This is a genomic window from Candidatus Brocadia sp. (assembly GCA_021646415.1).
In the GTDB taxonomy this organism is placed as follows: Bacteria; Planctomycetota; Brocadiia; order Brocadiales; family Brocadiaceae; genus Brocadia.
Genome location: SOEU01000013.1, coordinates 1 through 57,671 on the forward strand (window position 1 = coordinate 1; position 57,671 = coordinate 57,671).

43 protein-coding genes, 1 tRNA gene and 2 pseudogenes (1 of these 46 running past the window's edge) are annotated in these 57,671 nt (G+C 41.8%); 26 read left to right on the top strand and 20 right to left on the bottom strand.

All coding sequences use genetic code 11. The features are described from left to right. Positions 1-426 precede the first annotated feature (426 nt). Entirely contained in the window at positions 427-642 is a 216-nt protein-coding gene (locus E3K36_11145; protein MCF6155783.1) for a hypothetical protein, read from the bottom strand. 400 nt (positions 643-1,042) lie between these two features. Here E3K36_11145 and tsaA point away from each other — a divergent pair. The 3 genes and pseudogenes from tsaA (at position 1,043) to E3K36_11160 (ending at position 4,874) form a co-directional block, all read left to right on the top strand. Then, a pseudogene (gene tsaA / locus E3K36_11150) lies at positions 1,043-1,525 on the top strand (tRNA (N6-threonylcarbamoyladenosine(37)-N6)-methyltransferase TrmO). Between the two features lie 1,224 nt (positions 1,526-2,749). Next, positions 2,750-3,727, top strand: coding sequence for a hypothetical protein (locus E3K36_11155; GenBank protein MCF6155784.1), 978 nt, complete (start codon positions 2,750-2,752; stop codon positions 3,725-3,727). 97 nt (positions 3,728-3,824) lie between these two features. Then, complete coding sequence (locus tag E3K36_11160) at positions 3,825-4,874, top strand: AI-2E family transporter (GenBank protein ID MCF6155785.1); 1,050 nt, start codon at positions 3,825-3,827, stop codon at positions 4,872-4,874. Between the two features lie 219 nt (positions 4,875-5,093). Here E3K36_11160 and E3K36_11165 read toward each other — a convergent pair whose 3' ends face one another. Then, a complete protein-coding gene (locus tag E3K36_11165) occupies positions 5,094-5,576 on the bottom strand; it encodes a DUF3047 domain-containing protein (protein MCF6155786.1) in 483 nt (160 codons plus the stop codon). Then, positions 5,564-5,845: a hypothetical protein gene (locus tag E3K36_11170; protein ID MCF6155787.1), complete on the bottom strand. Its 282-nt coding sequence runs from the start codon at positions 5,843-5,845 to the stop codon at positions 5,564-5,566. Before E3K36_11170 ends, E3K36_11165 begins: the two co-directional genes overlap by 13 nt. Positions 5,846-6,363: 518 nt before the next feature. On the opposite strand from E3K36_11170, the pseudogene E3K36_11175 reads away from it, so the two are divergent. Continuing rightward, positions 6,364-7,083 (top strand): annotated as a pseudogene (locus E3K36_11175) (hypothetical protein). 884 nt (positions 7,084-7,967) lie between these two features. Here the strand turns inward: E3K36_11175 and E3K36_11180 are convergent. The 5 genes from E3K36_11180 to polA all read right to left on the bottom strand — a co-directional run bounded on the left by E3K36_11180 (position 7,968) and on the right by polA (position 15,610). Then, positions 7,968-9,317, bottom strand: a complete 1,350-nt coding sequence (locus E3K36_11180) for an MATE family efflux transporter (protein MCF6155788.1) — start codon at positions 9,315-9,317, stop codon at positions 7,968-7,970. 400 nt (positions 9,318-9,717) lie between these two features. Then, positions 9,718-10,938 (bottom strand): glucose-1-phosphate adenylyltransferase, encoded by a 1,221-nt coding sequence (glgC, locus tag E3K36_11185; protein MCF6155789.1) that lies wholly within the window; start codon positions 10,936-10,938, stop codon positions 9,718-9,720. A gap of 36 nt (positions 10,939-10,974) precedes the next feature. Further along, entirely contained in the window at positions 10,975-12,309 is a 1,335-nt protein-coding gene (gene rho / locus E3K36_11190; GenBank protein MCF6155790.1) for a transcription termination factor Rho, read from the bottom strand. A 26-nt stretch (positions 12,310-12,335) separates the two neighbouring features. Further along, positions 12,336-12,962: a dephospho-CoA kinase gene (locus E3K36_11195; protein MCF6155791.1), complete on the bottom strand. Its 627-nt coding sequence runs from the start codon at positions 12,960-12,962 to the stop codon at positions 12,336-12,338. Continuing rightward, entirely contained in the window at positions 12,944-15,610 is a 2,667-nt protein-coding gene (polA, locus tag E3K36_11200; protein MCF6155792.1) for a DNA polymerase I, read from the bottom strand. Before polA ends, E3K36_11195 begins: the two co-directional genes overlap by 19 nt. Before the next feature lie 565 nt (positions 15,611-16,175). On the opposite strand from polA, the gene E3K36_11205 reads away from it, so the two are divergent. The 5 genes from E3K36_11205 to ychF all read left to right on the top strand — a co-directional run bounded on the left by E3K36_11205 (position 16,176) and on the right by ychF (position 20,712). Beyond that, positions 16,176-16,251: transfer RNA gene (locus tag E3K36_11205), tRNA-Met, on the top strand. Between the two features lie 498 nt (positions 16,252-16,749). Then, on the top strand, positions 16,750-17,322 hold the full coding sequence (locus tag E3K36_11210) for a peptidyl-prolyl cis-trans isomerase (protein ID MCF6155793.1): 573 nt from the start codon (positions 16,750-16,752) through the stop codon (positions 17,320-17,322). A gap of 241 nt (positions 17,323-17,563) precedes the next feature. Further along, on the top strand, positions 17,564-18,778 hold the full coding sequence (locus tag E3K36_11215) for a J domain-containing protein (GenBank protein MCF6155794.1): 1,215 nt from the start codon (positions 17,564-17,566) through the stop codon (positions 18,776-18,778). Between the two features lie 3 nt (positions 18,779-18,781). Beyond that, a complete protein-coding gene (locus E3K36_11220) occupies positions 18,782-19,450 on the top strand; it encodes a VWA domain-containing protein (protein ID MCF6155795.1) in 669 nt (222 codons plus the stop codon). A gap of 173 nt (positions 19,451-19,623) precedes the next feature. Next, positions 19,624-20,712, top strand: coding sequence for a redox-regulated ATPase YchF (gene ychF / locus E3K36_11225; protein MCF6155796.1), 1,089 nt, complete (start codon positions 19,624-19,626; stop codon positions 20,710-20,712). Positions 20,713-20,933: 221 nt separating this feature from the next. Here the strand turns inward: ychF and E3K36_11230 are convergent, their stop codons facing one another. The 3 genes from E3K36_11230 to E3K36_11240 all read right to left on the bottom strand — a co-directional run bounded on the left by E3K36_11230 (position 20,934) and on the right by E3K36_11240 (position 24,210). After that, a complete protein-coding gene (locus tag E3K36_11230; protein ID MCF6155797.1) occupies positions 20,934-21,314 on the bottom strand; it encodes a DUF1318 domain-containing protein in 381 nt (126 codons plus the stop codon). Between the two features lie 42 nt (positions 21,315-21,356). Beyond that, positions 21,357-21,578, bottom strand: a complete 222-nt coding sequence (locus tag E3K36_11235) for a hypothetical protein (protein ID MCF6155798.1) — start codon at positions 21,576-21,578, stop codon at positions 21,357-21,359. 97 nt (positions 21,579-21,675) lie between these two features. Beyond that, the gene (locus E3K36_11240; protein ID MCF6155799.1) at positions 21,676-24,210 is read right to left on the bottom strand and encodes a hypothetical protein; all 2,535 of its coding nucleotides are present in this window, start codon (positions 24,208-24,210) and stop codon (positions 21,676-21,678) included. Positions 24,211-24,513: 303 nt separating this feature from the next. Between E3K36_11240 and E3K36_11245 the strand changes: the two genes are divergently transcribed. Together E3K36_11245 and E3K36_11250 are read left to right on the top strand one after the other, a co-directional pair. Continuing rightward, complete coding sequence (locus tag E3K36_11245; protein ID MCF6155800.1) at positions 24,514-26,520, top strand: redoxin domain-containing protein; 2,007 nt, start codon at positions 24,514-24,516, stop codon at positions 26,518-26,520. Between the two features lie 229 nt (positions 26,521-26,749). Beyond that, positions 26,750-28,465: an ATP-binding protein gene (locus E3K36_11250; GenBank protein ID MCF6155801.1), complete on the top strand. Its 1,716-nt coding sequence runs from the start codon at positions 26,750-26,752 to the stop codon at positions 28,463-28,465. Between the two features lie 409 nt (positions 28,466-28,874). Here the strand turns inward: E3K36_11250 and E3K36_11255 are convergent, their stop codons facing one another. The 6 genes from E3K36_11255 to carA form a co-directional block, all read right to left on the bottom strand. Next, positions 28,875-30,362 carry a glycine dehydrogenase subunit 2 gene (locus E3K36_11255; protein ID MCF6155802.1) on the bottom strand — a complete coding sequence of 496 codons (1,488 nt, stop codon included), beginning with the start codon at positions 30,360-30,362 and terminating at the stop codon, positions 28,875-28,877. A 15-nt stretch (positions 30,363-30,377) separates the two neighbouring features. After that, a complete protein-coding gene (locus E3K36_11260) occupies positions 30,378-30,812 on the bottom strand; it encodes a DUF86 domain-containing protein (protein MCF6155803.1) in 435 nt (144 codons plus the stop codon). After that, a complete protein-coding gene (locus E3K36_11265; GenBank protein ID MCF6155804.1) occupies positions 30,796-31,230 on the bottom strand; it encodes a nucleotidyltransferase domain-containing protein in 435 nt (144 codons plus the stop codon). The genes E3K36_11260 and E3K36_11265 overlap by 17 nt, the downstream gene beginning before the upstream one ends. Then, on the bottom strand, positions 31,227-32,591 hold the full coding sequence (locus E3K36_11270; protein MCF6155805.1) for an aminomethyl-transferring glycine dehydrogenase subunit GcvPA: 1,365 nt from the start codon (positions 32,589-32,591) through the stop codon (positions 31,227-31,229). Before E3K36_11270 ends, E3K36_11265 begins: the two co-directional genes overlap by 4 nt. Positions 32,592-32,700: 109 nt before the next feature. After that, entirely contained in the window at positions 32,701-35,964 is a 3,264-nt protein-coding gene (carB, locus tag E3K36_11275; GenBank protein ID MCF6155806.1) for a carbamoyl-phosphate synthase large subunit, read from the bottom strand. Between the two features lie 32 nt (positions 35,965-35,996). After that, positions 35,997-37,115 (bottom strand): glutamine-hydrolyzing carbamoyl-phosphate synthase small subunit, encoded by a 1,119-nt coding sequence (gene carA, locus E3K36_11280; GenBank protein MCF6155807.1) that lies wholly within the window; start codon positions 37,113-37,115, stop codon positions 35,997-35,999. 200 nt (positions 37,116-37,315) lie between these two features. On the opposite strand from carA, the gene E3K36_11285 reads away from it, so the two are divergent. The 4 genes from E3K36_11285 (at position 37,316) to E3K36_11300 (ending at position 42,197) form a co-directional block, all read left to right on the top strand. Next, positions 37,316-38,290 (top strand): NAD-dependent epimerase/dehydratase family protein, encoded by a 975-nt coding sequence (locus tag E3K36_11285; GenBank protein MCF6155808.1) that lies wholly within the window; start codon positions 37,316-37,318, stop codon positions 38,288-38,290. A gap of 76 nt (positions 38,291-38,366) precedes the next feature. Further along, positions 38,367-38,915, top strand: a complete 549-nt coding sequence (locus E3K36_11290; protein MCF6155809.1) for a CDP-alcohol phosphatidyltransferase family protein — start codon at positions 38,367-38,369, stop codon at positions 38,913-38,915. 195 nt (positions 38,916-39,110) lie between these two features. Then, the gene (locus E3K36_11295; protein MCF6155810.1) at positions 39,111-40,340 is read left to right on the top strand and encodes a bifunctional 3,4-dihydroxy-2-butanone-4-phosphate synthase/GTP cyclohydrolase II; all 1,230 of its coding nucleotides are present in this window, start codon (positions 39,111-39,113) and stop codon (positions 40,338-40,340) included. Positions 40,341-40,685: 345 nt separating this feature from the next. Then, the gene (locus E3K36_11300) at positions 40,686-42,197 is read left to right on the top strand and encodes an amino acid permease (GenBank protein ID MCF6155811.1); all 1,512 of its coding nucleotides are present in this window, start codon (positions 40,686-40,688) and stop codon (positions 42,195-42,197) included. A gap of 331 nt (positions 42,198-42,528) precedes the next feature. On the opposite strand, the gene E3K36_11305 is transcribed toward E3K36_11300, so the two are convergent. After that, positions 42,529-42,741 carry a hypothetical protein gene (locus tag E3K36_11305; protein MCF6155812.1) on the bottom strand — a complete coding sequence of 71 codons (213 nt, stop codon included), beginning with the start codon at positions 42,739-42,741 and terminating at the stop codon, positions 42,529-42,531. 260 nt (positions 42,742-43,001) lie between these two features. Between E3K36_11305 and E3K36_11310 the strand changes: the two genes are divergently transcribed. The 6 genes from E3K36_11310 (at position 43,002) to E3K36_11335 (ending at position 48,711) form a co-directional block, all read left to right on the top strand. After that, positions 43,002-43,169: a hypothetical protein gene (locus tag E3K36_11310; GenBank protein ID MCF6155813.1), complete on the top strand. Its 168-nt coding sequence runs from the start codon at positions 43,002-43,004 to the stop codon at positions 43,167-43,169. Between the two features lie 280 nt (positions 43,170-43,449). Then, on the top strand, positions 43,450-43,986 hold the full coding sequence (locus tag E3K36_11315) for a hypothetical protein (protein MCF6155814.1): 537 nt from the start codon (positions 43,450-43,452) through the stop codon (positions 43,984-43,986). A 36-nt stretch (positions 43,987-44,022) separates the two neighbouring features. Then, a complete protein-coding gene (locus E3K36_11320; protein MCF6155815.1) occupies positions 44,023-44,403 on the top strand; it encodes a hypothetical protein in 381 nt (126 codons plus the stop codon). A gap of 519 nt (positions 44,404-44,922) precedes the next feature. Beyond that, complete coding sequence (locus tag E3K36_11325; GenBank protein ID MCF6155816.1) at positions 44,923-46,203, top strand: MFS transporter; 1,281 nt, start codon at positions 44,923-44,925, stop codon at positions 46,201-46,203. A gap of 77 nt (positions 46,204-46,280) precedes the next feature. After that, positions 46,281-47,657, top strand: a complete 1,377-nt coding sequence (locus E3K36_11330; GenBank protein ID MCF6155817.1) for a DUF4139 domain-containing protein — start codon at positions 46,281-46,283, stop codon at positions 47,655-47,657. 124 nt (positions 47,658-47,781) lie between these two features. Continuing rightward, on the top strand, positions 47,782-48,711 hold the full coding sequence (locus tag E3K36_11335) for a magnesium transporter CorA family protein (GenBank protein ID MCF6155818.1): 930 nt from the start codon (positions 47,782-47,784) through the stop codon (positions 48,709-48,711). Between the two features lie 122 nt (positions 48,712-48,833). On the opposite strand, the gene E3K36_11340 is transcribed toward E3K36_11335, so the two are convergent. Beyond that, a complete protein-coding gene (locus E3K36_11340; GenBank protein MCF6155819.1) occupies positions 48,834-51,143 on the bottom strand; it encodes a hypothetical protein in 2,310 nt (769 codons plus the stop codon). Next, entirely contained in the window at positions 51,068-51,997 is a 930-nt protein-coding gene (locus E3K36_11345) for a hypothetical protein (GenBank protein MCF6155820.1), read from the bottom strand. Before E3K36_11345 ends, E3K36_11340 begins: the two co-directional genes overlap by 76 nt. A gap of 419 nt (positions 51,998-52,416) precedes the next feature. Between E3K36_11345 and aroA the strand changes: the two genes are divergently transcribed. From aroA to E3K36_11370, 5 genes are all read left to right on the top strand, one after another. Continuing rightward, positions 52,417-53,721 carry a 3-phosphoshikimate 1-carboxyvinyltransferase gene (gene aroA, locus E3K36_11350; GenBank protein ID MCF6155821.1) on the top strand — a complete coding sequence of 435 codons (1,305 nt, stop codon included), beginning with the start codon at positions 52,417-52,419 and terminating at the stop codon, positions 53,719-53,721. Between the two features lie 215 nt (positions 53,722-53,936). After that, on the top strand, positions 53,937-55,010 hold the full coding sequence (ribD, locus tag E3K36_11355; GenBank protein MCF6155822.1) for a bifunctional diaminohydroxyphosphoribosylaminopyrimidine deaminase/5-amino-6-(5-phosphoribosylamino)uracil reductase RibD: 1,074 nt from the start codon (positions 53,937-53,939) through the stop codon (positions 55,008-55,010). Positions 55,011-55,692: 682 nt separating this feature from the next. Beyond that, positions 55,693-56,436, top strand: coding sequence for a 3-oxoacyl-[acyl-carrier-protein] reductase (fabG, locus tag E3K36_11360; GenBank protein ID MCF6155823.1), 744 nt, complete (start codon positions 55,693-55,695; stop codon positions 56,434-56,436). 15 nt (positions 56,437-56,451) lie between these two features. Continuing rightward, positions 56,452-56,769: a muconolactone delta-isomerase gene (locus E3K36_11365; GenBank protein MCF6155824.1), complete on the top strand. Its 318-nt coding sequence runs from the start codon at positions 56,452-56,454 to the stop codon at positions 56,767-56,769. Positions 56,770-57,097: 328 nt separating this feature from the next. Beyond that, on the top strand, positions 57,098-57,671 hold the 5' portion of the coding sequence (locus E3K36_11370; GenBank protein MCF6155825.1) for a hypothetical protein. It continues 737 nt past the right edge of the window; 574 of the gene's 1,311 nt are visible here — the first part of the coding sequence; its start codon is at positions 57,098-57,100; its stop codon lies off the right edge, out of view.

The window sequence follows — 57,671 nt, forward strand, 5'->3', positions numbered from 1 at the left end:
ATACCTCCTTGGTTCTATTTTGGTTCTATTGAAGATATTTGATTCGTAGGAAATTATACCGTATTTGAGCCTCGTTTCATCAATAAATACTGTATATAGACAAATTTTTTCATTTGACCCAGTCTGAAAGCGAAACCCAACAACTGCGATTATTCATGTCCCACATTTTCATCAAATTTTATTTCAGTACTTGCCCCCACTCGCTATCATAAGTACCTTGTTTTGCATGACGATGAAAGCTGGAATATGGCAAGTTCCTGGGTGTTTTTACCAATCTGTGCTTAACTGGATTGAAATATTTTGTGTTCACGCTTGCATCGTCTGCTGAAATAACTCTTGATCAATCACTATCGCATTGAGAAAGCATTGTCGTTTCCAGGTTTTAATTATCAAAATACAGTATGTCGAGTATGTGATAAATATTTATTATTCCTTTGGGGGGCCTTCTTCAATTGGCAACTCAGGGTGTCTTGACCATTCATTCCATGAACCGAAATAAACTCTCAGATTTTTAAAACCGGGTTCCTTCAAAGCGATGTGGGTGTTTGAAGCCCTGGACCCTTTAAAGCAATAAATGATAATATTGTCGTCAGCAAAAATATCCTTTTTTGTGCAAAGCTTTTGTATTTCCTCTTTTTGAATGGTTCGGTATCCCTGATATCTATAAGGACAACAGGTTCTTTCGAAACAAGTTCATTTACTTCATAAGGCGTGTACAATATTTTCTGGCCCATTATTTAATCCTCTCCATGCGCCAAATTTCATAATTAAAAAAGATAGAATCAAATGTATGTTTTTGGCGTTTGTTTCATATCTTATAATTATCAAAATATTTACAATAATGCAACGATATATTCCAGGTAACCGTTTCGTAACCTTGATGTTCAATATATCGTATCAATATTATTATTGATAAACAAAACGAATCGCCATTTTTGCAGATTTATATTGCAGATTTATCGAAAAATGGGTTAATAAGAGTACCAAGTTAAGGAGATAACGTGTGGATTATAAAACATCTTCTTGAATAACTGACTGAAAAATGAGACCAGCAATTATCTATAGACCCATAGGCATTATTCATTCTCCCTTTAAAGAACCACATGGTGCTCCAATACAGTCCGCCGGTGCTACGGATAGTGAGGGAACTATTGAGATATTTCCTGAATATACTGAAGGGCTCACAGACCTGGAAGGGTTTTCGCATATTATCCTGCTCTATCATTTTCATTTATCTAAAAAAGGATTTTCCCTGAAGGTGAAGCCTTATCTCGATGAGCAGTTACGCGGAGTATTTGCTACGCGTGCTCCGGCACGTCCGAATGCCATTGGTATGTCGATCGTGCGTCTCGTCAGGGTCGAAGGAGAGAAACTATTCATCCGGGATGTAGATATCCTGAATGGAACACCTCTCCTCGACATCAAGCCCTATGTACCTGAATTTGATTCACGTAATGCCGGTAAGATTGGTTGGCTTTCCGGTAAGACCGAAAAACTTTCAGAAACAAGAGGTGATGGCAGGTTTTATAACAGAAATAACGTTTTTGACCTTTTCACAGATAAATATGATGCATGGTACGACTCAGAAGAAGGTCGCCTGCTTTATGAGAGCGAGATTACATGCATCAGACCGGTGGTTGAAAGCTCTCCGAAACCCATCCTTGAGATCGGTGTTGGCACGGGAAGATTTGCCATGCATTTCCCCGATGTTATTGGAATTGACCCGTCTCTTAATGCACTCAAAATGGCTGGAAAAAGAGGGGTGAAAATTGTGCATGGTGATGGAGAGCATCTTCCCTTTAAAGATAAAACATTCGACTGCATCCTTATTATCATGACCCTGTGTTTTGTCGAAAACCCCCTCGATGTATTAAAAGAGGCGGGAAGGGTATTGAACAAAAATGGAAGCATTCTCCTGGACATTGTCCCGAAGGATTCTCCGTGGGGTATATTTTACGAGGAAAAGAAGAAGGCCGGCCATCCCTTTTACAGCAACGCAAGGTTTTACACATTGAAGGATGTAGAAAATATGCTGCAAATAGCAGGGCTGAAAATATCCAGGATCAGGAGCACCCTGCTGCAAAGGCCTGATGCACCGCGCAGAGTTGAGGAACCAGTTGAAGGATATGTCAAGGATGCAGGATTTCTCTGTATAGAAGCAAAGCCAGTCAATTGAGGCATGAAATTTCAAACCATGAAAATGCAAGTTTTAACGTCAACTCTATCAGGGCCAGGTCAGGAATCGTTCCTGACTGGTTGGTGACAGAGTTACCTGATGTGCTCTGTCTCATAGGGCTCCGTTTATCTTCCGATATCCTTTCCGGAGGGCTTTAAAGATGGTGTGAAGGATCATGGAGCAAAGGTAGTTGAGGTTCGAGTGCCCTCAGGAATTTCAAAAATTGGGCGTGCGTCATGTCGACTCCTGCCGTTGCACAAAGGATGGGGCAATGGCAATTGTTTAAAAGAGAATATCAAGAAAATTACATCGATGTAGGTGTAGGAAAGATAAAAGAGTAGGAGCGAAGGGTCACCCAAACCTCACGTACGGTTTGACGAGAAGATGCTGGAAATAGGGTATGGTTGAGATGGTGTGACACTCTCAAAGGAAACGGAGAGAAACCGGGAATACAAACCTCAGCCTGTAGCCACTACGCCAGTATTTTACTCTACAATATTGATATTTTCTCTCGCATCAGTATAATAGTCTTTGCCTGTTTTTTAACGGTGCATCGTCAAGAGAGAACATATCATGGCAAGACCTTTACGTATAGAGTATCCTGGCGCATTTTATCATGTCATTAGTCGGGGAAATGCTGAAGAAATTCTCTTTACCGACGGACGTGACAGAGATAAATTCCTGGAATATCTTGTAAAATGTGTAGAACGATTCACTACAAAAATCCACACCTATTGTCTCATGTCCAACCACTACCATGTATTGGTTGAAACCCCACAGGCCAATTTAAGCAGAGCAATTCAGTGGCTTAATGTCTGCTATTCAGTGTATTTCAATAGAAGACATCGCAGAAGAGGACATCTCTTCCAGGGCAGATTTAAGGCCATTCTCATCGATGCAAACGAGTATCTTGTCCTCCTGTCTCGCTACATTCACCTTAATCCCGTTCGTGCAAAAATGGTAAAACATCCCATGGAGTATCCGTGGAGCAGTTACCCTGCGTTTGCAGGAAAAAGGCGAAAACCTGATTGGCTGAATACAGAAACAGTATTGTCCTATTTTGGGAAAGAGAAAAAGGAAGCTGTCGTAAGCCATAGGAGTTATGTTGAGAAAAGTATGATAGAACCTATTGAAAATCCAAGCAAGAACTTGGTTGGAGAGGTAATCCTGGGTGGGACAGATTTTGTGAACTGGGTAAAGGGTACATTTCTTTCAACAAGGAATACCGAGAGAGAAATTCCCCAACTCAGGAAATTAAAGCCAAGGATATCCCTTGGAGCCATTCTTCGACGTGTATGTGATGAATTTGGCTGTAGTGAAGAACAGATACAGAGGAAAGGCGGTAAGGACAACAAAGTGAGGGCGATTGCGATGTATCTTGCCAGAGACCTGAGTGGAATGTCATGCAAGGAGCTTGGCGAATTTTTCGGTGGGATAACAGGTGCAGCAATTACCATGAAATATAAGCAAATGAATGCCGAATTGACGCAGCATAAAAAATTGCATAAAAAAACAATGCAGATCAAGAATGATTTATTATTTAAGATGTGACCCCAAGTACATAGTTTATGCGGAAGCTCTATAGCTTTTTAAGAATATGAATGTAGAATTTGTTTTGTATTAATTCTCCCCTTTTTTAAGGATACAAATGACTCGCGATAAATTTATCTCTTATTTCTTTATAGCCCTATTGGTTTCAGTAGTCGGCATGGTGATTTATATTTTTTCGCCCTTTTTCAAGGCTATTTTCTGGTCTGCCATTCTGGCTTTTGCTTTTTATCCCGTCTACGCGCAGTTGAACAGGCTTTTGAAAAACGAGACTGTGTCCGCGCTTTTGATGACTGCCTTGATTTTCCTTCTCGTGATTCCCCCGGTTATTTATTTAGTTGTCAATTTGTCCGCTCAAGCCATTGACCTTTATCAGCTCGCGACAGATTATGTCCGCGAAGGACGTTTGGAATCCTTCATTGATCACGTACGTTCCTTTCATGTGGTGCAAAATATCGAAGATCGCCTGATTCAATGGGAACCGCTCAAGCAAAATTTGAATGAGTGGATGCTCTCTTCAGCGCGGGCCGTTGGCAACTACACCGCCGCGCAGGCAGGAACAATTACAAAGAATGTGTTTTTTGTGATTTTGAATGCCCTGATGATGTTCTTTCTGGTTTTTGTTTTTCTAAAGAATGGCAATGCTATTTACAGTTTCATTTATGAAATTGCGCCTCTGGAAGAAAAACACAAATGCCTCGTTTTTCAAAGAATCAGCGAGACCTTCTCGGCGGTCATCCGCGGCCAGCTCTTGACCAGCCTCGCGCAAGCCACGGTGGCAGGCATTATTTACTGGGCGATCGGCCTGCCGCTCCCGTTATTTTTTGCGACGCTCACCTTTATTACCTCGATGATTCCCATGGTCGGCACTACCGCCGTTTGGCTGCCGCTAGTGATTTATCTGGCTGTCACGCATCAATACATGAGAGCAGGTCTTCTAGCCGTCCTCGGATTTTTTGTCATCGGCCTGATTGATAACTTCATCAAACCGGCACTGATCGGAAAAAAGACACACCTTCCCTACTTCCTGCTCTTTTTTGGAATTTTAGGAGGGATCACACTTTTCGGGCTGATGGGAATTTTCTTGGCGCCGGTCCTGCTCTCGCTTTTCTTCGCGCTGATTGCGATCTACCGTGAAAAGAGTTGGTAGTTTTAATAAAAAATAATTACCTATTTTTTGTAAAAAGCAGGCATGTCAGAAGTTTCTTTTTTACAAATGGAAAAGACAAGTGCTTAACAAGGCACTCGTGCAGACAGGCTATTACCTGCAGCACAGTTCAATTGATTTTCATCTATAAAAAGAAAGTTCATTTGTGAAGCTGTTTTGCTATATAATTATATATAAAAGTAATGATTTATATTCTCGACTTTAGTGTCTATTCAGGGTGATCTCTGAGTACCAAGCCTCAACCTTTCCGTGAGTTCGGTCTGCGTTGGTCTGAAATCCGACATAAAAAATTTTAGGTGGTTCTTCTCCAAACTCCCTGACATAGTCTTCGGAGTGGTTTACCTTGTAACTCAGCCACTTTCCTGCATCTTTTTCTCCGCTCTGGACTACTCTAAACCTTGCCCTATCCTCACAGGGACTTTTGTAACGCTCTCCTACTTGTACATTATTTCCATATGCGTAAACTAAGACCTTGTATTTACCAAATAGCAGATGAAAAAATGACTTGCAGTAAACTATACATACGGCAGCAGGGTAATCATCACCGCCAACCTCTTTTTCTCTGCTTTCCGGCAGGATGTTGGATATCTTCCAGTTCCAGTTCAAAAAGGGATATTCCTTCGGGTTCAGGCGTACTGACTTAAAGAGGATCGTGCCATTATCGTTGGCATTTACATAAAGCATTTTTTACCTTCCATTTCCACTATCCTGGGCATAATCCTGTTCTTAATCTCTCTGCAAATACCCTTATGGGTTTTCCAACCTATTGGCTCACCCTTAGTCAGCTCTTTTTCGGTGAAAGTTGTTACTGGAAAAGAATCTTGCGCTGGCATTTCAGAAGCAGCGGCACAAGAGCAGAAAAAGAATATTGTCATGATAATTACGCTTCTCACGAAAATCTTAGTATAATTAATTAAGTCTGAATATAAATCTATTCCTACAAAATAACTCATCTGTGCTCCCTCCTGTTTATTGTTAACAAATATTCCACAACTTTCTGTTAACTTTTGAAGAAGCCTTTTATATATTTATCACCTGTTAGAAGGTTCTGGTCAAGCAAAAAAATCTCTTTGGAGTAAAAAAATCGAAGATTTTTCCTATCATCAACGTTCGAATGAAAGTAAATAGATAGAAAGAGGATCAGCATCTGTAGGATGGGTTAAGCGGAGCAACCCATCATTTCATTTTTTGTTTGTTGATACACTTTGTTTAGCATACAATATTTTAGTAATAAATCGCAGGGAATATAAATGGATATGGTACCATAAGTGCTAACTTAGAATGAAGAATTAATTTAACGTGTATTGAATAACGAATATCGAACAAGAAATTTCGAATTATGAGGTTTTCTTAATAAAAAAGGTTTTGACACTGAACTGTGAACCTTACCATCATCTACCCTTCGGCATTCATTATGCCTTGCCCCTTGTTAAATATTATACATTTGTGAATATTACCGGGAAATGGAGCCATGTACGATCTGACAAATTTTACCATCCAGGACATGACCCAATGCGGAGATGCACTGGAGCACCTTGGGTATAAAGCAAAAGGTGTAGAGGAACTGGCTGATTCGGTGGTTCATTATTTTTACGACCACCTTATTGACAGGCGGACAGGTGAAAAGTCCTCTGCACTGGTACGCTTTTTTATGACATATCCATACGAAAGTCTTGACGAAGAATTGCGTCAGATAGCCAGCAAGATGCAAGGAGGACAATCTTTGGAGAAGACCACAAGTTGCCTGGTACTCCTGGCAACGGTGGGAGTGCAACCAGACTGGAATTCAAGAAAGCTTTCCAAAGGACACCGGGTTATTACCCTGGTAGATAAGCAAACGGTGGATCAACATCCGATGATCGCCCAATTGGTTTATCAGTTAGGCATAGATATCGACAAGGTGCTGCATCCTCGTCCTACTCTTGAGACTGAGCTGGAAAGTAAGATTTTTAATGTGTTTCACGTGCCCGATGCCCTGGGAAGTCCCCATATTCCAGCTCAGGATGAATTTGTGATCCCTTTTGGAATTAAATCGGCATTGGGGTTTGGAAGTATGTTGCCTACGGGGAATTTATTTACGGTAGTTCTATTTTCGAAAACGAGGGTTCCGCGGAATACGGCAGAGATGTTCAAATATCTCGCCCTGAATACAAGGATGGCCGTATTGCCCTTTGTATCAAAAAAAATCTACGTAAACGAGAAGAACGTGCTTGACGAAACCGAGAGACTCAGGTCGATCATTGCCACACAAACAAGTTTGTTGAGTGTATACAAGAAAACCGCTGTTAATCAATCCAGGCGCCTGGAGGGTATTTCGTTGAAATTTACGTTGTCTCTGGCGAAATTTACCAAAAAAGCCTGGCTCTACATTTCTTTGATAACCGCTTCGTCATTCTTTTTATACATTTTTTATGCGACACATGTCGAATTTATGTTGCACGTGGCTGCAATACCCCTTGAAATATTACTGGGCGCGTTATTGATAGAAAGGCTTTTAGAAAGAAAAGAGAAGGCAGAAAAATTTAATCAATTGATGTACATAAAGAGTTACCTGTATCGATCAGAGATGCGTAACCTTTTTATCACCAATTTCAGTTCATTAAAATTCCCGGTAATTACCATGTCAAAAATCAAAAATGCAAGTTTAGAAGAATTAAGGCAAATGCGTAGCGATGCGGATCACCTGGAATATTTTTCGTTGGATGCAATGGAATTGGTGATTGGGGAGTATGTTTCAGCCTATCATGTATTTCATGACTTCATGGACCGGGCGAGCACGTATGGCATGGATACCCTTTTTCAGGACATGATTTATACCTTACATTTCATTCAGGATGTTAAATTGTTTAAGCAGGCGAACCCTGATAAGCCTTTCATTTATGAAGCACAGGAACATCCTTTTTTAATGGAAAAAGTAAGAAAGGTTTTAGGGGACGGTACCCAGAAATTTCTGGATTATATGATTGAGCTAAAAGAAAAAAAACCAGACCTGTTCTACGACCTCTTAACCGACTACGAATTATCGTCGCGCAGAATAACCCGATAATGCACGAACGAATGAAAATATTGGTGCTACTATACAGTAACACGCTTCCATCTCCCTTTTTTATACATGATATAGATGGCAATGGCACGGATAATCCAGTCAACTGCCGCACCAAACCATATCCCTGCCAGTCCCCATTTGAGCGTAATGCCAAAGAGATAGGCCAGGGGGACGTGGAGACACAAAGTGCCTGCGATGGTAACAATCATAGGACTTATAGTATCGCCGGCACCACGGAGACCACCGGCATAAACCATATATACGGCTAAAGCTGGTTGCTCAATGGCTGCGACCATTACGCAAGCTGCAGAAAGAGAAAGTACGCTGGACTCTGGCTTGAAAATCATGGCCATTTGGCTGGGAAATACCAGGAAGATTACGGCAAAGAAACCCATTAAGCCAAGGGCAAAATAGCAACTGCGTTTCATGCTGAGGAGTGCCAGGTCAACATTCCTTGCACCGAGACTTTGTCCTACCAAAGTAGCTGTTGATACCGCCAGTGCAAACCCCGGCATGAAAGAGATCGATTCAATCCGAACGGCAATTTGATGCGCAGCTAGTGGTACGGTTCCGAGAATCGTTACAATTTTGGTGAAGAACAAGAACCCCATCTGTGTTAAGAAGGCATCAATGGCTGCAGGGATGGAGATACGGAATATCCTTTGTAAGGATTCGATATGTATCCGAACTAAATGATGTATACGGATCTGTAAGATACACTTCCCTGCAAAGAGTTTTGTTATTAGTAAGCATGTTCCGATAGTATACGCAAGAGCTGTGGCCCACGCCACTCCGGAAACACCCAATTTGGGAAAAGGTCCTATGCCAAAGATTAATAACCAGTTAAACAGGATATTGATGCAATTGATAGTGAGTGTTACCTTCATCGGTGTCCTCGTATCACCTGCTCCACGCAGGACACCGCTGCATGCAAGGATAACGAGGCGAAATACCAGGAACCCCCCAACAATCTGGAGATAATCCGTACCGAGATCTGCGACATGGGGTTCTGCACTCATCAGGAGTAAAATTTTATTTGCAAAAAATATCAAAAAAGGTGTAACCACCAGCCCCATTATGAGTGACATGAGGATTGCCTGTGCTCCAACTATCTGAGCTCGATCCTTTTCATTTGCACCGACATGCCTTGCAACAATACTGGCCGAACCAACATTGAGAGAGGAGAAGACCATGGAGATAATAAAAAAGAGAGTGCCTGCCAGACCTACAGCAGCAATGGCATTTGTTCCCAGGCGTCCCACCATGATCGTATCCGAGACAAAGACGCTCATATGCAGGATATTTTCAATAGCTACCGGGATGCACAGTTTGAAAATGTTTTTATTAAGATTTTTTTCTGTGAGGTCGAGCGGATGCATGGAAATTGAAATTATTGGTTCCTTTGCAAGCGTAACGCTGTAGCAAACATTGTAAAACTTTTTGCAAATTTTACCCCTCTTAGATTCTCCCCTTGCGAAGGGGGAAAAGAGAGGGGTTACACCTTCGCTGCGTTACGGTATTATAAATATAAAAATAAAAAATCAAAATGCAAAATGGCGGGTCAAAATAGAAAGATAAGCCCAGAAAACAACATTATTGCAATATTCTTGAAATAATCAGGTGTGAATGAGTTAACCAAAGGGATACTTCCGGTAATTGTGTGAAGGAAGTGTAACCACAGGCTTTAATCTGTGAACGTACAGCAGGCAAAGTTTCGTTTTCCGAAATGCTCAGTTTTTCCAAGGTATTGCATGATTGAGTCTGATCTTTTGACCATATTTAGAACATAGGTAACATCTTGGGAACCACGATAATGCCTTTTTCAGTAATTGTAAACTGCCCGGCATCTTCTTCCGGATTATATCCGATTTGTTTTCCATCCGGGACTATTACAAATTTATCAATGATGGTATTTCGAATTTTGACGTTTTTACCGATCCTCACTCCCTCCATGATAATTGAATCGTAGATTTCGGAATGATTTTCAATCCTCACATTTGGTGAAATAACTGATCTCTCCACATGGGCGCCACTAATAATACAACCATTGGAAACCAGAGAATTCATGACCGTACCGCATCTTCCACCAGGAAATAATTCTGAAAACACGGTCTTTGCAGGTGGAAACTGTTTATGATACGTACGAATTGGCCAGGACTTGTCGTACAGATTAAAGATAGGTTCTATCTGGATAAGGTCCATATTCGCATCCCAGTATGCATCAAGCGTCCCTATGTCTCTCCAATACTTAACGGCCTTATTGTTTTTATCATTAAATATATATGCAAACAAACGGCCTTCATGAATCATCGTCGGAATAATGTTCTTCCCGAAATCATGGATGGTATCTTTTTTGGCATCTTCAATTACCCGTTTTACCAATACTTCCGTATTGAACAGATAAATTCCCATAGACACCAGCGCTATGTTTGGATTTGAGGGCATTGATTGTGGATGTGCTGGTTTTTCCACAAAGTCCACAATTTTTTGATCGTTATTTATACTTACGATCCCAAAACGATTCGCCTCGTTTAATGGCACTTCAATACAGGGCACCGTGACGTCTGCTTTCTTCGATTCGTGAAATTCTATCAATTCACGGTAATCCATTTTATAAATATGGTCACCTGCTAAGATCAAAACCTTTTCTGGTCGTTCTCTTTCCAACACATAGATATTTTGATATACGGCATCAGCTGTTCCCTGATACCACAAATCACTTGTTCTCTTTTGTGGTGGTATACCTTCTATAAACTCTTCTAATTCATAATTATTTATATTCCACCCAATTCTTAGATGTCTATCCAGGGAATAGGATTTGTACTGTGTCAATACGCAAATCTTCTTCAAACCAGAGTTAAGACAGTTACTTAAGGGAAAATCAATAATACGATAAATACCACCGAAAGGAACCGCAGGTTTTGCTCTGTCTCTCGTCAGAGGATAGAGTCGTTCACCCTGCCCGCCAGCCAGTAACATCACAAGTACTTTTCTGGACATTTCATGAATAAAAAGATTGGACATAATGAAAAATAATTATGTGATGTTCATTGTCATAAGGAATTCGGCATTGGTCTTTGTCTTTGCCAGCCTGTTTTTAAGTAATTCCATGGCTTCTATGGGATTCATTTCATTGAGTACCTTTCGAAGCATCCACATGCGTTTAATCTCTTCTGCATTTACAATTAACTCTTCTTTCCGTGTACCGGAATGAGTAATGTCAATGGCCGGGAATAGTCTGCGATCTGCTAATTTTCTGTCCAGATGGAGTTCCATGTTGCCTGTGCCTTTAAACTCCTCAAAGATAACTTCGTCCATCCTGCTTCCGGTATCAATCAATGCTGTTGCAATGATCGTAAGACTGCCACCTTCTTCAATATTTCTTGCTGCGCCAAAAAACCTCTTCGGTTTTTGGAGTGCACTGGCATCCACACCACCGGAAAGGATCTTTCCGCTGTGAGGAACTTCGGTGTTGTATGCCCTTGCCAATCTGGTAATGGAATCGAGTAAAACGACGACGTCTCTGCCGTATTCTACCATTCGCTTGGCTTTTTCAATCACCATTTCAGCAACCTGAATATGTCTGCTTGCAGGTTCGTCAAAGGTTGAGCCAATGACTTCAGCTTCAACCGATCGATCCATATCGGTTACCTCTTCGGGCCTTTCGTCAATCAAAAGGATAATCAAATATACTTCGGGATGGTTCTTGGTAATGCTGTTGGCGATTTTTTGTAACAGCACGGTTTTACCCGTTCGCGGGGGTGCTACGATTAAACCCCTTTGACCTTTTCCAATAGGGGTAACAAGGTCCATAATCCTTGTTTCAAGTTCTGTTGAGCTTTTCTCTAAAAAGAGTCTTTCGTGGGGATGTAAAGGTGTCAGGTCATCAAAGACAATCTTTTCGCCCATAATCTCCGGATTTTCAAAATTAATAGCCTCTACCCGCAGTAAGGCAAAATACCTTTCCGTATCCTTTGGGGGCCTGATTTGCCCGGATACTACAGCGCCTGTCCTGATGCCAAACCGACGGATCTGAGAAGGAGAGATGTAGATGTCATCCGGACAAGGTAAGTAATTGTAATCCGGTGACCGTAAGAAGCCAAATCCTTCAGGAAGTACCTCTACAACACCTTCTCCGTACATAAGCCCATTCTGATTGACTCTTTCTTTCAGAATTTTGAAAATCAGATCTTGTTTCTTCATTCCGGTATATTCTTTAATACCTTCTCTTTTTGCGGTTTCCTGCAATTCCTTAATGGTCATTTTTTGCAATTCTGTAATATGCATCTCGCCACGTTTGATTTCCTCGTATTTTTCATTTGTTTCCTGATCAACAACCACAGGTTCTTTTTTACTGTTTGTTACTGCCATAAATTTTTCCTCCTAGAATTTTAGAATTAATTTTTTTCTATGTAAAGTTGCCAGAATTCTTTTATCTGTCTGAAAGTGTTATCTTCCGTAAAATTATTGTCAACGATATAATCTGCTTTTTTTCTCTTATCTTCCAAAGTCATTTGGAAACGCTCCCTTCTTTCCAGTTCACCATCCTGCCAATGCCTGCAGATTTTGCTTCGGCTTACTCTGTGATCTTTTCCTGTGTTTACAAAGATAATAAGATCACATATCAATGAAAGATCGGATTCCTCCAATAGCGCTGCATCGATTACCATGGCTTTCCGACGTCCCCGTTTTTCTATTTCGGCGACCCTGGATCGTATCTGTTCGATGACAATGGGGTGTAAGATGTTGCAGAGGTCGTCTAAAAAGGTCTTGTCTTGAAACACAATCTCCGAAAGCCGGGAACGATCGATCTTGCCATAGTTGTCTTGTATAGTGATTCCGAAACTTTTGATGATTTTATCTTTCACCTCTTTTACAAGGAAAAGCCTATGGCATATCTCGTCGGCATCGATAATCTCCGCTCCCAATGAGGCAAGCATACGGGCTACCGTACTTTTTCCGCTTGATATGCCGCCTGTTATGCCGATGATCTTTGGTTTCGTGCTCACTCTGCTTCCATCCAGTTTTTCCCAATCTTCATGTTCACCCTGATCGGAACGTTCAGGGTAACCGCATGACCCATTTCCGCCTGTACCATGGAACGTGTAGGTTCTAAGGTGTTTTCCTTTACCTCAAAGAGCAATTCATCGTGTATTTGAAGCAACATCTTTGCCTCGTAGTCAGTATTTTTCAACCGTGCGTGGATCTTATTCATTGCAATCTTTATCAAATCAGCTGCAGAACCCTGAATAATCGTATTGACTGCGATGCGTTCCGACAGGTTTCTACGTTTTTTGTCTGTGGAATGAAGATCAGGTATAGGCCGTTTTCTGTTTAACAGTGTTTTTACGTAACCACATGCCCTCGCTTCTTCTATGACATTGTCTCTAAATCTTTTTACACCCTGATATAAACCAAAATAGGCATTAATGAACTCCCGTGCCTCTTCCAGAGATAGTCCAGTATCTCTGGAAAGCCCAAATTCACTCAGTCCGTAAACTATTCCAAAATTGACCGCCTTTGCATTTCGTCTCATTTCCGGAGTTACGTGTTCTATGGGAACACCATAAATAGAAGAAGCAACAGCCGAATGGATGTCTTTGTCCTGATGGAATGCTGTCGTCAAAGCCGCATCTTTGGAAAAATGTGCAAGGATGCGTAACTCGATTTGTGAATAATCTGCCGATAAAAATACCGTGTCCTTCCGGGAAGGGATAAATGCACGTCGGATTTGTTTTCCAGCATCTGTCCGAATCGGAATATTTTGAAGATTTGGTTCGCTGCTACTGAGACGTCCCGTAGCTGTTACTGTCTGATTAAATGAGGTATGCACGCGACCTGTATTTGGGTTTATCATACCTGGCAAGGCATCGACGTACGTATTCTTTAATTTTGTAAGCTGCCGGTATTCAAGTACTAACCTGGGCAGGGTGTGCTGCCAGGCAAGGGTTGTCAGCACATTTGCATCTGTTGATAACCCTGTCTTAGTACGTCTTAACTGTGGCAATTCGAGTTTTTCAAAGAGGATCTCACTCAGCTGCCTGGGTGAACTGATATTGAACTCATGCCCGGCTAAAGCATAGATTTCCTTTTCAAGTTGCTGTAATCTCCCGGTCAAATTGCAGGACATCTCCTTTAAAACAGAGGTATCCAGACATATCCCATTCCATTCCATTTCAGCCAAAACGTAAATTAAGGGGATCTCTACCTTATGGAGTAAAAGCAACAGTTCTTCTTCTCTGAGACGGGGTTCCATGACACTGGCTAAACGAAATGTGATATCAGCATCCTGACAAGCGTATTGACAGACCTTAGCGACATCTATCCGATCCATTGTAATTTGTTCTCTTCCGGATCCTATCAACTCTGATATGGTTATTGTTTTATACGATAGATATTCAAAGGCGATATCGTCCAGGTTATGGTTTCTTTTTATTGGATTAAGGAGATAGGAAGCAATCATGGTATCAAATACAATTCCCTGTAAGAGAATGGTATTATTTCTCAGTACGAGGAGGTCGTATTTAATATTTTGTCCAATTTTCTTGACGTTTTCATCTTCTAAAATGAGTCGAATTTTTGATAATACTATATCTTTATCTAAACATTCTGTTCCTTCCGGTGCCATCAAAGGTATGTAATACGCTTCTCTTTCCTGCCAGGAAAAAGAAATACCTACGATCTTTGCTTTGAGGGGTTCGGTGCCGGTTGTTTCTAAATCTAAGGCAAATACCTTTTGTTCCTTTAGTTGGTCAAAGAATTCATGAAATTTTTCGAGTGTATTTATAAGGTGGTATCGGGTTTCTTCGTTCTTCGCCGTTGCGACCATATCCGTAAGAAGGGTATTAAATCCTAATTTTCTGAAGAGTTTTTTTAATTCTGTACTTTTGGTATCATTTAACTTGCAGGCATTCATATCAAACGGTATAGGGATGTCACTATAAAGCTTCAGGAGTTTCTCAGAAAGCCTGGCCTGGTCTGCAAATACTCTTAAATTTTCTTGCCTCTTCTTTCCTGTAATGTTATTGATATTGGCAAGAACGGATTGCAGCGAGCCCCATTTCTGGATAAGTTCCAGCGCTGTCTTGTCACCGATACCAGGCACCCCAGGTACATTGTCTGAGGCATCTCCTGAGAGGGCAAGGACGTCTACTACCTGCTCTGGCCGTATGCCTTTTTCTTTGAGAAGGACGTCCTGATCAATCATCAAACCTTTCTTTGTATTCAATATTTTTACGCGTGGACTTAATAATTGTTCCATGTCTTTATCTGAGGTTACTATAACAATTTCGACAGGTTTGTCGGATAGTAATTTTACCAGGGTACTGATTACATCATCTGCTTCATATCCTTTGGCTGCATAAACGGGAATGTTATGTGCCCTGACAATTTTATAAATCAGTGGAATTTGTACCTGTAATTCATCGGGTGTCGGCTTACGGTTTGCCTTATACTCACGGTAACTATGATGCCTGTGGGTAATCCATTTCGTATCAAAAGCAACAACTACGTATTCAGGATGATGCTCCCTGATCAGCCTCTGCAGCATCCTCGTGAATCCGTATACTGCATTTGCTGGTTTTCCTTCGGGCGTTGTAAGTCTTGCCGTGATGGCATAAAAAGCCTGGTAACAGTGTGAATGACCATCGATGATAAAGAATCGCTCTGACATTCTCGGTTAGCGATGTAAAGCCTTGCGTACCATCAAACCAGTGATTTGCTCAGGAGCATCTGTAACAGAGACAGGCAATTGTTAGGCAAGACAGGTTGCGGAGAAATACCGTAAAATTTATTTATAATTGTTCTTAAAACTGTAGAAAATCAAAATATTATAACTCTGCAATAAAGATACTGAAACTATTATTTAAAGATGTTGGAAAATACCAGAACAAACTTAGGAAAGATTAGCTTACCGCTATGCTAACTTTAGGCTGGAAAACCTATCATTAACCAAAAAATTATTATGGATAATTTTCATAAATAGTAACATCATTGAAAATTATTGTCAAGTTAAATAATAAATTTTATCTTATATATTTTAGTCCCAAACCCACAGGATTTCACCCGATTTATATCGAGATTCAGAATACGTAATATATTTCAGATATTCCTTGAAAATATTTGCGTGAGGTGTTATCCTTTGTCTTTTTATGAAGATCCTTTTTAATCTTTGAAGAACGAAAATTGTCTCAAGCCTTCATCTTGAACAGTTCATTCCGAATATACTCGAAACGGGTGGCGGTGTAGCTCAGTTGGTAGAGCAGCGGACTCATAAGCCGCGCGTCGGGGGTTCAACTCCCTCCACCGCTACCAAAATCTGATACTCCCGGAGCCTTTTCCTGAGCAGATGCAATGACATAGGTATATTCCCAATCTCATGGTCATAAATTCTCACATCCTTTTTGCCAGTATTTCTGCTTGCCCATAAACGAGGATAGACATCGATTCGGTTCTGAAAAAGACTCCTAAACAGGGCTACCTTCTCGTCGTACCAGAGGTCTTAGAGATACTTTCAAATGCGGACTATAAAATTTCACAAGCAATTTGCATTGATTATACTAATTTATTCTCATATAATCATTTATAATCGGTAAACAATTAGTGGTATGGTTTATATTTTCCTTAGTAAAAAAATCTTTTCCCCGGTTTCATGAGAACAAGTTTTCGTAAGTTTTTATATTATCCTTTAAAACTAACTTAAGTTCGCTTTACTTCATCCCTCGTTCGCATGGGTATAAAGAGAGGGGTAATTTGGTTGCGGCGTAGCTGCGCTAAGAATTTTGCTAAACATAGCATAAAAGGAGGATTACTTTGAAGAAGATCGTAGCTATACTTATCATCGCTCTGTTTTGTGTTGCGCAAGCGGCTTGGGCGAATCCTTCAAGCCCCCGCGTTCGACTGGAAACCAATAAAGGTGCCATTATCCTGGAACTTGATTCAAAAGCTGCTCCGAAAACGGTTGAAAATTTTCTCTGCTATGTCAAGGATGGATTTTATAATGGTACCATCTTTCATCGGGTGATAAAAGGGTTTATGATACAGGGTGGAGGCTTAACTGATGATATGCGGGAGAGACCTACAGGGTCCCCGATCGCAAATGAGGCTGACAATGGACTCAAAAACCGGCGCGGTACAGTGGCTATGGCACGCACCATGGATCCCCACTCCGCCACTGTCCAATTCTTTATCAACACCGTGGATAATGCTTTCCTTGACCATAAAGGGAAAACCACCAATGGCTGGGGCTATTGCGTATTTGGTAAAGTTGTAGAGGGTATGAATGTGGTGGATACGATTGAAAACCTGCCTACCACAACCAAGTCAGGATTTCAGGATGTTCCTACTTCTCCTGTCGTCATTGAAAAGGCAATGACGCAGGAATAAGTTTGCGAAAATGGGAGTATCTCTGTAAGAAGTAATAAAATTTGTATGAAGGCAACCGATAATCAAGATGTGAAAGAAATTGATGAAGCCAATTGGGTAAAATGTACTGCGATGATTAAAGGGAATATAATGAACGACTTAAATAATCTGACATATACACGTCATCACAAGAAATGCAATTCTCCCAATCACTTCGAGCTGACATCTTCATAATGCAAACCTTCTTTTATCGCTTATTCATATGAAGGGATTAATCGGTTTTATCCTAATAATTATTATTTTTTTGCTTCTTTTGCTGTTGGCTTTTGGGTTGCTTAGAGTGGCACTGATAACCTTACCAGCTTGTGGTGTAGCAATATGTGTAATGCTTTTGACCCTCTATTTATTTCGTGCCGTCAAAATCCATCGTCTGAACTCTCACGGAACTTTAGCAAAGGTAGTGATAGTTCAGTTTGACGGACAGAAATTGAATTGGGATCTGGAAGAATCTCAAATTGAATTATATGCAAAAACAAAATTGGCGACGTTCTTAAGTATTATCTTAGGGATAACATCTATCTGGTCAATCCTGAGTATAATTTATAAAAAAGGTGCCTTTAATGGTCTAACGGGGTTTTCTTCCGATGTTAATCTGGCAATAGGATATATTATATCAGGAGTTGTCCTCATTGTAACAATATTCAAAGCAAAGCCTGGAGAAACCCTCAAAGATGCAATATGGGAGCGGGCTAGTCATTTGGTTCGTCAGACAAACACTCAGCTTGAAAGAATCAAGGAGTTATGCTCATTGGAAACTTCGATCAAATCGATTGCCTATCAATTGAAAGTCTCTTTTCCAATAGATTTTAAAACAGAAATTCAGGAGTTTGTCAATACTCATAAAAACGAACTTTTATCTGATACTTCCGCAGTGAATAATTTGATTATAGAAAATATTAAACGAGCCGAAGAAGACAGAATATATTTAGAAAAAGCAAACAATCATTATCGCGCTGCAATGAAACTATACACAGTTGTAGCTATTGAAGTAAACTGGACTGGCAGCATGCCACTTATAAAGGAAATGGAATATGATTATGAAGGTTTAACTTCTGAAAATCTAAAATCCCTTTTATGGAATAGAAAATGGGATGATTTTCATGATATAGTAAACGAAATTATGAGGGATCTTCAGCGACTGAGAGAACTGGCCATAAAATATCAGGAGGAGGGGTATAAAGAAGGGGCAAATGGTTATAAGAAAGAGACGGACGAAGAGAAAGCATACCGTATTATGGAAATTTCACCTGCCGCATCAGATGAACAAATTAAAAAGGCTTATAGGGAGTTGGTACTTAACTATCACCCTGACAATGCAGAACAAACCACTCTTGGCATAAAAAAATTGGCGGAAGAACGCTTCAAGGAGATTAACTGGGCATATGATTTCTTGAAAGGAATTCGAAACTTCTGTTAAGGAATGAAATACATGGATGATAAGAAATCTATAATTAATTTAACGAATACGGATAATACTCCCGCAAGCTTTCAGCAAAAAAATTGGGTCAAAAAACTTGTGGCGGCTTCAGGAAAACCGGTAGTGCCGCGAACATCGGGAAAGATTGTGTATCTTCTCGTGGATTGCTCAGGAAGCATGGCAGAAGGTAACAAAATAGCGCAGGCAAAAAAGGGTGCCATCGGCTTTGCCAAAGAAGCGCAAAGGATGGAATACTCTGTGGGTCTCATCCAATTTGCATCGCATGCTGAATCCGTACTTGAACCACAGAATGAACTTACAAGTCTTAATATCAAAGTTGAAAAACTATCAGCCAATGGTTCAACGAACATGGCGGCTGCTATCCAAATAGCAGGAGATAAACTTTTAGAGAAGGCTGGTGAGAAAGTAATTTGTGTTGTGACAGATGGAATGCCAGACGATAAAAAAGCCACCCTTGAAGCCGCGAATGAAATAAGAATGCAGGGAGTCGAAATTATGACCATTGGAACTGACGGTGCTGATAAAGAGTTCCTCGAAGAACTTGCGACACGAAAAGAACTTTCACTGAAGGTCCTAAGAGACCAACTTGAGCGGGGCATTGTTTCAATGGCGAAGATGTTGCCTCAAAAAATGGATAGCCAAAAACTATAGTAAGCTTTTTAAGAAGCCCGGTTGAGAAATTATTGCTTATTGAAGTGTAACTCGTTATTATTAGTTTGTCGAAGGAACATTCGTGATTATAATAATTCCAAAATCCCCATTTTTAAAATGGGGATTTTGGTTTATTTTTTTCGTATTTATAAACACAGGAGAAGGATTTACCCATGGGTTTAAATTGTGGCATTGTTGGATTACCGAACGTCGGAAAATCCACGATCTTTAATGCATTGACCTCTGCCAAGGCTGCCTCGGCAAATTATCCCTTTTGTACCATTGATCCCAATGTGGGTGTGGTTGCCGTACCGGATAGGCGTCTGGATAAGATAGCAGAAATAATTACTACTGAAAAAATTGTACCCACAACCGTTGAATTTGTAGATATCGCGGGGTTGGTGAAGGGTGCCAGTCAGGGAGAGGGTTTGGGAAATCAATTTTTGGGGCACATTAAGAATGTTAATGCCATTTTGCATGTGGTGCGTTGTTTTGAAAAAAGTGATATCATTCACGTAGAAGGTGGGATACACCCAATCCGTGATATCGAGATTATCAATACGGAATTAATCCTTGCAGATATGGATACGGTAGAAAAAAGGCTATTAAAGAACGAGAGACTTTTGAAAACCGGTGATAAAAATATTATTGCTGCCGTTGGCGTACTAAAAAAAGTCAGGGATGGCCTCAATGGTAATAAACCTGTCAGGTTATTATCTTTATCGGATGAGGAGAGAAAGCTCATCGAGGATATGCATTTAATGACTGAAAAGCCGGTATTATATGTTGTTAATGTCTTTGATTTTGAAAAAGATAAGCAATACATTGAAGAAGTCGGTAATTATGCAAAACAGGAAAATTCAAAATGCGTGGTCATTTCAGGGGACATCGAATCAGAGATAGCACAGATGGAATCAACTGAAAGAAAGACGTATTATGAGGAGATGGGGATAAAAGAGTCTGGACTGGAAAAGTTGATTCGAGAAACGTATCATCTATTAGGTCTTATTACCTATTTCACCGCAGGTCCAAAAGAAGTAAAGGCATGGACGATTACACAGGGAACGAAGGCGCCGCAGGCCGCGGGGGTGATTCATTCTGATTTTGAGCGAGGATTTATCTGCGCTGAAACATACAACTATAATGATCTTATTGCGATGGGTTCCGAACACAAGGTAAAAGAAAAAGGACTTTTAAGACGTGAGGGAAAGGAATACGTTGTGAAGGATGGGGATATTATGCATTTCAGATTTAATGTGTGAGAATTTCTGTAAGTCATTAGTCTGCATGCGTTACAACTCGTTTGTATGTGTGCAAGTCGTACCTGAGTCGTACCTGGTTAAATCGCTGAGATATACTCGTCTGTAAGACTATAAACAAAAATAGCTTGGTATGTCCTTTTTGACATACCAAGCTATTTTTTTCCCTCTACAATAAACCCCTTACACTTTTTTCATTATTGGTCAATCTCACCTGTGTTTGCCTATTTCTGGTACCATTTTCCGGCCGGATTTTGTAACCATTCTCCCTTCCTTGCTTTAATGGCAATCTGCTGTGCCCTGCGCTGCCCCACTTGCTCTATATTTGCTCCTTCTTTTTTAGCAATTGATTCATAAACCTTTCTTCTATCCTGATTTTCTGCCTGAACGATGTCCTCTTTTTCGCGCCTTCCACCAATAAATTGCAAATATCCCGTATTGTTCTCACCGATTATTCCTTTGGACTTTAATTCAACAATAATGGGAAGACGTTTTTCCATTTGTCTTTTTATTGCACTCAGATCATCAGCAACTGCTGAAACATTTGCAAAAAAACCTCCGAATATCATAATGATCAGAAGAGAAACATACATTTTTAATTTCATTTTTTTCTCCTTCGTTTGAGAATTTTAACTTTCGAGAGATAACTATTGAGCAGGCTCAGACACTTCATCGGTTTTTTCACCACCAACTTTTTGTGCAGCTTCGTCTAAATTGCCAAAGAAGTTTTCAAGTTCCCGATCAATTCTAACATTCACGTCGATGGTGATTTGCATTGGCTTTACGTCTACTTCTACTTTGTGTTCAGTTTTACATCCGTGTAAAAAAATAAAAAATACTGCGCAAGAAACTGCAAAGACTCTTTTCATTCATCCTTCTCCTTACGATTATTTCAATTATTCGGTACAATAAAAGCATACTTCTCTGTCATTATTATTCCTCCTTATTGGTATCAGTATTTTACAATTACTCAGAGTGCAATAATTCACTCATTCCGGCACCGTAATACAACATTTTATCGAGGGGCAGTTTAAAATTGATATTAAACCGTATTCCCTGAAAATGTGCCCTCGGCTCTTCTATTTTTACGAGGCCCTTTGCTTTACTAAAACCAAATGGTAATAAATCGGCAGGCCTTCCGTCCATCTGCATTCGTACCATAAGGTCATCACCCTGGCTCATCAATGAAAGCTTTGCCCAGTCATATTGAAAATTTTTCAGGGCTTCCTGGGCAATTTGCATTTGAATACTCTGCTGAACACCCGATGTTCCTGATACGAGTGTATCGGTACGAAAACTAATGGTACCTTTTTCTCCGGGTGTAGAATAAAGGAAACCATCATGGACTTTTATTTTCCCCTCTTTATAACTTATTGGGATCCTTCCATTTACTGCACCTTCACCATCAGCGCTCGCTGCCTTAAACTGTTTTAAGATTGTTGCAAGTTTAAGGCGATCGCAGTAACAAATAAGATCGAATTCCCTTCTCCCGGATTTTATCCGTAAGCCATGCGTATATACATGTCCTCCGCACCAGGAAAAACCACTCTTTTTGAGAAAAAAGGATGAAAAAGATTCTATCTGAAACTCAACCTCTCCTCCATTCATTTCTACATCCCCCCAGGCAAAGCGTTTAAATTTTAACATTTGATCAGGGGCACTGCAAAATTTGTATAAATCCTGCATATCCAGGTCTAAATCAATGCCTTCAAGCGTCATTTTTTTCCCAGGGACTTCTATCTTTGAATTATGCATTGCTATAAGGGCATTACTTGTTATCGTGCTACCAATGAATTTGCAATTACCGTTCATAGCCAGGTTGCCCTCAAAAAACATCCCTGTCAATCGTGATGAAAACTTACCAAGGTCTATTTTTTTAACCTGCTCTGGCTCAGAGGTTTTAAAATCAAGTATTGATACAAAATTACCTTCATTGCTCATTCCCGCACTTCCCAGGAAATGAACGTGAAAATCAGGGAATAAGCCCTTGTGTTGGCCTGCAAAGAAGATATTTAACCCATCCTGATAAGGAGTTGCAGAAATTCTCCCAACATCCATGTCAGCATATTTTATTTCACCTGTGTTAAAATATCTTCCTGGTTCATTTATGAATTTCATTTTATCCGTTTCCATTGATGGATAAGGCCACTGGAAGGGAATTTTGGCATGTATTTTCCTTACAGATAGGCTTCCGGTATGATATTCTGTATTAATTACTTTTGCAAAGGCTTTTATCGTGGAAAACTGCGCACTATCGATGGAGGAATTACCGAATATCCAAAAATTTGGAATATTGATACGCATATAATCTGAATCATATTTTATATGAGACATTTTCATTGAAAATCGCATAGTACCATTCGAACCTTTTCCTTTCCCATAGACGGAAAATAACTTCGGATGCAAACGAACTTTTCCTGTCTGTCCGTGAAATTGAAGAGGTGTATTTGAACCGGTCGAATTCAAAGAGAAATACCACTGAGACCCTCCTTTTTTGCCTTTAAACGTAAAGGGTAAAGATTCCGAGTCGGCAACTTTTAACCAGAAACGAGAATTGCTGTTTGCTAATTCTTTATTAATATTTACATAAATCTTTCCCTGCATATTCATTTGATCAGGCGAGATGTGCAGATTGCAATCAGTATTTTGTCTCATAGATAGTTCTATGGGAAAGGGTGACATAATACAAAAACGGGAGAATTTCATGTGAATATCGCCCTGTTTTTTTGTAACTTCTATCGTTAATGGAGCATTGCCAGGGGAATTCTGTATTTGCAATCCCTTATATTCAATATTCATATCAGTAAAGTTAAGTTGTATTCCAAAGTCATTTGTTTTAAAATTATATCTTGCGTCCATGGCTATCCGGGATGCGATTTTAACTCCTGGTAGCGGGTTTGCTAGGTTCGGATATAGCCATAATTGCACTTCATAACCTGAATCTGTTTCGTTTCCCTGTGTGGCAAAAGGCTTTGCTTTAATGCTCAATGGGATTCGAAAATTCTCGTCTCCTGATTTTAAAAGAATGGTAGCATTCCGTAATGCAAATTCTCCAAAACTTACAGGCAGCATTTGCTGCTGCGAATCGGTCGGTTTTTCTTGCTTTGTATCCGAAGGACTTTGGAAAAATTTTTTAAAATCCATTCCGGGAATACTAAGAGTGCCGTCTTTATATTCAGACCTGATTTCAACGCCGCTGATAATGATCTTGTTTACGTGTTTTTGAAGCAAACCGAATAATGAATAGTCGAAGCGGACAGAGTCAAATGACAGGGAAGGACTTTCTGATTCTCCCCATTGCAGAGAGGACAGATCGAGTCCGGTCAGACTGAATTTGCGCACATCGCAGGTGAAATTGTTAAGTCCGAAGTTTTTTGCAAGGCGGGGAAGCAGTTTTTTTTCGAGAAAAAATGGAATAAATAAATATATGCCATATAACAGGGAGAAAATAATGAATACAATGAAGATGGAGCGAAACACTATTTTTTTATTCAGATCCATAAGAACTATTCTTTTATCAAAGACTTATCATAATCACTTGTAAAATACTATAAATGCATATAAGCACAAATACAAGCATACAATGATAAAATTTCCTTGATAGCACTGTAAGCATTGATAGAATGAATGAAAAAGCGCAGATGTGTTCAAGTTTGATTCTCATATTTCATGAGACAAAAGGACGTGGACTATGGAACTTGCTTATTTTATTCTTAGTGTGGTATCGTTGATTGTTGTTTTTTTTCTCTTCTATGGGAAACATCTTTTTAAGCGTAAAAAAAATAAAAAAAAAGGACAAGGACAATGAAGGGTATCCGATCTTTTTCATGGCTTTCACCCCAAACGGTAATATTCCTCATCTTAATACTTTCCCTTTTTCAACATGGAGGAGGAATACCTTTGGCATCAGCACAGAAAAAAAAGATTCCTGCGCCTGAACTTGCAGGTGGTACGGCCTGGCTCAATATTTCAAAACCTCTTACCCTGGCTGATTTAAAGGGGAAGGTGGTACTCCTGGACTTCTGGACATATTGTTGTATCAATTGCATGCACATTATTCCCGACCTTAAAAAGCTGGAGGCAAAATATCCAAAAGAATTAGTGATTATAGGGGTACATTCCGCAAAATTTGAGAATGAGCGGGATGCAGAAAATATCCGCCAGGCTATTCTCCGTTACGAAATTGAACATCCGGTAGTTAATGACAGCAATTTTGCCATCTGGGATGCCTATGGTGCCAGGGCATGGCCCACCCTCGTACTGATCGATCCGGAGGGGTATGTGGTTGGATCAGATACAGGTGAGGGACATTATGAGATGCTGGATAAACTCATCGGCCAATTGGTCTCCGATTACCGTTCTAAAAATCTCATCAATGAAACCCCCATACCATTTTCTTTAGAAAAATACAAACTAGGAGAGGGCATTCTCTCTTTTCCTGGCAAAGTGCTGGCGGATGAGGCATCAAATCGGTTGTTCATTGCAGATTCAAATCACAACCGCATCATTGTTTCCGATTGGGAAGGTACCGTTTTGGATATTGCCGGTTGTGGCATAATAGGCAAGGACGATGGTACATTTACGGAAGCAAGCTTTCATCATCCGCAAGGGATGTCACTCCATGGTGATCACTTATATGTAGCAGATACCGGGAATCATTTCATTCGGAAACTGGATTTAAAGGCAAAGACGGTTAAAACAATTGCTGGTACGGGTAAACAGGCGGACTTTATGGATACTGGTGGAATGGGCACGTTTTCCCCTCTGAATTCGCCCTGGGATCTGGTCTTTTTAGACGGGCAACTCTATATAGCCATGGCTGGGGCACATCAAATCTGGGTGATGGATTTAGAAACCGCAGTTTTCCAACCCTTTGCTGGTAGTGGCAGGGAGGGGCGTATTGATGGCCCGTTAGATAAGGCCGCCCTGGCTCAACCCAGCGGGATTACGGTTTCCGGCAGAAGGCTTTATTTTGCAGACAGTGAGGTAAGTTCGATCCGGTACGTAGACCTCGAAAAGAAGGAAGTAAAGACAGTGGTAGGACTGGATCTCTTTGTTTTTGGGGACGTGGATGGTCAGGAAAACGAGGTACGTTTACAACATCCCCTTGGTGTATTTAACCATAACGGCCTTATCTATATAGCGGATACCTATAATCATAAGATTAAGCTTTTAAATCCTCTGGACAGAACATGCAGGACGTACTCAGGTAATGGAAAAGCCGGATATGTAGACGGTAAAGATCCCCAATTCTATGAACCCGGAGGTCTCAGTATTGCCAATAATAAAATATATGTTGCTGATACCAATAACCATGCCATCCGCATGGTAGACATGAAAACGAAGGAAGCGAGTACCTTGCAGATGAAAGGATTCAAAACAGAAGTCTCACCAAAAGTATCTGAGAGTGCAATACCTCCTTTTGCAAAGTCTTTAGATTTGCCTTTAAAAACCCTGGAAACAGATGCCGATATACAACTATCGGTAAACATAAACCTTCCCAAGGGATATCATTTGAACCCCAATGCCCCACTGGTATATGCGGTCGAGGCGGGTACTGGTATTCAAATTGAGCAGGGCAATCGGAAAGCAAGGCTCGAAAAGCCTGCATTACCTCTAAAAATTTCCTTCAAGACAGGTTCTGAAGTATTAAGTACAGATTTAAAAGTCTCTGTAAGTTTTTACTATTGTCGGGAAGATAATCAGGGGGCGTGTTTCATTGATGTAGTAGTATGGCATCAACCGATTAAAATTGATAAGAATATGGGAGATACTGCATTGACGTTGGACTACGATGTAAAATTACCGTAAAAGTAACAATTTTGATTTTTGAAAAAATATCTTTTTACCACTCGCTCCCAAACTCCTATTTGGGAGTGCAATGGACGAGAAACTCAGTTTCTCTGTAATAGTGTTCCCAAACAGGAGTTTGCGAACAAGCAAAAAGTCGTATTGGTGCTGTAAAAACAAACGGTTCAAGTTGCAAACCCGCTAAGGATATGATTATAACTTAGATTTCTACAAGCAATTCAAAAAGAGAATGACAAGGCTAAACAACTTTTCTGTAAAAGTCAGGAATTTAAAATGTTTTGGAAGCCAAGAACAGGGTTTCGAAGAAATAAAACCGATAAATCTCATCATTGGTCGTAACAACTCCGGAAAATCTACTTTATTGGATCTCATTGAATTTGTAGTGAAAGGTACAACGGACATCCCTCAAAGATTATGGTGCTCTGGCCAAGCGCCTGAAATCGTTGCAGAAGCACCGTTGACAGAAGATGAGATAAAGAGGGTATTTCGAGAAGATACATCTGGTGGTGTAATACCTGGCAGAAACCACTGGGAGTTTGGCCGAAAGTTTATTGGAGCCAAACTTCGTTGGCGTTTGAATGTAACCAAAAACCAAAAATTTATTTCAATAGGAAACTGCTTGGATGGTAGTCGTCCTTTAGATTCCATTAGAAATGCTACGGATTATTTGGAGCGCCTTGCTAATGCAAAACAGAATCCCTTACTTGGAAAAGAGTTTAGACGCATTTTTGCTGAAAGAAATATTGTCCCGGAAGGAGATAACAGTGCAAATCTTGATGTTGCAGGAGATGGAAGAGGAGCAACAAACATAATTCAGAATTTTTTTAATAAAGCAAATCTAACAAGTCACTCTGTTGAACAAATTTTACTCGAAGAACTAAATATTATTTTCAAGACCGATGCAAAGTTTACCGACATTGTTTGTAAGCAGTTAGAGAGCAATGCCTGGGAAATTTATTTAGAGGAAGAAACAAAAGGAATAATTCCACTATCTCAATCTGGTAGCGGACTCAAGACCATAATCCTTGCCCTCGTTTTTATCCACCTCATTCCTATTGACAAAAAGAGAGACTTATCTGACTTTGTGTTTGGGTTCGAGGAGCTCGAAAACAATTTACATCCTGCTCTGCTGAGGCGATTACTCTCATACTTATATAAGCACGCAAAATCGCACGGATGTATTTTCTTCCTTACGACACACTCAAACGTAGAGATAGACCTGTTTAGTAAGAACGAGGATGTACAGATATTACATGTAACACACGACGGTAAACAGGCATACAGTCGAACAGTGAAGACTTATATCGAAAACAAAGGTATTCTCGATGATCTTGATGTCCGAGCAAGTGATTTGCTACAATCTAACGGAGTGTTTTGGGTCGAAGGTCCTTCGGACAGGATTTATTTGAATAGGTGGATAGACCTTTGGTCTGAAGGTGAACTTTCAGAGGGAAATCACTACCAATGTGTGTTTTACGGTGGACGTTTACTTTCGCATCTTTCAAGCGAAGAACCAGATTTAGCGAAAGACGGAATCTCCATTCTAAAAGTAAACAAGAATTCAATGATTCTCATAGATAGTGACAAACAAACTCAGCAGAGTCGATTAAATGACACCAAGAAGCGAATTATAGAAGAAGTTGAAACAAATGGTGGGATTGCCTGGGTAACAAAGGGAAAAGAAATCGAAAATTATATTCCTGCTGATGTAGTAGCAACGTGGTTGAAAAAACAGGACATTGAGCAAGTAGGACAATATGATAATTTCTTTGATTATCTCGATAATTTAAAGAATGGGGAGGGACAGCGTTATTCCAGTCGAAAGCCCCTCTTAGCAGAACAACTATGTCAGTTTATGACAAAAGAAAATATCACAAATTCATTAGATCTTGCGGAAAGACTTAAGCAAGTGTGTGACGTTATACGCAAATGGAACAGTATGTAATAAACAAACATAGTTTTTTGTCCGATTTTAGCAAGAAATCGCAGATTCTCAGTTTTAGCCCGTGCGCGGCCTTTACTTCATCCAGTCTGGGTAGGATGGATTAAGGTGCCGTTTTTTGCGCCGGATCCACCTTTATTTTGGTAGGTTCGCTCCGCCCTTCGCAAACTCAGGACAGGCTTAACCCACCAATTTCTATAATAAAAACTCAATGCTTTGGCTGGTTCAATCGTCCTCGATTGAACCTAAACATTTTGCATTGTTCCATTGCAAATTATAATTCATCCCTATAATCCAGTTAAAAATTTCTGGTTCAATCTGCAAGATTGAACCAGCCCTGTGGGTGGATTCGGCGCAAAAGACTGCGCTTAATCGTTCGACTGAGCGCTCACGACGAAGTCCACCCTACCCATTACTCCCATCTCAGCTTCGGTTCGCGGGCGGCCTTTACTTCATCAGGGCGTCCGATGGGGGTGGTTTGGGGTGTGTTGCGTACCACATCTGGTCGTTGTTCTATGTCTGTAGCTATCTGGACCATAGTGGCAGCAAAGGCATCTAATGTTTCCCGTGATTCCGTCTCTGTGGGTTCTATCATTAGGGCCTCTTCCACAATTAAGGGGAAATATATTGTAGGGGCGTGGAAACCGTAATCAAGCAACTTCTTTGCGATGTCCAGGGCGGAGGCGCCTTTTTGCTTTTGTTTCCTGGCAGAAATGACAAACTCGTGCATGCAGGTCTTTCCATAGGGTATGTCGTAATATTTTTTGAGTTTGTGCTGCAGGTAGTTGGCATTTAAAACGGCATGCTCACCTACCTTGCAAAGACCTTCCTTGCCCAGGGACAAGAGATAGGTATATGTCCTGATCATCATCCCAATATGACCATAGAACGCCCTGACCCTTCCTAGGGAATCAGGGTAGTCATAATTTAAGGTATATCGATTCTCCGCCTCTGTGTCCTCCGTGTTCTCTGCAGCTAATTTACCAACCATTTCAATGCGTGGTACAGGCAAAAATGGCTTCAATGCCTCGGTAACGCCGATAGGGCCAGCGCCTGGTCCACCACCGCCATGGGGTGTGGAAAAGGTTTTGTGGAGATTCAGGTGTAGGATATCTACGCCCATATCACCCGGTCGGGCTATGCCCAGGAGGGCATTCATGTTTGCCCCGTCACAATAGACGAGTCCGCCTGCATTGTGTGCGATCTTGCATATTTCCAAGATATCCTTCTCAAAAAGACCCAGGGTATTGGGATTGGTGATCATGAGGGCGGCTGTGTCACGGGTAAAGGAGGTTTTTAGTTTTTCTATGTCTACAAGGCCATCTGTATTGGACTGAATCGATTCAACTTCATACCCGCAAAGGGCTGCAGAGGCAGGATTGGTACCATGCGCAGAATCGGGGATGATAATTTTGTGTCTGGTCTCTCCCTTTTTCTCCAGGTAGGCACGGATCATCAGCATGCCCGTTAATTCGCCATGGGCGCCTGCGGCAGGTTGTAATGTAAATGCCGACATCCCTGAAATATTTATAAGGATTTGCTCAAGCTCGTAAAGGAGTTTCAGGATACCCTGACATTGCTCTATGGGCTGATAGGGATGTAATTTCGTAAAACCCTCCATGCGAGAGACATCTTCATTAATTTTGGGATTGTATTTCATGGTGCATGAGCCTAATGGGTAAAAATTGGTATCCACGCAGAAGTTCTGTTGGGAGAGTCTGGTGAAATGGCGTACGACATCGATCTCCGAAACCTCGGGTAATTTCGCTTCCTGTTTCCTCAGCATTTGTTGAGGTAGGAAATTTGTTATAGGTTTCTCCGGTACGTCACAGGCAGGGAGGATAAAACATCGTCTGCCAGGAGAGGATTTTTCAAAGATGAGAGGTTCAGTGTTGTTCATAGTCTTTAACTTTATTTATCTAGTTTGCAGGATGGATTTTATTTTATTGAGTAAAGTCCTATAAATAGGTTCTGCTGTTTGAATGAATTCATTTATGGTAGTCCAGCGAATATCCAGGTATTCATGAGCAAGTATGTTTCTCAAGACCGCCCATTGTGAAATATTCTCACCAAAAACCTCGTCAAAGTGAGGAGAAGCGCCGAGTTCTTTCAAGATTTCCTTATATGAAGTGGGGATTCTCCTATCTTCAGAAGCAAGGATTACTTTGGCTATGTCTATGGAACAATTAACTATATTTTCAATCCATCTCTCGAGATTTCTCCTTGTATCCCTGTCTCCATTATAAGTTTTCCAATCAATTTTTGAGAATTTTTGGAAATCTGATAATTCTGATTTCATAAAGTCAGCGTATCGTATAAGTCGCTCTCTGTCTTCAGGTACCAACACCATGTTTTATTCTCTCTTTCAAATTCCAATATGACTCAACCCATTGTCTGAAATCAATAGCTTCGGAGGTAATTCTTAAAAGAAAGTCCATATAAATAGTATGATTTTTTATGATAATGGGGATGCCTCTCAAGGCGCTGTCTGCAATAGTGGAAGCGGCTCTGTTGAGGATCAGAAGGTCCACCTCCTTTTCAACAATTTTTTCAATATCTACCCAAATGGATTTTTCGTAGTTGCTCCTGAAGGCTGTTTTTTCCCAATCATAACCTTTTCCTTCCGGGACAAAATATATGGCTATATCAACGTCTGAATCAATGCCATCCTGACCCCTTGCCCAGGAACCAAAAAGGAAAGCGAAGGAAATTTCGTCTCTTTTTTCAAAATAGACCTTAAGTTTTTCTACGATGTTGTTTGTATTCATTTAGAGATGTTTTTCATTTGTTGAATATGTGACAACTCAGTAACCAAACGGTCAATCAATTCTTTGGTCTTCGTCTCCGTTACGCACAGGAGCATACTATTGTCTAAACCGGGATAAAATCCGGAAAGCTCCAATCCGCCAATAATGCCCTTTGTCAGGAGGTATTCATTGATCTTGTTGATACGAAGACTGCCTCTGGCTTTCAGTGCAAATTCATGAAAGAATGATTGGTGAAATGCCGGTTCAAAGATGTCCAGGGTACACAATCTTTCATACGCATAATGGCTTTTTTGGATATTGAGGTTTGCTAATTCTGTCATGCCCTTTTTCCCTAATGCACAGAGATAAATGCATGCCCTTAATGCAAGGAGTGCCTGATTGGTGCAGATATTTGAAGTTGCCTTTTCTCTTCGAATATGCTGTTCCCTGGCCTGCAGGGTAAGGACAAAACACCTCTTCCCATTACTGTCCACCGTCTCGCCTGCGATCCTTCCGGGTATCTTGCGCAAGAGATCTTTTTTTACCGTAAAAAAACCGATGTAGGGACCACCATAATTCAGATAGTTTCCCAAAACCTGGGCCTCACCAACGGCGATATCGGCATTGTATTCACCCGGTGGTTTCAGGATGCCCAGAGAAATGGGGTTTACACAGGCGATAAAAAGGCTATTATGCCTGTGGGTAATATTTGAGATGGTCTCCATGTCTTCAATACAGCCAAAGAAGTTTGGATTTTGGACGAGTACGGCTGCGGTGTTATCGTCAATAACCTTTTCTGATTGATTTATATCCGTGATACCTTTGGGTGTATCTATTTCAACGATTTCCGTATGCAATCCTTTTAAATAGGTCTTGAGTACCTGCCGGTATTCAGGATGGATTGCCCGTGAGCAGACAACCTTATTCTTTTCCTTCAACCGAATGGACAATAGCGCTGCCTCCGTTAAAGCGGTTGAACCGTCGTACATGGAGGAATTTGCTACATCCATACCAGTTAACTCACACATCAATGTTTGGAATTCATAGATTACCTGAAGCGTACCCTGGCTTACTTCGGGTTGATAAGGTGTATAGCAGGTATAAAATTCACTCCTCGACGCCAGGTGGTCTACAACAGACGGGATATAGTGTTCATAGGCGCCGGCGCCTAAAAATGAAATGTATTTGTCGATATTGCGATTCTTTTCACTTACATCTTTTAGGGCTTTTAATACCTGTGGTTCAGAAAGGCCGTCGGGTAATGGTAAAGAAAATTTTCTTAACGCCTTTGGAATGTTTTTAAGGAGGGCTTCAAAAGAAGGTATCCCTATTTCTTTCAACATTATTTCTTTATCGTGTGCGGTATTCGGAATGTAATCCATAACATCTCCGTTGAAATGCAAAATTGAGCCTGTGAATAGAGATCAGTGTTGATGGAAAAATTGAAGCAAAAAAGGGCAGAACAATCAACGAAAAAAACTTTCGAATGATTTATGTACGGTAGTAGTCCTGAATGGGTTTGACGTCCAGGCTTCCGTTTTTGAGTGCCTCGATAGCCTTCGTGGCGGCTACAGCACCGGCAAGTGTTGTAAAATAGGGCACACGATGAAGAAGTGCGGTGCGCCTGATGGAATAGGAGGCCTCCTGGGCTGCCTTACCTCCTGTGGTGTTGATGACGAGTTGGATTTCGTTACTCTTGATGTGGTCGACAATATTGGGCCGTCCTTCAATAACTTTTAAGACAGTCGTGACAGGAACGTTATTTTCGGAAAGGACTTTAGCTGTACCGTTTGTGGCTACAAGTCTAAAACCCATTTGTGAGAGTTTTTTGGCAATGGGGACAATGGGCTTTTTGTCTCTGTCTCTTACGCTCATGAAAACGGTACCCGTTAATGGGAGGCTGCAGTCAGCCGCCATTTGGGATTTAGCATAGGCACGACCAAAGTCCTTATCTATTCCCATGACCTCGCCTGTCGATTTCATTTCTGGTCCTAAGATTGTGTCGACTCCTTTAAACTTTATAAAAGGAAATACAGCCTCTTTTACGGTAATATGTTTTAACTCCATGTTCATGGAGATGTTGAATTCACTGAGCTTCTTTCCCATGATTACCTTTGTTGCAATCTTGGCCAACGGAATACCAATTGCTTTGCTGACAAAAGGAACTGTCCTTGATGCACGTGGATTGACCTCCAGCACATATACTATTCTGTCTTTAATTGCATATTGGATATTGATGAGACCTATGACATTCAATGTCCGGGCTATGGTTTGCGTCTGTTTTTTTAACTCGTCAATGATGTCATTTCCGATAGAATATGGTGGGAGCGAACATGCACTGTCTCCGGAATGGATGCCAGCTTCTTCGATGTGTTCCATAACGCCACCGATAAACACTTCCTTGCCGTCACAAATAGCGTCAACATCAATTTCTACGGCGTCTTCCAAAAATCGGTCAATGAGAACCGGGTGTTCTGGCGAGACATGTACAGCATGGGTAATGTATTCCTCTAAACCAGCTTCATCGTAAACGATACGCATGGCTCGTCCGCCCAGGACATAGGATGGACGGAGCAGTACGGGGTAACCTATTTTACAGGCAATAAGCTTTGCTTCCGTGGCAGACCGGGCACATCCATTATCCGGCTGCCTTAAATTTAATCGGTTCATTAAGGCTGCAAATCGTTCACGGTCCTCTGCAATATCAATACTCTCCGGAGAAGTTCCCAGTATTCTGATACCCTCTTTCTCTAAAGGGATTGCCAATTTTAGCGGTGTTTGTCCACCAAATTGAACAATAACGCCTTCGGGCATCTCTTTATCAATAATCTCAAGGACGTCTTCCAGGGAAAGCGGTTCAAAATAAAGCCTGTCGGCGGTATCATAATCCGTACTCACCGTCTCTGGATTGCAATTGACCATAATCGTCTCATAACCCAGTTCTTTTAAGGCAAAGACCCCATGGACACAACAGTAGTCGAACTCAATGCCCTGTCCGATACGGTTAGGCCCGCTTCCGAGGATAATGACCTTTTTCCTCTGAGTTGGTTCCGCCTCACACGCACCTTCATAAGCGGAGTACAAATAGGGTGTAAAGGCCTTGAATTCTGCTGCACAGGTATCCACATGTTTAAACACTGGCCTGATAGATTCCCTTTGACGGTACGTTCGCATCGTTTTTTCATCAACATTACACAAACAAGCCAGGTATTTATCTGAATAACCGCATTGTTTTGCCTCAGTCAGTATCTCCTTGCTCATTGCAAATACCTCTCTGTTTTGAGAGGTATTTGCACTTTTAGAATACCTTTGCCTTATCTCGGCTTCAATATCCAGTACCTGCCTGATATTGTAAAGGAACCAGCGGTCGATATGAGTCCATTTAAATATCTCATCCAGACTCATGCCAAACCGTATCGCATCGGCAATGTGCCAGAGCCTGTCAGGATTGGGTATCATCAACTTCGTCCTCAGGAATTCATATCTTTGTTCGGTAGTCCATTTATCACTGTCAGAGGGCCATAATGATTCAAATCCATACCGCCCTGATTCTAAAGAACGGATGGCTTTACCAATGGCCTCTTTGAACGTACGCCCCATGGCCATGACCTCTCCCACAGATTTCATGTGGATAGTAAGTGCTTGATCAGTGTCAGGGAATTTTTCAAAATTAAATCGGGGCACTTTTACGACACAATAGTCGATGGTGGGTTCAAAACAGGCCGGGGTATAACGGGTGATGTCGTTAGGGATTTCATCAAGGGTATAGCCGACGGCTAATTTTGCAGCGATCTTGGCAATAGGAAATCCCGTGGCCTTCGAGGCAAGGGCGGAACTCCTTGAAACCCTCGGGTTCATTTCAATAGCAAGTATTTCTCCGTTTTCGGGGTTCACAGCGAATTGGATATTGGAACCCCCGGTCTCAACACCAATCTCCCGGATAATCTTGATTGCCGCATTCCGCATAACCTGATATTCGACATCGGTAAGGGTTTGGGCAGGGGCCACCGTGATGCTGTCGCCCGTATGTACACCCATGGGATCAAAATTTTCAATTGAGCAAATGATCACGACATTGTCTTTTAAATCACGCATTACTTCCAGTTCATATTCCTTCCAGCCTAACACGGAACGTTCCACAAGGACTTCATGAACCGGGCTGGCTTCAAGGGCTACCTTGATATATTCTTTGTACTCTTCGATATTATATGCTGCATTTCCACCAGTGCCCCCTAACGTAAAAGAAGGACGTATAATAGCCGGAAAACCTATTTTTTCGATAACCGTTATCGCTTCATCGTATGAACGGACATAAGCACTTTCAGGAACCGGGATACCAATGCGTTTCATAGCAGACTTAAAGAGTGACCTGTCTTCGGCCTTTTTGATGGCATTCAGTTTGGCACCGATCAACTCTACGCCAAATTCATTCAGTACCCCTTTTTCTGCAAGGCTAACTGCTGTATTTAAACCTGTCTGTCCGCCCAATGTTGGAAGTAATGCCTGTGGACGTTCCTTTGCGATAACCTTTGCTACCATTTCCGTTGTTATCGGTTCTATATAAGTCCTGTCGGCAATTTCGGGGTCTGTCATAATGGTAGCGGGATTACTATTTACAAGGACAACTTTGTATCCCTCTTCACGAAGCGCTTTACAGGCCTGGGTACCCGAATAATCAAATTCACAGGCCTGGCCGATGATGATCGGGCCAGATCCGATAATCAGGATTTTTTGTATGTCGGTTCTTTTGGGCATTGTTTATTTTTAGATTTTAAATCTTAATTTTGCTATTTCATCATCTCAATAAATCTCTCAAACAGATAACTCGCATCGTGAGGGCCGGGTGAAGCCTCCGGGTGATATTGGACGGAAAAGGCAGGTATCGTGTGGCATTTCAATCCCTCTACAGACTTGTCGTTGAGATTGATATGGGTAATCTCCACGTTTCCATATGGACTTTTATGCACAGTTCCCTCCTGTGGCGCCGTTACCGCGAAACTGTGATTTTGTGCAGTAATCTCCACTTTTTTGGTGTTCAAATCTATGACGGGTTGATTTCCTCCGTGGTGTCCAAACTTTAGTTTGTAAGTCTTTAGCCCCAGGGTAAGCGCCATCAATTGATGACCAAGACAAATCCCGAATACGGGTTTTTTCCCTAATAAACCCTTAATGTTTTCAATCATATAAGGAACAGCTGCTGGGTCACCGGGGCCATTCGAAAGCACGATTCCATCCGGTTTCATGTCCAAAACAGCTTGAGACTGAGTTTGTGCCGGAACTACCGTTACAGAGCAGCCGGCACTGTTCAGTTTTCTGAGAATGTTATATTTTACACCACAATCATAGACAACGACCTTACATTTTTTTGGTTTGCCGGCGTCCTGGTTTGAATCTTTCCAGTCATACGAATTATCACATGTTACAGACTTTACAAGGTCTATTCCGACTAATCCAGGAGCTGATTTTATCTTTTTGGTAAGGCTTGTAACATCAAAATCATCGGTAGAAACAATGCCCTGCTGGACACCATAATCCCGTAATCGTCTTGTTAATTCCCTGGTGTCAATCCCTTGAATACCCACAATCCCCCTATTCTTAAGAAACTCATCCAGACTAATCTGTGAGCGCCAATTACTGGGGAAAGGGCTGTATTCTTTAACAATAAAACCCTCCAAAAAGGGGCTACAGGATTCGTAATCTTTTTCATTAATCCCATAATTGCCGATAAGCGGGTAGGTCATGACCACCATTTGACCTTTGTACGATGGGTCGGTAAGGATTTCCTGATAACCCATCATGCTGGTGTTAAAAACGACTTCACCGATCTTTTCACCGGTGGCACCCAAAGAGTATCCCGTAAAACTTGTTCCGTCTGCAAGGACAAGTATTGCCTTTTTTTTGTTCATAATTTTCAGTAAAAGGTTGTGAGGTTGTTAATCTCTCCGTGTCTCAGCTTTTGGTGGCTAAATTCAAGTCGATAAATCGTACAAATAAAAAATGGACGTGTCAAGTCAAAGTTGTTTTTTCACTTGACTAAGATGACTCCTCTGCTATATTAAATCGTAAAACTGCAATATTATAAGCGCATGAAAGGATAGTTTACTTAATGACAATCCTCGTTACTGGTGGCGCTGGGTTTATCGGTTCACATCTGGTGGAAAAATTACTATTTCAGGGTGAACAGGTAGTTGTCATCGATAATTTTAATGATTTCTACCAACCTGCTTATAAAAGAGAAAATATCTCCGGGGCCATTCGTAATCAACGGTTAACACTATACGAAACAGATATCTGTAACACAGTCTCATGTAAAGATGTATTTGAGAAACACCGCATTGAAAAGATTGTTCATCTGGCGGCGTATGCTGGCGTGAGACCGTCGATCGAACGACCATTGCTCTATGAAGAGGTTAATTGCAAGGGTACGTTGAACCTGCTTGAACTTTCCAGGATATATAAGGTCAAGCAATTTATCTTTGGTTCGTCTTCATCGGTTTATGGGAATAATAAAAAGACTCCATTTTCAGAAGATGACCCTGTAAACGAACCTATATCCCCCTATGCTGCTACCAAACGGGCGGGAGAACTATATTGTTATAACTACCACCATCTCTATAAGATACCCGTTGCCTGTCTCCGTTTTTTCACGGTGTACGGACCACGGCAACGTCCCGATCTTGCTATACGTAAATTTACCGAAATAATTGATTGTGACCAGCAAATTCCCATGTATGGAGATGGAACGACGCAGAGAGATTATACCTTCTTTTCTGACATCATAGACGGTGTGGTTTCTGCCTTACAGAAGCAATTTGATTTCGAAATTATTAATCTGGGTAATTCAACACCGATCCAGTTGGCAAAAATTATTGAACTCATTGAACAAGAAATGGGGAAAAAGGCGAAAATCAAAAGACTTCCGGAGCAACCTGGCGATGTGCATAGGACTTATGCAGATATTAGAAAGGCAGAACGTTTTTTACAGTACAGACCGAAAGTATCTATTGAACAAGGTATCCGTTTGTTTGTGGCTTGGTATAAAGAACATAAAAATAAACAGCCAAATCCCTTACCAGGGTAAAACTGACACAACGAATGAAACTCAGTAATGACAAATAGTTGCCAACAGCAGAAAATATCATCAATGAGGTTTTCTTATGTTAACACTCTCTAATAAAATAAGCCTCAGCAGGATATTTTTTATTCCTCCCCTGGTGTTTTGTATAACACAAGTCCAGCATAACAATTATTACCGATATGTCTGTCTTTTTATCATGCTGGTTATCGGCCTAAGCGATATGCTGGACGGCTATCTTGCCAGAAAAAGAAACGAAATAACAAATCTGGGAAGGTATCTGGACCCTGTTGCGGACAAGCTTGTCCTGGTGATCTCCTGCATCATACTTTCCTCTGATCGTATCTGGCCTGAACCGAGATTTCCCAACTGGATTCCAACAGTTATTGTCTGCAGAGATCTTTTACTCATGTTTGGCACCATCGCTTCTCTTTTCATTACCGGGAGAATGGATTGTCAACCAACGATGCTGGGTAAGGCTGCCACCGGCCTTCAAATTATTGCTATCATATCCGTACTCATTGGAAACCATATCCCATTACCTGCACTCGTCATCATCTGGTGGATGGCCGTTATTTTAACCTTTATTTCCGGACTCTTGTATATGTACAGGGGGGTAAAACAATTGTAAGGTACTATCACTCCCTTCTCACCATATTTATACAAAAAGGCTTTACATTGCCCATCTTTTATACTAGTATTTATATAATTTTTAGTAAGCAATCAGCCCTCATCAAACAATAATCAGTGATAACTGAAAACTGACAGTTGATGGCTGAGCGCATACGAATTAACTCATCGAAATTTGTAATACGAGAGGTTTTTTATGCGATTTAACACAATACAAGAGGCCGTAGAAGACCTTAAACAGGGGAAAATGATCATTCTGGTAGACGATGCGAATCGTGAAAACGAGGGGGATATTACCATCGCCGCTGAAAAGATCATGCCAGAAACTATTAATTTCATGCTTACACACGCACGTGGCATTATATGTCTTGCAATTCATGCCGAACGGGCAGAAGAACTCGATCTTTATCCCATGGTATCCAATAATACGTCAAACTTTCAGACGCCCTTTACCGTTTCTATCGATGCCAGGAGTGGTATTACAACGGGCGTTTCTTCAAAGGACCGGGCTACAACGATTTTAACTGCAATTGACGACAAGGCGACCGCCGATGACCTTGTCAGACCTGGCCATGTCTTCCCGCTCAAGGCCCAGAGGGGTGGAGTGCTGGTCAGGACAGGCCACACAGAAGGCGCGGTAGACCTGACACGCATTGCAGGTCTTAAACCCGCTGCAGTTATTTGCGAGATTATGACAGAAGACGGGAATATGGCGAAACTTCCTGATCTCAAGAAGTTTGCCGAAAAGCACAATCTTAAAATATGTACCATTGCTGATATCATTAAGTTTCGACATGAACAGGAGCGATTGATTGAAAAGCGCGTTACCGTAAAATTGCCGACAGTTTATGGAAATTTTACGCTTCATCTGTACCGTTCTTTTGTCGATGAATATCTCCACTTAGCTCTTTGCCTGGGCATAGGTAATGAGAGTGGGAATGAACCCTCTCCCTTGCACAATGAACCTGTGCTGGTAAGGGTACATGATGAATGTTTGACCGGTGACATCTTTGGCTCTCTCCGTTGTGATTGTGGTGAACAACTCCACAGTGCCCTCCAGATAATCCAAAATCACGGGAAGGGCGTACTGCTGTATATGCGGCAAGAGGGGCGGGGGATTGGTTTGGAGAACAAATTGCATGCCTATTTATTACAGGAAAAGGGGCTTGATACTGTTGAGGCCAATGAAAGACTTGGTTTTCCCGCCGATAAACGCGATTATGGCATCGGTGCGCAAATCTTGCGGGACCTGGGCGTAACAAAGATGCGGCTGCTTACCAACAATCCTAAAAAGTTTGCTGCCCTTGCCGGATACGGGCTTGAGATTGTGGAACGGGTACCCATCGTTATGGAGCCGCAAGAGGAAAACAAGCGTTATCTGCAGACAAAGAAAGAAAAATTGGGACATATCATAGAAAAGGTGTAGCCTGCATTTGGAAAACCACAAAGACTCAAAGGGAACAAAGAACGTTTAAAGGTAGAAGGTTGGGGAAATGAATCAACTCTCTGTAGCATCTTATAAAAAATATTTTGACATTTTTAGCAAAAATAAAAACCCTGCCAGGGTTTAGAACCCTGACAGGGTTAAAACACAAATTTCGTGCTTTGGATTTTGTCTTTTCCGACTCGTTCGGATTAGATTCATACTCGTATCGACTTCGGCTCGAGTTCGTTTTCTTTGCAGCGCTACTAAGGCATGGTGATGCTGACTAAGTGATTGGATTAATAACTTCTCTGTAAATTCTGTGGTTAAAGGTTATTTTTCAGAGCGATGAAAAAACTTTTTGCAAGAAAAACCCTGCGTGATCTTGTTGAAGAATCTAATCACCACCACTTCAAACGGGTATTAGGCCCATTCTCGCTAACAGCCTTAGGAATCGGTGCCGTCATTGGTGCTGGCATATTTGTTTTGACTGGTCTTGCAGCTAAAGAGTTTGCCGGCCCCGGTTTAATCCTCTCATTTGTCCTTTCAGGTCTTGCCTGTATCTTCGTAGCCCTGTGCTACGCCGAGTTTGCATCCATGGTTCCTCTGGCCGGCAGTGCTTATACTTATTCATATGCAGCACTGGGAGAGGTTTTCGCCTGGATTATTGGGTGGGACCTTATTCTTGAATATTCCCTCGCATCAAGCCTTGTAGCCGTGGGCTGGTCACATTATTTTGTAAAATTACTAGGACTCTTTGGCCTGCATATTCCACCCTGGCTTACCAATGACTATTGGACATTATCTCACCAGGCACAAGACCTCTTTGCTCAAAGTGTGCCCTTTATTCATGGAATCCCCATCGTATTCAACCTACCCGCCGTCCTTATCATCATTGCCATTACTACCTTACTGGTCATCGGCATAAAAGAGAGCGCCCGGTTCAATAGTATCATCGTAGGGGTAAAACTTGCCGTAATATTTCTGGTGATTTTTGCAGGGTGGTTTTATGTAAAAAGTGATAATTGGGGAAGTAGTTTTGAGACCTTTGCACCGTATGGTATTGGTGGTATTGGTACCGGAGCAGCTTACGTATTTTTTGCCTACATTGGTTTTGACGCGGTCTCTACCACTGCCCAGGAGGCGAGAAACCCGAAAAGGGACGTGCCCATTGGCATCATTGTATCGCTGGTACTGTGTACTATTTTATACATTGCCGTTACTGCGGTCCTTACCGGTATGGTTTATTACAAAGATATTAACATCGATGCACCCCTGGCAGATGCCTTTACTCGATACGGACTGACAAAGGTATCCTTTTTTATCTCGGTCGGGGCGGTGGCGGGGCTGACCAGTGTGCTCCTGGTATTACTTTTGAGCCAGTCCAGGATATTCTGGGCTATAGCCAGGGATGGCCTCCTGCCTGAACGAATCTTCGCCGCTGTCCATCCCCGGTTCGGTACACCCTACATATCTACCATCATTGTGGGTGCCTGTGTTGCTCTTACTGCCAGTTGCTTTCCCATTGAAGAGATCGCAAAACTGGTCAATATCGGGACACTCCTTGCCTTCTGCCTTGTTTCTGCCGCAGTTATCATCCTTCGAATTAAAGATCCCCATCATCCCCGCGCCTTTAAGTGTCCCTTTGTTCCGGTAATACCTATCCTGGGCATCCTTTCCTGTGGATACATGATGATACGACTCGAATTCTCCACCTGGCTCAGACTCCTTGTATGGCTGGCGCTAGGTTCCATCATCTATGCTGCCTATGGCAGGCGCCACAGCAAACTGGCAAAGAAACACGCCCTGACGGAGAAACAAAATGAGTCGTTGGTGGAGTTGGATAAGAGTTATCTGTAGGGTGCGTCCTACGCACCATTCATATTTAAAGGGCGTTTGCAATGCGGTGAACGACTCTATTCGCCTGAAACGGTAGAGAATATTCAAAACGCCATTTGGCAGAACCGGAAACCAGATAGATTTATTGAAACACCGGTCATTGACTATGTGTCTATTGGATGATATGAACATCACAGTCGATAGCAAACTTTCTGTCAAGAACAAAGGCGTTGGGTTTCGTGCCTCAACCCAACCTTATATGTTATGCTGTGTATGCTCTTGATATTTAGAATAAAAAGCTTCTGACTAAAATAGCCAAATGGAATTATGGAATAAAAATACAGGAAACAGTTTAGTTTTTTGAAAAATGAGTTGTGCTTTTTAAGTCCCTATAGGGACGTGAGGCAATAGGCAGGTAATTTATTGCCTGTATTTTTATCAAAGAGAAATACAGTCCCGTAGGGACGATTGAGACGATTGTGTATCCATAATCTTCATTCGCCCCTACAGGGCTTATTTTTATCTTTCTCTTAACACAGGCAATAAATTGCCTGCCTATGAGCAATTTGCCCCTCCGGGGCGAAATCAGCACAAGGCTTTTCCTTGATAGTTTTTCAAATAACTAAAGTGTTAAAAAATTTGTTATTAGTTTGTGGAAATTGTCATAATCAATTCCACTATGCCGATGTAAAACAAGAGCTTAAGAAAGGATGGATTTCGAAGGTGTTTTTCAATGATAGAATATTTGAGGTTAATCAAATAGTCTTCAAACAAAAATTTGAAGAAGCAATGAAAGAAATTTTCATTTAATTTAAAGGTGATGTAATTCTCGATCCATTTTGTGAAAGTGGAACGGCTTGTTTGTCGGCTCTAAAAAATGAAAGACATTATATTGGGTATAACATTAATCAGGAATATGTTGACTTAGCAAATAGAAGGATTCAAGAGGTTATAAATAAACCAAATCAAAAAAAGCTATTTCAAGAAGTGTAAAATAGGCTATGGAGAAGTGGGAATCCAGGAAATAAATGGGAAGCATGGATTCCTGCTTTCGCAAGAATGACACATAACATTTGTCATTTACTATAGTGATTGGATGGGTTAAGCCTGTCCTGAGTTTGCGAAGGACAAAGCGAACCCATCGTCGCCTTGTTTCTAGGGCGTACTATGCCTTACTCAGTCTTACTTACTCGAAGTCAGATCAGAATTAGCAGGTAGCACAAATTTTTCGGGGAGTAGGTCTCTATGACCTCCTCACTTTTTTCCAAACTATATGACGTTGCCGTTTGTCGGGAGTGGTCCCGCGGGATCATCGGCTGCCCTTTGTTTAGCCAGGCAAGGGGTAAGAGTTGCAGCCATAGAGAAGGCCTCGCTGCCACGGCACAAGACGTGCGGCGGGGGAGTAACATACAGGGCGATCCAACTGTTGCCGGTTGGCATCCAAGAGGCCATTGAGTTAAAGTGCTATACTGCCGAATTAAATTTACTCGATGCCGGCCTTCATTTCTCTATCAGAAGACAACAACCAATTGTTTCAACGACCACACGGGAGAAGTTTGATTTCTTCCTGATTTCAGCAGCCAGAGATGCGGGGGTAGATATTTTTGCAGAATGTAAGGTAATTGGTGTTATGAATAAGTCCGATAAGGTTGAATTAATAACCAGCAAGGGAGTATTATCTGCCCGATTTGCGGTTGTGGCAGATGGCGCGATGGACATTGTGCCAGAAAAAGCCGGCTGGCAGGAAACTCGTTACCTTATCCCCACGTTGGAATACGAGGTTTCTGTCGCAGATAATGTGCTGAAGTGATTTTGCTGTGCTGAGCATGAGACGTAACCCAATAATTTGGATGAAATTTTTAAGCGGTATTTGAGGCTTATTGGCATCAATAAAAGACTGGGTATAAAGAGGCACGGATCTCTTATTCCGGTAAGTCCGAGGAGGGATTCCATTGTAAAGGGGCACCTGCTTCTTGCAGGAGATGCGGCGGGTTTTGCGGATCCTGTTACCGGAGAAGGGATAACTTTTGCAATCCTGAGCGGACAGATTTCCGCAAAAGCATTACTTACCGGAAATTTTGAAGAAAGTCACGTTAAACAAGCTTATCATGCACAACTTGCGAAGACTATATTGCCAGAACTGCGATTGGGTGGAGTTTTGGCGAAATTGATTTACAATTATCCGGGGGGCGCACGTGGCTATTCCGTTTGCATGGACAGAAGTTGAGTGAGGTTGTTACCGATATATTCATAGGTGAAAAAACCTATTGTGGGATGCTGCACAGTCCTTTGAATTACCTCAAGTTAGGCCTTCGGCATCTTTTTAATGTAGAGCGAAGAGTCTCTTCGCTCTACAAATCGTTTAAATAACAATGAAATTCCTTATATATAATCAAGGTATTCCTATCCGATGACAGAAGTAGAAAGAAGGCAGCGCATGTGGCAGATAATACGGGTCTGGGAAATTTACTTTAACAAGCGGGGACGGTTGACAATGCATTTTTAATATCCGTGTAAACTTTTCCTTAATAAATTAGGTTGGGTTTTAAAAGGCAAAACTCAACGACTTTTCATTTTTACCCACCCCTTAATCCCCTCCTGGGAGGGGACTTATAAAATTCCCCTCTTGAGGGGTAGGGGTGTGTTTATTCATTGCTTAACTAAAAAGTTTGAAATTCCTATACGTGAACTTAAACACGGACAAACTCCGTTTGTCCATGCCACCCCAAAAAACCGCATGAATAATATGCAGGGTTCTATGGTAAGGATTATTTTTAGCTGGCGGATGCTGGTTACGTTCTTTTTGGGCGTGAGCTCTGGTATCCCTCTTTTAGTCACAGGTTCGACACTTCAGGCGTGGATGACCGATGAAAAGGTTAATCTTGCAGTGATTGGTATGTTTTCATTAGTTGGGCTTCCTTACACGGTCAAGTTCCTCTGGGCACCTGTTATGGACCGATATGTGCCTCCACTTCTGGGTCGACGTCGCGGGTGGATGCTGATTTCCCAGATCCTTCTCATGCTAGCCATTGGTGCCTTTTCATTCGTAAGGCCTGCCGAATCTCCCTGGATTGTGGCCTTCCTCGCGGTGCTTGTGTCTTTTTTTAGCGCGAGTCAGGATATTGTTGTTGATGCATATCGGCGTGAGCTTTTAAGGGATGAAGAATTGGGTCTCGGCTCTTCTCTTGCAGTAAACGGCTATCGCATCGGTATGCTCATTTCCGGGGCGTTTGCCCTATTCTTGGCCGACCGTATCCCCTGGAATTACGTTTATCTGCTGCTGGCCGTCTCACTTCTTATTGGAATTATTACTACCTGCTGTGCGCCAAAAAAGGAAGGACAGGTAATTCCCCCAAAATCCCTCCGCGAAGCGGTTATAGAACCCTTTATTGATTATTTTAAGAGGGCGGGGGCCTTTGAAATCCTGGCCTTTATCCTTCTATATAAAATTGGCGACGTCATGGCGAGCAGCATGACAATCCCTTTCATTTTAAAGATGGGATTTACCAAGACGGAATTGGCAGCCATTGTGAAGACCTTTGGCATATTTGCCACGATTGCAGGCGGTCTTGTCGGTGGCATTCTCATAATAAAATTTGGACTTCGCAAAGGTCTCTGGATTTTTGGCATCCTTCAAGCGGTTTCGACCCTCTCTTTTTCAGCGCTTGCCTCTGTGGGTGCCTATCACTCCCTATTAGCGGCCACGGTTACCTTTGAAAATTTAACCAGCGGTATGGGGACCTCCGCCTTTACAGCATTTATGGCAAGCCTCTGCAATAGAAGATTTACCGCCACACAATATGCGCTTTTGAGCAGCCTCATGGGTATTCCGAGAGTGATTGTTTCTTCACCCACCGGGTTTTTGGTTGAGAGATTAGGATGGGTTCATTTTTTTATCTTCTGCACGTTAGCTGCTATTCCGGGACTCGTTTTCCTCTTGCGTTTTAAGTCCTGGCAAGGGGAATCCCGTCCAATCACCGAAACAACCACCTCTCGTGAAGGGAATGAACTGTTTACCGGATTTTAGTTTTTTAAATAGTTGCGTAATAGTTTCCACTTTTATTTGCGGTTAGCCGCACTGCGTTTAACCTGGAGGTTTGTATCATGAAAAAGACTATTTTTATTACCGTTTTTTCCTGTCTGTTTCTTTTCTCATTTTTTATTTCTCATTCTGTAACCGTAGCACAGGGTAATGACGTCTCTATTACCATTTATCAGAACAATCTTGGCCTGGTTCATGACGTCCGCGAAATGGATTTAAAGGCGGGAAGTCAGGAAATACGCTTTACCGATGTCGCGTCTTTAATTGACCCCACCTCCGTTCATTTCAAGTCACTTACTGCGCCTGATCAGGTGACTATCCTTGAACAAAACTATGAATATGATTTGGTGAGCGCTGAAAAGATATTGCAAAAATATATCGATCAAGCCGTCCAACTCTTCACCAAAGAGGGTAAAATTTTTGACGGAAAACTGCTGAGCGCAGGCGGAAATGTGATCCTGGAGAAAAAAGAAGGTGGAATTCAATCAATCGCAGTAGCAAATATTCAAAATATGGACTTTCCCAAACTACCTGCGGGTTTAATCACCAGACCGACACTGGTCTGGTATCTTTCGAGTGAAAAAGCCGGCAAACACAACATGGAAACAAGCTACTTAACGGATGGGATCGGCTGGCATGCAGAATACGTTGCGTTGGTGAATAAAGATGAAGTGGCATTGGATTTATCTGCCTGGGTGTCCGTTCATAATCAATCGGGTACCGATTACGAAAATGCCAAACTCAAGCTGGTAGCTGGTGATGTCCACCGGATAACTCCTCCGCCACCGCGCTATATCGGTTACGAGGAACGGGTAATGGCAAAAGTCGCTCCGGCTCCTCAATTTGAGGAAAAGGCCTTCTTTGAGTATCACCTTTATACGCTACAGCGCGCCGCAACGATTAAAAACAATCAAATCAAGCAGCTTTCGCTGTTTCCAACGGCAACAACACCGGTTAAAAAGATTTATGAATATGACGGATCCAAAAGAGAAAAGAAGATTAATGTAAAATTGGAATTTATAAATGCAGAAAAAAATGGGTTAGGATTACCCATACCAGCTGGGAAGGTGCGGGTTTATAAATCAGATGAAGATCAATCCCAGATTTTTCTTGGGGAGGATCAAGTTGATCACACCCCTAAGGATGAAAAAATCCGGTTGTATGTGGGAGACGCCTTTGATGTGGTTGGGGAGCGAAAGCAAATGAGTTATAAACAATTAAGTGACCGGGCACGAGAAGAGATTTGGCAAATCAAGCTGCGCAATCACAAAAAAGAAGATATCGAAGTCCTGGTAACAGAACATCTTTGGGGTGATTGGGAAATCCGCGAATCTTCGCATACGTATAATAAAAAAGATGCGAACACCATTGAATTTATAATCCCGGTGAAAAAAGATGCAGAGACCATCGTAAAATACACTGTATTATATCGCTGGTAATTAAATTGTATAGAAATTTTCATATATTTGGGATAACTGGCAATGTGCTTAAATAACTGGTGGAAAACCTCCCCTTTATCCCCTCCTTGTGAAGGAGGGGAAATAGGGGTGGTTATAATCTGAAATGATTGAGATTTTTAAAAGCACGAATCATAGGCTTGAGATAGTTAATACGCCAACCGAAGGATGCTGGGTCAACGTAGTAAACCCCAGCGATCAGGAGGTTGCACAGGTCGAGGGTTTGGGCATTCCTCCCTACTTCGTAATCCATTCTCTGGATATTGACGAGCGTTCCCGTACGGAAAGAAGCAACGGCTTCGTCCTGATAGTGCTCCGCCTGCCTTATCTACAGGGCAGAATGGAGCCCATTCCCTATATTACCGTGCCGCTCGGAATTATCCTGACTGACACGCTTATCGTTACAATTTGCCGAGAGGAGACATGCGTCATTCAGGAATTTGCCACCGGGCAGGTGCATGGCCTGTCTACGGTTAAAAAGAATCGGTTTGTCCTCCAATTACTTCTCCGTACTGCTGACCGATACCAGAGTTACTTGCGGGACATCGATGCTGCCGTTGATACACTCGAAGAGAAGCTTCATCGCTCATTGCAAAACAAGGAGGTCAGGGAGTTGTTGAAATACCAGAAGAGCCTTGTTTATTTCACCACCGCCCTGAAATCCAACGAATTGATGCTGGAGCGCCTGCAAAAAAGCCAGTTATTTCAGGCTTATCCTGAAGATGTGGACCTGCTTGACGATGTGCTTATCGAGATACGTCAGGCAATCGAAGTAACCGCTATTTCGGAAAACATCCTGAGCCAGATGATGGATGCATTCGCATCTATTATCTCGAATAATTTGAACGTAGTTATGAAGTTTCTAACCTCCATGACGATTGTAATCAGCCTGCCTACCCTGATCGCGAGTTTTTACGGCATGAACGTCCGCCTTCCCGGACAGGACCACCCCTATGTGTTTTCTCTGACGCTGCTCGCTTCCCTCATGATATCTTTGATCGTTGTGATCATTTTTTGGAAGAAGGAATGGCTGTGAGGAGGAATGAAAAATTTCAGAGAGGTGATAAAGGATATGTCAAAAACACACGCATTTCAGGCAATTAGATATCGCAAGCAAATCAATCATCATCGTATCCAATATTATGGGGGATACAATATTTAATAAATACAATTAAGCTCATAAAAGATTTTCCTGGCATTTTTATTGTTTCGCGTTTCCTGAGAAACCCTGCCAAAAACCTCCTTAATCACATGGTAGCCAAGGGTCCTGTAGGCTTCAAACTGAGATTCATCAAACATCTGATTGAGCGTGGTTTGGTGGGGGAATGATTTGTTCCGCTCCTTGTAACTCTTAATGTCCAGTGGCTCGTCACCGGTTAATGAGGACTTGATGTAAACGAGGATACCGTCAGAGGAAGTTTCGGAATCAACCTTTTTGTATTCAATGGTTCCTATAGCATAGTGGCTGCCACTGATTCCCAATTCCTTGTCCTTCTTCATCCGTTCTACATTGATGGAAATATTAATGCCGAAGTCGGTGCGGCATTTTTCAATGGCATTTGCAAGGTCACCGAACTCCATATTGGGGTCTTCACCCACGTCGCTGGCAACGATGTACCGGCACCGCCTCCGAACAAGTTCATAAATGCCGAGGTTCTCGAAGTGACCTCCATCGGAAAGATAAACGTATCTTCCACAATCATCGCTCCACCCGAATAGCTCTTTCAAGAGATACCACAGCCCTGAACAAGCAAGACCCCCATATTTCCCGAAGGTTTTTTTGTGTCTCGGATTGCCAAACCACTGGCCAAGGCGGACATTAAACACCGTCATGATAAAAGCGAGGGCGCCTGACGAACGGTATCCCATGCTGGGACTTGCCGCAGCGCCGGAGATGGCCATGGCATCTCCAAGAGAAAGTTGTTGCTTAGATCTATTCCATGAACGGTATGCATCTTTACACAAATCCTTTCCCTCGTTAGAATGTCTGTGATTGGATTCATAGCCATAGTGCAGGGGAGTGAAAACAAAGGATGCCGCCTTACGCTGTTGCCAGGCGAGTTCTGCCCCTTTTGTTAAATTAAGGGTTGCATTTATGATGGGGTAAGGACCGTCATAGCCTTTATCTGGACGCATCTCGTTGATTGCTATATTGTCATTTTCAGTTTCACCAAGATACGCAAGTTTCAGTCTGTCCTTATACAGGGTGTGAAGTGAAAGGGAGTTGATATTCATACTACAGGCCAGACCAAAAGCAATTACCAAAGAACCAACAAAAGCACCAGATAGCCATATGTAAGAAGCTGTTTGATCTAATTGAAATAAATGAGGCAACCAGGCTGAGATGATAATAGCTCCCACGATGATGATGCACATTCCCAAAGCTATTGCTATCTTGAAACCCCATTTTGCGCCCTTCCTTTCAGTCCCCGGGATAAATCTCTGTAACAGCCCGCTAATAACAATCATTACATTAACCCAGGCAAAGGTGGCGATGGACTGAAATAAGATAACGATTTTTCCTGAAATTGCTCTTCCAAAGATGGTCACTGCAAACAAGGCGGTTGTCAGCGCCGTCCAGCCAAGAAGGGACACGGCAAAACGTCCGAGACTTTTCCTCACGTCCTCGGAAAAAGTATCTCTGGACAGTAGAAACCAAAAAGCGCCCGTAAAAAGAAATATCAATATAACCGTGGGCATTCCAAAACATGCGAAGATCAAACGGCCACGTTTGCTTTTCGGGCAATCATTGGGAAACATCTCCTCAATGAGGAGGCGGTTGAGTTTTTTGACATTGCTCTTCTTCCTCTCATCCATTTCAAAAAACTGTTTCCTTCTGGAATCGGAAGTCTTTTCTGCTAAATTGTTTACCTTATAACTGAAATTAAAATAACATACCCTGTCGTAGAAAGCAGGATACTGTATCAATCTATTAAGCCATTGAATAAGGCTTTCATCATTGGATTTGGGCAACGTATCCTTTGTACCTCGCAAACTATCAGTAACATCTATAATTTCTTTGGTTTTTTTATAAAGTTCTCGGATTTTGTAATGCGGGAATCCCGTTGGGTAGATTTCATTCAACAAAAACCAATTCAGATTTTTAATCCTTTCTTCTTGATAACCTATATATTTTGTAAAAGTCTTTCTACGATGATCTTCTGTTTTTTCTGCAAAATAATCTATCTCCTTATAGAGAAATTTGCGATAATTCTTCCACGTAAAATTGTCATAGAGATGAGTAATTTTTAATATCTCATTGAAATGTGCGATGGTATTTTCGTGGGCTTTGAAATGTATTTCGTTATCATCTATGATCCCATCATTTCTTAGCGTTGTACAAAGTGCTTCTACTTTAGATAAATCAATAAACTCGTCCTCCCTAAAGTCGCTTATGGCGATATCTCTTTTCTGTATCCAGCATGATAAGAAAAAGAGTAGTCCACCAGCAACGAATCCCGCAAGCACAAAAAAAATATTTTTATAAAGATTTTGCCTATATGCTTTTCACTTATTGTGATTCTGAAAAGCGACCAGAGAAAACTGAGGAGCAGGAATAATGCTGAAGCCAACTTCCAGCAATCTATCGAATCAATATAATATCCCTTCCATAATCCGTAGCTAAGGAATAAGGCCACTATAATCAAGACAAAAGGCAACCACTTCCGTTCCATTGAACCGCAAAGAAAGCTGATGCAGATGATAATAAATATAAAAGGAATCACCCAACAAGCTATTTCTACGTAGTCATGAAAGGGTGAACTTGGATGATACGAAGAAATGAGTATGAAATGAATAAATGTTATAATGGAGAAAAGAACTGATACGAGGATAAGCAGATTAAAGAATGAGTTGCGCAGGTATGTTGTAAGAAGCAACCACGTGTCAGTCCCGAGTAAGCCTTTCCGGGGCGTCAGGTAGTTGCTGTAATCACGCAGGTGATGGATTTTTTCAGGTTCCTTCTTATTATTATGCTTGCTCCAGTCAGGATGCAGGTTGTCAATAACAGTCTGTCTACCTTTGTTTTTTATCCATGCTACCAGCCAGCTCCCGATATAACCGCCACCGGACACCGTTGACAGATAATCGAAAATGGGGAGTATGCCTAATTCTGCTAGGCCTTGCAGCACGCCAAGGTTAAAAGTGGCGCTGCGAATACCACCGCCAGAGAAGGCAAGGCCAACTAATAATTCTTCACCAGAATTATTACCTTCAGACAATCTTTTTTTACGAGATCTTTTGATTTCTTCTTTTTCTGCGTCTTTGACTTCATTAAAGGTCAAAGTATTTGTGTTCGATGTGTTATTTCCGGTGTTTTGCATAGATACCTCCGGATGCAGATGAGAAGGTGTGAATTGTCATATGACCGTTTGCGGAAAGTAAAGCAAAAATTTTAAAAAATTTCAAGTCTAATTTTCCGCTTTTTGCAATGGAGCTATCATTATCCGGATTACGGTAAAAGATATTTTTTGCAGAGTCATTGCGGTGCAATTTTAAATACACGGGAATATTTTCCATTTCAAATCTTTGTCCTGTTTGGTATATTTTCCACAATAGATATCTTAACGTATTACAACTGTGTCTAAATGGATAAACCATCCCTCAATCCCTTTCGCAAGGAGGGGACTTCGTCGTGAGGTCAGCCGAACGATGAAGGGGAGGTAAAAATCCTGCTACAAAAAGAAGTTTTTATAAGGTAATACTATAACGCTGAGAACGAATTTTCTAAGGAAGTCATAAAGTGATTGAGATAAAACCGATAACCGGAACACTCGATGCAATCGTTAAAGTCCCGGGCTCGAAGAGCTATACAAACCGTGCACTTATCACGGCGGCATTGGCCGATGGAGAATCCATGATTGCGAATACCCTTTTCAGCGACGATACCAAATATATGGCATCCGGCTTGAATGTCCTGGGAATACCCGTCGAAGAACAGCAAGATACCAATAAGTTCATCGTACACGGAAAAGGTGGGGCTATTCCCGTAAGACAGGCGAATTTGTTTGTCGGGAACGCAGGGACTGCCATGAGGTTTCTAACGGCTATGCTGACCCTGGGCAACGGGGTTTATGAGATAGATGGTGTTACACGTATGCGGCAAAGGCCCATACAGGATTTACTTGATGGCCTAAGACAGCTTGGGGCGGATGTTATATCGAAACATAACGATGGTTGTCCACCCGTAATAATCCGGGGAAAAGGATTAAGCGGTGGATTAGCCGTTGTAAAGGGGGATTTGAGCAGCCAGTATTTTAGCGCCCTGTTGATGACGGCACCTTACGCAAAAAAGGATGTGATCATAGAAGTGAAGGGAAGTCTGGTTTCAAAACGTTATGTGGATATGACAGTGGCACTGATGCGTCATTTTGGTGTAAATGTCGAGAACAATGATTATAAAATGTTTTTGGTAAAAGCCGGGCAGCGTTATAAAGCGACAGACTATGAGGTTGAGGGGGATGCATCGGCTGCCTCTTATTTTTTTGCTGCTGCGGCCATTACTGGCGGAAAGGTAAGAGTTGTGGGCATCGGAAGTGATTCTTTGCAAGGAGACATCCATTTTGTCGATGTCCTGAAGAGCATGGGTTGTAAGATTACGGTGGGCAGCAACTGGATTGAAGTGCAGGGGAATACACTGCATGGGGTAGATGTTGACATGGGTGATATGCCGGATGTGGTGCAGACTTTGGCAGCCGTGGCAGTATTTGCACACGGTAAAACGCGGGTACGAAATGTAAAAAATATGCGGATAAAGGAAACCGACCGTATTGCGGCAGTGGTAAATGAACTGCAGAGAATGGGGATCTCAGCGGTGGAATATGAGGACGGCTTTGAGATTGAGCCATCTCCACCGCAGCCGGCTGAGATAGAAACTTACGATGACCATCGTATGGCCATGAGTTTTGCATTGATTGGGTTGCGTTCAAAAGGGATATCGATAAAAAAACCGGAGTGTGTATCCAAAACATTTCCTGATTATTTTCAGAGATTGGAAGCCTTAAGGGGTGGGAAAAAAATTGAACCCTGTCAGGGTTCAAAACCCTGACAGGGTTGTATTGCGAATTTCGTGCTTTCGGACTTTGTCTTTTCCGACATATTCGGGTTAAGACGCCGGATGCGTTATAGACGCTGATGATAAAGAATTCTTATTTTCATTCATTTGCCTAATCATATCACTTTTTGTAAACTTTCTAAGGGACGTGACGATGCAAAGGTCTTTTTTGAAATGCTATGATGGCGCCGGATGTTGATGAGAAATATATGACCCTTGCCCTGGAATTGGCAGAAAAAGGGCGGGGGAAGGTAGAGCCGAATCCCATGGTAGGTGCAGTACTGGTAAAAAATGGTGAGATCGCTGGAAAGGGTTATCACCAGGTTTTTGGCGGACCACATGCCGAGACATACGCAATCAGCGAGGGGGGAGCTAAGTGCAAGGGAGCCACGCTCTATGTTTCCATGGAACCCTGTGCACACTATGGTAAAACGGCGCCGTGTGTTGATGCCATCATTAATGCAGGGATTACAAAAGTGGTAACAACGGTTATTGACCCTAATCCAGTTACCTCCGGCAAGGGGATACAAAAATTGATGGGGTCAGGAATTGAAGTTCGCCTGGGTGTTATGGAAGCACGAGCCAAAGAGCTTAATGCCCCTTTTTTTAAATTAATGCAAAAAGGATTACCCTATGTGATCATAAAGTGGGCAATGTCGCTCGACGGCAAGATTGCCACCCACACGGGAGACTCCCGGTGGATTACGTCTGAGGAATCCCGCGCGTATGTGCACAAAATCCGCGGGCAGGTGGATGGTATAATGGTAGGAATCAATACCGTATTGCGGGATGATCCATTATTGACCTGCCGTCTCGAAGGGGGACGAAGTCCGAAAAGAATTATTATCGATGGCAATGCCTTGCTACCATTAAATTCTCGCCTTTTAAACACGATCAATGAAAGTGAAATAATTGTTGCGGTCAATAAAAGCGCACAGCAAGAACGCGTTGCAATGCTGGAACAATTGGGATGTAAAATCATTCAAACGAATGATACGAATGGCTCTGTGGATTTGCATGATCTTTTTCATCGGCTTGGGGGCATGAAATTGACCAATATTTTAGTAGAGGGGGGGAGCAGGGTTATTACATCGGTAATAGAAGGGCGACATGCCGATAAGGTAATGGTTTTTATTGCTCCGATTATTATCGGTGGTGAAGGTGCAAAGTCGCCCGTACTTGGGAAGGGGATTGATAAGATAAGCGAGGCTGCAAAATTTCATGAAATTTCGGTAAAAAGGTTTTCAAACGATGTAGTTATTGAAGGTATTCCGAAATATTGATTTGCTTCAATGCATGGTCACCTCAATCCAGCGGCAATGGAAAGAAATGGTTATTGAATCAGCCGATTCAATGACATTCCAGATTATTGTCTTTGAAGTCAATAACTTTCTTACCGCTGGATTGGGGGATTACAAATTTGATTCACTATTCGAAAAAATACTTGGAAAGTAACATCGGGGAATAAATAGGGGTGTATGGAATCAATATTTACGCGTTATCGAGATCACCATCCTCATCGTCCAGTGCTTTTTCAATTTCGAATTCAATCTCTCTCCTCGGTTCGAGTACTAGTTTCTTGTATCTTTCTTTAATAAGAGCCAAACGCTCAGATTTTTTTCGTTGATTATCAATTGAATAATTTACATCTAAAATCATTTGTTTTCTCTCCTTTTCGCAATCTGAGATTATTAAATTAACACTGAATGCTAATTACTGTTGAATTTCTAAAATTTCAGAAATTATATATTCAACCTGACCAATGTCAAGCCAAAAACTGGATAAATTTTCATGGTTAATTACGTGACTTTTAAAGTCATAATGCCGGAGTATAAAAACTCATTCTGAATATTTTTTTGCCTTGCATTTCAAAATCCATTTCTTTACTATAATTCAACTTAAATGCGGGAAATGAATTTATAAAATTTACTTTTCTAGAAAACTCCCCAGAGGAGGGAATTTAAAATGCAATTCATGGATAAGGTAGCGATTGTTACTGGAGGTACACGCGGTATAGGGAAGGCAATTGTATTAGAACTTGCGAAAAATGGTTGCAATGTTGCCTTCAATTATAGTAAGAACGCTGATGTGGCGAATGCACTGGTGAAAGAGATTGAATCTATGGGTGCTAAGGCCATTTCCTTCCAGGTAAATGCAGCCAGTTTTGAAGGTGCAAAGAATATGGTAAAAGAGGTTAAAGATACGTTTGGGAAGATTGATTTTCTGGTGAATAATGCCGGTATTACCCGCGATAAACTCCTGGCCCTCATGGGCGAGAGCGATTGGGATGAGGTCATCAATACGAACCTCAAGAGTGTTTATAACTTTTCCAAGGCGGTCATTACACAAATGATCAAACAAAAATCCGGGAATATCCTCAATATAACTTCTGTAAGTGGTTTGATGGGGATGGCAGGGCAGGTAAATTATTCTTCTTCTAAGGCTGGCATGGTCGGTTTTACCAAGGCCCTTGCTAAAGAGGTAGGGAAGGCCAATATTACGGTGAATGCTATTGCCTGCGGTTTTATTGAAACGGACATGACGACCGTCCTGCCCCAGGAATATAAAGACAAGATGGTTGAAATGATCCCAGTAAGGAGATTTGGTAAACCAGAGGAGATTGCAAAGGTAGCTGCATTTCTATTGTCCGATGATGCCAAATATATTACGGGACACGTGATTAGCGTAGATGGTGGGTTAGCAATCTAGGAAAAATGAAAGGTAATGAACATGTTATTTCTCTTAAAAGTTGAGATAAAACAGATGCCTCAGATGCCGGTAAAGGACTTTCTGGGATATGTGATAAAGGAGTGGGAGTATTTTTCACGTTTCCAGCGGCGGGGAAAGATTTTGGCGGGGGGAAAGCTGGCAGGCCGGAGGGGGGCAGCGGCTATTATTGACGCCGAGTCCAACGAAGAAATGGAAGAAATTGTCGCAAAACTTCCCCTTTTCCCGTTTTTTACCGCTATAGAGATTACGCCACTGATACCGATGGAGAAAGCACTACTTGACACAAAGAGGATCCATTCCCTTATGAAATAGATAGTTGGTTACGGTGGTTAGGTCGTGTTGGTTGAACCGGGCAGGTATTCCCTGCCAAAATATCATTCGCCAAAATCCGCACCGGTTATCTCACCCGTTTCATCTCCCTCCCTATAATGTTAGTGCGGCCACATCGCAACCATTATAGCCGTCTCTTTCATCGACGTCTTTGATCGAAATAAACTGATTGACTGACATAATGAACAACAAATCAAAATGGAATCCCATGAAAATTGCAAAAATCTTTCTTAGTGTAATGCTACTTTCAATCTGGAACTTCACAAATGAGACAGGAAGTGCCCAGCATATTGAACATGGAAGGAAGTTTATGAGTCAAATGCCTGATTACGGACAGTCTGATCCGAAACGTGTCGACGAATTTCTTCGCGAGTTTAAAAAACCTACGTTTCGTATTTTTAGGGAGCAACGCACCCGGAAACTCGACAATCGTATTGGCAATGCAAAGCTAAACCTGGGCGACAAGATTGAAGTCTTCAAAAGGCTTGCGCCTCGCGCAGATGTGACCGGCCGTAGGGAAGAACTGCGAATGGAACGCCTGCTCTTTTCAGTTGCTCCGGATGACCTGCCACTGTTCAAGTTCGTCCTGGAATATGACGGAGACTACAAGGATATGGTGGAGTACACATTCAGCGATATAGACGACAAGGAGTGCCAGGGTCGAATTATCAAGCACCTCCGAACGGTGAAGCAGAAGGTCGGCATCAAAGTCCTTTCAGATGTTGATGACACGATGTACGCCAATCTCATTGATGCCCGATATCCAAGGAAAACCCTGTATCCGGGGGTCCTGGAATTTTATGATTCCTTGAAACACGAGCCCTTTGAGTTGCAGGCAATTCCTGTGACGACCTTGTCAGCACGGCCCAATCCTATCGCTGGCA

Coding starts and splice junctions, on each gene's coding strand:
- E3K36_11315 (MCF6155814.1), top strand. CDS start 43,450: ATGACGTTGCCGTTTGTCGGGAGTGGTCCCGCGGGATCATCGGCTGCC.
- E3K36_11230 (MCF6155797.1), bottom strand. CDS start 21,314: ATGAAATTAAAAATGTATGTTTCTCTTCTGATCATTATGATATTCGGA.
- polA (MCF6155792.1), bottom strand. CDS start 15,610: ATGTCAGAGCGATTCTTTATCATCGATGGTCATTCACACTGTTACCAG.
- E3K36_11170 (MCF6155787.1), bottom strand. CDS start 5,845: ATGAGTTATTTTGTAGGAATAGATTTATATTCAGACTTAATTAATTAT.
- E3K36_11260 (MCF6155803.1), bottom strand. CDS start 30,812: ATGGTGTTGGTACCTGAAGACAGAGAGCGACTTATACGATACGCTGAC.
- E3K36_11300 (MCF6155811.1), top strand. CDS start 40,686: ATGAAAAAACTTTTTGCAAGAAAAACCCTGCGTGATCTTGTTGAAGAA.
- ribD (MCF6155822.1), top strand. CDS start 53,937: ATGACCCTTGCCCTGGAATTGGCAGAAAAAGGGCGGGGGAAGGTAGAG.
- E3K36_11255 (MCF6155802.1), bottom strand. CDS start 30,362: ATGAACAACACTGAACCTCTCATCTTTGAAAAATCCTCTCCTGGCAGA.
- E3K36_11270 (MCF6155805.1), bottom strand. CDS start 32,591: ATGGATTACATTCCGAATACCGCACACGATAAAGAAATAATGTTGAAA.
- carB (MCF6155806.1), bottom strand. CDS start 35,964: ATGCCCAAAAGAACCGACATACAAAAAATCCTGATTATCGGATCTGGC.
- E3K36_11215 (MCF6155794.1), top strand. CDS start 17,564: ATGAAGGGATTAATCGGTTTTATCCTAATAATTATTATTTTTTTGCTT.
- fabG (MCF6155823.1), top strand. CDS start 55,693: ATGCAATTCATGGATAAGGTAGCGATTGTTACTGGAGGTACACGCGGT.
- E3K36_11165 (MCF6155786.1), bottom strand. CDS start 5,576: ATGCTTTATGTAAATGCCAACGATAATGGCACGATCCTCTTTAAGTCA.
- E3K36_11160 (MCF6155785.1), top strand. CDS start 3,825: ATGACTCGCGATAAATTTATCTCTTATTTCTTTATAGCCCTATTGGTT.
- E3K36_11345 (MCF6155820.1), bottom strand. CDS start 51,997: ATGCAAAACACCGGAAATAACACATCGAACACAAATACTTTGACCTTT.
- E3K36_11290 (MCF6155809.1), top strand. CDS start 38,367: ATGTTAACACTCTCTAATAAAATAAGCCTCAGCAGGATATTTTTTATT.
- E3K36_11220 (MCF6155795.1), top strand. CDS start 18,782: ATGAAATACATGGATGATAAGAAATCTATAATTAATTTAACGAATACG.
- E3K36_11180 (MCF6155788.1), bottom strand. CDS start 9,317: ATGCATCCGCTCGACCTCACAGAAAAAAATCTTAATAAAAACATTTTC.
- E3K36_11330 (MCF6155817.1), top strand. CDS start 46,281: ATGAAAAAGACTATTTTTATTACCGTTTTTTCCTGTCTGTTTCTTTTC.
- E3K36_11335 (MCF6155818.1), top strand. CDS start 47,782: ATGATTGAGATTTTTAAAAGCACGAATCATAGGCTTGAGATAGTTAAT.
- E3K36_11245 (MCF6155800.1), top strand. CDS start 24,514: ATGAAGGGTATCCGATCTTTTTCATGGCTTTCACCCCAAACGGTAATA.
- E3K36_11235 (MCF6155798.1), bottom strand. CDS start 21,578: ATGAAAAGAGTCTTTGCAGTTTCTTGCGCAGTATTTTTTATTTTTTTA.
- E3K36_11365 (MCF6155824.1), top strand. CDS start 56,452: ATGAACATGTTATTTCTCTTAAAAGTTGAGATAAAACAGATGCCTCAG.
- rho (MCF6155790.1), bottom strand. CDS start 12,309: ATGGCAGTAACAAACAGTAAAAAAGAACCTGTGGTTGTTGATCAGGAA.
- E3K36_11250 (MCF6155801.1), top strand. CDS start 26,750: ATGACAAGGCTAAACAACTTTTCTGTAAAAGTCAGGAATTTAAAATGT.
- carA (MCF6155807.1), bottom strand. CDS start 37,115: ATGAACAAAAAAAAGGCAATACTTGTCCTTGCAGACGGAACAAGTTTT.
- E3K36_11325 (MCF6155816.1), top strand. CDS start 44,923: ATGCAGGGTTCTATGGTAAGGATTATTTTTAGCTGGCGGATGCTGGTT.
- E3K36_11240 (MCF6155799.1), bottom strand. CDS start 24,210: ATGGATCTGAATAAAAAAATAGTGTTTCGCTCCATCTTCATTGTATTC.
- E3K36_11265 (MCF6155804.1), bottom strand. CDS start 31,230: ATGAATACAAACAACATCGTAGAAAAACTTAAGGTCTATTTTGAAAAA.
- glgC (MCF6155789.1), bottom strand. CDS start 10,938: ATGTCCAGAAAAGTACTTGTGATGTTACTGGCTGGCGGGCAGGGTGAA.
- E3K36_11295 (MCF6155810.1), top strand. CDS start 39,111: ATGCGATTTAACACAATACAAGAGGCCGTAGAAGACCTTAAACAGGGG.
- ychF (MCF6155796.1), top strand. CDS start 19,624: ATGGGTTTAAATTGTGGCATTGTTGGATTACCGAACGTCGGAAAATCC.
- E3K36_11155 (MCF6155784.1), top strand. CDS start 2,750: ATGGCAAGACCTTTACGTATAGAGTATCCTGGCGCATTTTATCATGTC.
- E3K36_11285 (MCF6155808.1), top strand. CDS start 37,316: ATGACAATCCTCGTTACTGGTGGCGCTGGGTTTATCGGTTCACATCTG.